The sequence below is a fragment of the Paraflavisolibacter caeni genome, assembly GCF_025628885.1.
Lineage (GTDB): Bacteria > Bacteroidota > Bacteroidia > Chitinophagales > Chitinophagaceae > Flavisolibacter > Flavisolibacter caeni.
On record NZ_JAOTIF010000038.1, the window covers coordinates 1 to 45,350 of the forward strand.

The following is a 45,350-nucleotide window of genomic DNA, read 5'->3' on the forward strand; positions in this document are numbered from 1 at the left end:
CCTTCAACCCAATCGCTTTATTTGACCCGCTAATACAGAAACAGAAATTCTATTTACACAAACAACTAAAGGCTACCAACAGTGGTCTACTTTTTTAAAGTATCCTGATACGCTCATCAGGATTTAGCGCAGGAGATAAGTGCAGCTGATACATTGAAATTAAAGGGATAAAAGTTGTATTGGCGAAAGTTTTCTGGGAGGGGAAAACTTTCGTTTTTTGGGTTAAGCGTTTCAGAATGAATGGCGTTTTAAAATTGTTTTGAGATTAGCAGGGGTTAAAACTTTCCCATATTTTTGAGTTAGACGCAACAGTTCGCCATTCTTTATGGAATATTCAATCAAGTATGTCACCCGCATTTTATCTAAGAATGAATATCAAAATGAGTTTGACCTCATAATTAATCTACTGCAACAACATCGCATAGGTCAAGTCGAATTGCTATTTGGGTTTGCTTGGGGAAATGAATATGGAGATTGGACTCCCCTTTTAACTCACCCAGCCGATATTAGAAAAGAAATTCAAAAAGCACAGAGTACTGGAGCTGGCAGTTTCGGAAGCGATGATTTGTTTATGACATTGTCTGACCTGGAGACAGAATTACTTTTTTGCCATGAAAATGACGTTCATTTAGCATATAATCAAGATAACCCAATTGCAGGAGCAATTCTTGAAGGTTGGAGAAAAAAGGGGTTATTGCATCCGAGCTGCGTCTAACAGCCAGTTTGCTACAATATTGGCTACTGAACATCTTGTAAACACCCGTAATTCTAATTATCTTCACCTCTAAACTAAACTACCGTAACACAGACTGCCACTCCTGCAATGCAAGCTGTAACTCGTTAGCCGCAACCAATCCATGCCTAAACTATTGCCTTATGAATAACTCTTTATATAAGTTCAACCTAACAGCTAAGCAACAGTTCTTGGTGCTTATCCCCTTCTTCCTCATCAATATTGCCATAAGCATTGGAGCTTTTTATTTTTTTGAAAGTCCCAATACCACAGCAATCCTTATTGGTGCTGCTGTTGTTTTTGTCCTCAATGTACTTCCTGTTTTAATTCTCCATATACAGTACCTGTTCAAAGGGCACAATTCTGTAGCCATAGACACCCAGAACAGAACCATTGAACTACAGGGCAGTGGTAGTAATAAAAAATACAGCTTGGACGACATAGCCTCATTTGATTATTACGCAACTCATGGGCACTGCTCTAAAAGGGGCAGCAGTTTGTGGTACACCTTTGACCCCTACAGGTTTTACAAGATTACTTTCAAAGACAATCATGTCGCATACATCACTTGCCTTAGCATAAATGACATTGAAAATACACTTGAACCCCTTTTGGGCTTGCAGGCCGAGTGGAGATTTAGAGCCATCCCATTGCTTTATTAACCAACAAAGCGGTTAACAACTATGTTGCCGGCATGCAGACCAAGTACTATCTTTAAGCTGTAAACCACTATTCAACAACAAAACAAAGTTGAAGCTGCTGGAACCCAGACTGCCTGCCCTGCGGTAACAACTGAGAACGTTATATGCAAGCTATGAGATCTTTAATAGTAAGTCTAATATTTCTACTGTTTCCTGCTTTCAATTATGCTCAAAGTCAGACCTTTGAAGTTTTCGGTACTATTAGCGGAGAGCATAATAGCAGAATCTATCTTTTCTATGATGGTAATTACAAGCAAAGAGATAGTATTAGTGCCGAAATAAAAAATGGCAAGTTTTACTTTAAGGCTACTGCTCCTTTACCGATTCAAGCCAGATTTCATTTAGATCACCAATCCTTTATCCAAGATGTTTATATAGATAGCAAAAAGACATACTTCACCTGTACCAATAAAATCAATATCTATGGGAAGGACAAGGACACTATGAATATGTTTACAGTAGTTAGCGTAAAAGGCTCTAAAACTGAAGTGTTAAAAAGAGGTTTTGAAGATTGGCTGACTTCACTTAAGGCTTCAGACAAAACTGATGATGAAAAAAACCAGGAGTATTACGATAGACTTTTTGACCTGGTAAGCAAGAACCCAAAAAGCAAAATAAGTCCTTATCTTATCGGAAAGGCGACCAGCTTACGCTATTCACAGGTTAACACCTTAAGCAGCTTGATTGACACTTCTTTAAAAAGCACCTTTGAAGGGAAAGGTATTCCAAAGCTGCTCAATAACTTAGATAAGTCGAAGAACAAAGCTATAGGTACAGCATTTTTAGACGTAACACTAAAGGATACTGTCGGTGCAATGCTAAACACTCAGAATCTAAGAGGAAAATTTATTCTTGTAGATTTCTGGGCATCTTGGTGTAAGCCATGTAGAGAAGCCAACCCTGCTTTAAAAGTGTTGTATAGCAAAGTAAAAGATAAGGGATTTGAAATACTTGGTGTTTCCTTTGATAAAGATGAAGACAAATGGAAAACTGCTATTGTGAAGGACGGTCTACCGTGGATGCAAGTGGTTGATGAAAAAGGAGCATTTGGTGCATTAGGTAAGCACTATGAAATTGAGGCAATTCCTCAAAGCATACTCCTAGACAGAGAAGGAAAGATAATTGGTGTGGGGCTCACTGCAAAAGAGATAGAGGAAACATTGAACAAACTTATGTAGCAAGCCTGCATATAATCGAGTAAGTTATTGGATTTTTTAAACCTGTCATACGTCAGAAGAAATTTAAACAAAGCACAATTACTTACTCAACCTGCTTTTAAAGTATTGTATAAAGAGCAACGCTGGATTGACATGATCAAACAACTAAATTAATAAAACGGTATACAATAATTGCATTGCTAAAAGCGTGGCCCGACATTGTACTCATTACTTTTCCATTTACCGATTTAAGGGGCTGGGTGGAGTACTTTGACGCTGTCGTTGTTCTGTACCAGCACATAGGCTTCCTTGTTGGCAAGGGTCAGTTTCCGTATGTGGCGTACCTGGCCTTTGAGGATCACGCCATTTAAAGACTGGTATTCGAAATTGCCGTGGCCTTTATTAATCAACAGTGTTCCATAGTCGGCGTCATAACGCCCCATCTGGATGGTATTATCGTAAAAATTGCCTCCCATGAAAACATCTGGGAGGTGGTCGTTATTGGCATTGACTATGACGGCATCTTTATAACAGGTTAATTGTGCCTGCCAGGGCAATTCACGGACGGTGAATTTCCAGTTTCCCTCGTTTATGAGCACTGCATTTGAAAAATAATCAGCAGTCAAGACCTGGGCATTTTTCAGTTTGTCTTCGGTGAACAGCTCCTTCAAAGAGGCTTTTGCGAAGTCTTCCGCATAGAGGAACTTCTTTTTCAGGATTGGGATTTGTTTTTCCAGTTCAGCCTTGCTGGCGAATGGAATTTCTTTGCCGCCCAGGTAATAAGTGAGGATCTGCTCTTTTTTCCCATTGCCATCGAAGTCATTATAATACAACCTCACCGGACTGTTTTCGTCCGCTTTCAGACGATTGTTTTTACCCAGGTTACCTGCAATCAAATCAATATCTCCATCACCATCTATATCAATGGATAGCGTAAAGTTCCACCACCCTTTTTTTTCTGTCAGCATTTTTTTTACAAACCTCCCCTTCTCATTGATCAATGCGCAAATGCCATCCCACTCCAATGCCAAAACCAGATCGCTGTCACCATCCTTGTCGACATCGCACCAAACAGCACCCTTGACAAAGCCCACATTAGCAAGATCACGACACCATTGGGGCGTAACATCTTTGAACCTGCCCTGGCCATCGTTTTGCAACAAATAAGAACGAGGCACCTGGCCGTATTCCCAAGGCACGGCCCTGCCGCCAATAAACAAATCAACAGCTCCATCACCCGTAAAATCGTAAGGCACAACACAGGAGGCCGTAAGGTAAAGACCGGTAAAGGCATCCTCTTTTCTAACCAAGCCACCTTTGCCATCGTTGATATAAACACGAGGCATCAAATGCTCGTCTGTACCGTAATACTCATTACCACCACTTGCTATTACAAGATCTAAATGATTATCGTTGTTGACATCAGCCCAGACAGCATCCACATCTTCATAAGTACTGTCTTTATCTATTCCGGGCTGACTTGACTTCTTAAACTTACCTGAAGGCTGCTGCACAAACAGAACACTCTTTGTGCCTTTAGATGAACCAATAAACACATCCTCTCTCCCATCTCCATTTGCATCGCCAACTGTCAAAGCAGGCCCTTCGCGTGAAACCATATGCGGGATCAGGGGCTCCCGGTCAAATTCTACAAAAGGGTTTTCTTCATGCCGGTGCAGCAGGTTGACTTGCCGGGTAATGTCCTGAACCTGAAAAGCAGCATTTGATCTTTTTGAAGTAAGCGTATGATAATTGAATTGTTGTAACCCTGGCTTGTAACCAATCCTGATTTGTGATGACCGAAGCGGGACCGGAATTAACTGGTAAGTATTATCGGGCCAGATCAATACCATAGAATCAACCTTTGTTTTGTTCAATCCAATATGAATGGGTATTTCCATACTGGATTGAAAACCTTTGGCCTCATATTTCTCGTAGGTACGCATCTCTCCTGCCGCAAAAACAATCACTCTCGCCCCTACTGCATTTCTATTACCGCCAGGCCCATTCAACGTTATTTCTACAAAAGCGCTGCCTTTATCATCATTGCTCCTGTTTTGGTATAACAGAGCAGGCTCATCGATGTCATTCACTACAAGGTCAAGGTCGCCATCATTATCAAAGTCTGCATAAACAGCACCATTAGAAAATGTAGCGACAGCACCATCAATCCTGTTCTTGCTGTCTTCGAACAAGGCAGCGCCTTTATTCCTAAAAAACTGGTTTGGAAGTTTAATTTGAGGGAAGTTGTTGATCATAGTCATTTCCTTTTCACTCACACTATTTGCCTGTATTTTGCCTTGCATGTCTTTGTTGGAAACAAAGTTGACATAATCAATATCATTCAAACGCCTGGGTATGCCGTTGGAAACAAACAGGTCTTTCAGTCCATCATTGTCAAAGTCCATCCAAAGAGGCGCCCATGACCAGTCTGTAGCGTACACACCAGCATACATACCCACCTCGCTGAACATGCCATTACCCCGGTTCAACTGCAGGCAGTTGTTAGGGTATTGAGGAGCGTATCCATAAGCCAGCTTCATGTTGAAAACGTTGTATTCGTCTTCACCCAGCGACCGTTTTAAAATATAGGGATCGTAAGGCATCATATCAAGCGAGATGATCTCCGGAAGCGCATCGTTGTTGATATCAGCAATGTCAACCCCCATGGAAAACTTACTGGTATGCCCAATGCAATTGGTCAGGTCTTCTTTGAAAGTGCCATTGTGCTGGTTGATGTAGAGGTAATCATTTTCATGGAAGTCATTGCCTATATAAATGTCAGGATAGCCATCGAGGTTGATGTCTGAAATAGCAATACCGAGACCGTAGCCTATGGAGGAGGAGTTGATGCCGGATGGACGGGTGACATCAGTAAAATGGCTCATACTTTCATTTCGATATAACCGATCGCCAGAAAGTGAGTCATATGTACCGAGAAACATCTTGCGTTCTGCAAAGCTGCCGTTCTGGTGTACTGCATGATTCAGAAGATACATATCGAGATCGCCGTCCAGGTCATAGTCAAAGAATGCGGCTTGTGTACTGAAGCCAGCAAAGTCCAGACCGTACTCTTTGGCTTTATCTACATATACCGGTATGCCGTTCTTTATACCCTGGCAAATCAGAAATTGATTCCGGCCATGCAGGGTTTCATAATGCCCGACCTTACACACATATATATCCAATAATCCATCGCTATTAATATCCACTACAGAAACGCCGGTGGACCAGCCACCATCCTGCGGAATGGCAGCTTCAGCAGTAACGTCTTTGAACTGCAAGCCACCTTTGTTGAGATAAAGCTTGTTATCGCCCTGGTTAGATGCGAAGAATAGATCGATCAAACCATCGTTATTGAAGTCACCCGCACCAACACCTGCGCCATTATAGAAGTACATATAATTAAACATGTTGAACTCCGGGGTTGTCGTCAGTTTATTGGTGAAATGCAGTCCTGTTTGCGTATGATCCAAAACTGTAAAAAGAGGAGGTTCAGCTTGTGGCGTATGGCAACTGTACAAGATGAACAGGAAAAGGGTGATATGAATGCATCTATAAACCACGAATGCGCATGATTATAAAAGAATTGAAGATTGATTTTTAACCACTATAACTGTTTTGATGGCGTATCCTTCTTTCTCACAAACATCTCAGGCTTTTCATTATTCCTTAGCCATAACCAATAATGCTTATCCTTACCTTTTACTTCTACAATATCTCTTACTTCGCCAGTTACTTCCACACCTGATTCAATAGTACTGAGGTATTGAAATGTTCTTTTGCCCTTATTCAACAACACATGCCCAAAGCTGGCATCGAGGCGTGAAAACTGGGGCAGCAAGCCTAACTTGTTTCCACCCATTATTAAATCGGGTTTACCATCGTTGTTGATATCGCTAATATTGATTGCATTGACGGATGACAATTGCACCATTAAAGGCAGCTTCTGAATGGAAAAATTTCCCTTCCCCTCATTGAAAGCAACAATGGTAGAAGCATCATTAAATTGCTTTACTATACTTTGACTCAGCACATTTTCCTTAAACAATTCCTGAATGGATCTTTTGGCAAAGTCCGCATGCCGGAGATTTTGCTTGCGCAGGGAAACAACCTGCTCTGTAACCTCTCTTTTCAGAAATACAGGCATATCTCGTTCATTGATTGTACGTGTAATAATTTTCTCCACTGCGCCATTCGCATCAAAGTCATTCATCCATAATTTAACAGGATGGGTTGCATCAGGTTTCAGGTAAAAGTTTTCACCAATGTTTCCCATCACCAGGTCCTGATCGCCATCACCATCCAAATCAGCTGCAGCAACAGTTTGCCACCAGCCATGCAGGTTCTGCAAGTTGGTGCTCACTTCTTTGAAGCTGTTGTTTTGAAAAGTAAACACATGAGGGGCCATCCATTCTCCAACAATGACCAGGTCTTCTCTTTTATCACCAGTAACATCAACCCAAGCAGCACCTGTTACCATGCCTATATAAGCAAGGGATGAACCCATTGTTTTGGTAACATCTGTAAAATTGCCATGCCCATTGTTCACATACAAATGGCTTTGAGGAGACATACCATAATTCTGAGGAACACTGCGGCTACCAACAAAAAGATCAAGGTCTCCGTCGCCATCAAAATCATTGGCCGCTACCACGGATGTGTTCATACCACTGAAAGGCAAGGCATTTACATCAATTTCGAAGTTTCCTTTCCCGTCATTGATGTACAACCGATCCTGGTACTCACGGCCCTGAGCAGGCATGTGGTTTCCACCTGAACCCACAAAAAGGTCCAAATCTTTATCACCATCCGCATCAAAGAACAGTGCTGTCACATCTTCAAAAAGAGCATGCCGCTCAAAAACGGGTACATGCTTTTTTTCAAAGCCTTTAGCTGTCTGTAAGTATAATTGTCCTGCCTGGCCTGCAGCTCCGCAGATATACACATCATCCCAACCATCTCCATTCACATCACCAACTGCGGCCTTGGGGCCTTCACGGGAAAGCATTTCCGGAATATTACGTTCATTGTAGAAATCTGCATATTGATCTTCCTGGTGCTTCTCAAAATTATTTTGAACAGAGTCGAACAATACATGAGCACCACTTTGCACAAAGCCAGCTGCTGTACCCGATCCAGGTATATGATTGGATACCTGGATCACCCCATCAGCAGTTTGTTTCACCAGATGTACTTTGTTTTTCTGAGGTGCGGTCATTTTGAACATTGAACGATCTGGCCAGGTGATCACAACCGAATCAATAGCCGTATGTTTACCCAGGCCTATGATCGTTTTATAATCCACAGAAGACTGGAAGCCACGGTTGGGCATAATTTCACGGGAAAGTATCTCCTTGCCAGCGTAGACCTTTATTGTACTGCCCACAGCAAAAGTATTTGGCGCTGTTCCTCTTAACAGAAAACCTATGTAATCATTGCCTTGCTGCTCCCGGCTGTTGTTCTTATATACAAAGGCTTTTTGATTGACATTGTTCACTACCAGGTCAAGGTCCCCGTCATTATCCAGGTCGCCATAAGCAGCACCATTGGAAAATGAAGGCTGGTTCAATCCCCAGGCAGCACTTTGATCAGAGAAGCGAAGACTGTCCAAATTCCTGAACATCTTATTGGGCAAAGGTTGAGAAGGCATTTTATTAATGATCTCATCTATCTCCTCTTTTTTGCCTGTCATGACCATGCGTTGAATGATCTCATCGGCAAAGAAATCGATAAAGTCCTGGTCTGTCATATCATGATATATACCATTAGCAACGAAAATATCTAACAGGCCATCATTATCAGCATCCAGCATTAACCCACCCCAACTCCAGTCGGAGGCAGCCACACCGCTGAAAAATCCTGTTTCCAAAAACTTACCAGCCCTGTTATTGACCTGCAGCGTATTTTGCATGTACTGGTTATAAAAGCCTGAACGAATTTTTATCTGGTTGGTTTCATAAGTTTCAAAAGAAGTAGTGGTGCGCAGGCGGTAATCATCATCAGGAAGCATGTCGGTAGTGAAGATATCCGGATAGCCATCATTATTGATATCGCCGATATCGGCGCCCATGGAAAAATTGCTGATGTGTTGCATACAATTTACCAGGTCTTCCTTGAATGTACCATTCTTTTGATTGAGATAGAGGTAATCCCGTTCAAAAAAGTCATTGCTGATATAAATATCAGGGTAATTGTCCCCGTTTACATCGCCAATTGTAACGCCAAGCCCGAAACCAATCAGGCTGCCATAGATATGAGCCTGCTGGCTGACGTCTGTAAACCTGCCATTGTCATTCCTCAACAGCTTATCACCGCCACCTTTCAGGAAATCCGCCACTGGCCAATCCTCTGCCCTGACTTCGCGTTTATTTGCATAATTCAGGGTATTCACTGGTATAAAGCTGTTTTTCAGAATATAACAGTCAAGGTCGCCATCCAAATCATAGTCAAAGAAGGCCGCATGAGTGGTATAGCCAGATTCATTAAGACCATATTCTTTTGCGCTTTCCGTAAAAGTGAGATCATGGTTATTGATGTATAATTCGTTTTCATTGCTGATACCTTTCTGATAGCCTGAATTGCATACGTAGATATCCAACCAACCGTCGCCATTGACGTCAGCAAAGACAACGCCTGTACCCCACTTACCATTATTGGTAAATCCAGCGTTAGCAGTAATGTCCTGGAATTGAAAATTGCCCTTATTCAAATAGAGCTTGTTACTCCCCATATTGGCCGTAAAAAAAACATCAGCCAGCCCATCGTTATTGATATCACCAATGGCAGCACCGCCACCGTTGTAAAAGTTGCGATAGACAAAGATGTTAAACTCCTTAGTATTATGGATATTATTGGCAAAATCAATACCTGTATGTTCCATCAACTGGAACAGAGGTTTGGATGGTTGCTTCTGGCAGGAACATAGGATTAGTATAATAGACAGATAAACGGGAATTTTCATGGCGGCGCGATAATTAACAAAGAAAAAGGTCATGTTTGAATGACCTTTTTCTTTATTTGAGAAGTTACGAATTATTGAGTATAACCATCATTTTGCTTTAAATTCGGATTGACGGCTAAAGCCGTATTTGGTATAGGGAACAACAAACACTTCTTAGGTGACACGTTTGGCTTTAAAGCATTAGGTTGTAAAAATGTACCAAAGCGGATCATATCTTGCCTTCTTGAACTTTCCCAGTAAAGCTCACGGCCTCTTTCATCGTATATTGAAGTGAGGTTGAGGGTAGTCAATGAAGATGCGCCACGTTTAGTTCTTATTTGATTAACCAATGGCAAAGCATTGGCAACATCATTATTTTTTCTTATCAATGCTTCTGCTTTCATTAATAAAACATCAGCATACCTGTAGAAGACCCAATCGTTATCAGGGTTTGTCTTATCTGTATAACCCTTTTCTGGATCATAATCCGGAGCATACTTGAGTACCCGGATTCCGGTTGTTTCCAGGTTTGGTCCTGTCTCTACAAGTTTTACATCTCTTGTAAAGGCAAGCGGAGCACCACCGCGCTGCTTTATCTGGTTACCACTTGCATCAAATTGCTGCCCAATCAAAAATCCAAGTCTCAAGCCGGTTTTGTCAGTTATACCAGGATAAGATACTCCCCTTCTTGTATCACTGGCTTCAAATTTATCATAGAAATCTGCAAGTGTAGTAAACCCATTCCAACCATCTGGTTTTTGGTTGTAATGCAAAGTGGAACGCCATGCTGTTTTTACTCTATTTCCATTATCTCCTTTACTCCGAGGATTCCCTTCTATGTTTTCTAAGGTAAAGATATTTTCTTTAGAAATTGCATTATTGTTCGGAGCAAAATTGTCAAAAAAGTTATTCGCCAAAGTATAACCAGTAATTTCATTTGCCAGGCTGATGACTTTATCCATGTCTTCGACAGCAAAAGTGGGTGCTTCCCTGTTTGCAAAAACACCTTTATTTAAATAGCATTTCATTAACAATACGCGCGCTGCATTTTTATTGGCCTGGTAAGCAGGAACACTGGCACCTTCTGGAAGGCTAGGCAAAATGGCATTCAGCTCACTAATAATAAAATTAATTGCATCTACCCCATTCAATACTTTTGGCGCATTTAACAGGTTTTCACCTGGTTCCCTGAATGGTACTTGTCCGAATAAATCCGCTACAGAAAACATGGCAAAAGCTCTCAAAAACCTAGCTTCAGCAGCCTGCTGAGTTGACGGTTGAAAATTCAAAGTATTTGTTGCACTAAACACGACCTTTAAAAGAGAGTTAAAGGCACCATTGATACGCGGATTTTCTGAATTCCATGTATGGCTATGCAATGCAATCCAGTTACCGTTATCCCCCCAGTCAGTACCCCTTGTAGGGGGAACAGCTTCGTCCGTGGAATGTTCTGAAAGTCCCCATACGTTATCAGCATTTACATATGCTTCACTTAGGCCATCATACGCTGTGATCAGCAGAGCATTCACGTCTGCAATTTGTTGCGCCTGATCATATGTTGCACTTCCTCTTAACTCTTCATCCAGTTTAGTGCAACTAAAGAAACTGAAGGCGAGTAGCAGAATGAGTGACAATAATTTATATTTCATAATTATATTTTTAAAGCATCATAATGAAAAGTTTACACCCAGTGTAATCGTTCTTGCAGGTGGATAAGGAATGTATTCAATTCCAAAAGAAGGGACGTCATCTACATTTTTATCAGTATTCACTTCTGGATCAAACCCGTTATAGTTTGTGAGTACAAACAGGTTCTGACCAGTAATATAGACGTTTACGTTTCTAAACTCTTTTCCAAGATTACCAAAATTATAGCTCAGGGTTGCATTTGCTAATTTCATATAATTACCTTTTTCCAGATACCTTGAAGATGTAAATACAGAATTAGACAGACTTTCCTTTGGTTCTGAATTAGCTAAAGAAGCCGCTATATTACGTCCGCCCTGTAAATTACCTATTGGCAAAACTGTATTCAGTGTGTTATTATAAATATCATGACCAAATGCACCATTCATATTAACAGTCACTGTAAACTTCTTATAACTGAAATCTGTACTGATACCAAGGAGCACGTCAGGATTGGGATCACCAATAAAGAACGATGTGTTACCATTATCTGTGTATGTACTGAACCCAGTAGTTTTGTCTATCCCTAAAAATTCTCTAACATAAAAAGCATTGAGCGGATGGCCATTCTCTAACCTTTGCACCCTTGAACCAGAAGCTCCTTGCCCGCTAATATCACCTGTCAAAACGGTCGGACCATTGTAATTTTTCAACTCATTATCAAGGAAGGAAGCATTCACACCCAAGTTCCAATTGATATCCTTTTCACTCATAAGGACGCCGTTTAAACTCACTTCGACCCCTGAATTAATGACTTCTCCCGGAAGGTTGATCCAATACTTGGTTGCGGGTGCAGGCTGAATGGCATCAAATTGAAACAATAAGTCCGTAGTTTTTTTGCGGAAATAATCAATTGAACCAGACAGACGATCTTTGAAAACACCAAAATCTACACCTATGTTCTCTGTCGTCGATTTTTCCCATTTCAGATCGGGATTGGCTACGTTTTCCTGTGAAAATGTACCCGGATCAAATTTATACCTTTCCTGGGACGCCCCTGCCGGGAACTCCTGGTTTCCCGTCTGGCCCCATCCCAATCTCAACTTAAGGTTGGAGAAAGCTCCGCCTTGCATAAAACTTTCATTTTTAATATTCCAGGCTGCAGCAAATGAGGGAAAGTAACCATACCTGTTGTTTTCACCGAATTTACTGGAACCATCGGCCCGGAAAGTTGCTGTTAACACATATTTGTCCCGGTAATTACCCACAGCTCTTGCAAAGAAGGATTGCAACTCTGAAATAGGATCAGCAAATGATTTTATAACCCGGCTGGTAGGATCACTGTTTTGGATATAATTGGTGTAATCAATCGCATCAGTAAGAAAACCCTTCCCTTCCATTGAAGCACCTTTATTATCAAACTTTTGGTATTCATATCCTAGCAATGCAGTCAGGTGGAACTCATCAGAGATGGCTCTGACAAAATTTAATGTTTGTGTTAACTGTTGTGTAGTCAGCTCATTATTTCCTTGAAATGCATAACCTTTGCCTTGAATATCGGGTATATTTATAAATGAGGCAATTTCACTTCTTCTAACGCCAACCCCATGATTAATGCTGTACAACAATCTATATTCGAGGTTCTTAGTCAGCTTATAATACGGAGAAATGCTCGCAAGGATGTTTGTGATGTTAGAAATATCGTCATATGCCTCAGACATTGCCAGTGGATTCACCGTAGTACCCTGTAAAATATTCAAGGAATCATTAGCTTTTCGTAAAGGAAGCGTGGGATTCCAAAACAGGGCCTGGCCGATTAAACTACCCTCAAACCCTGCATTATTAGTTACCGGTGCAATCTGTTCCGTATTATGAGAAGAAATAACATTCAGATCAAGACCCAGTTTTTTACTTTCCAGGAATTTAAATTGAGAATTTAAATTCACTGTATATTTTTTAAAACTGGATTTTTCAACAATTCCCTGCTGGTTGAGATAACCTGCAGAAATCCGGTACCGACCGTTCTCTGTACCGCCCCCCATAGAGATATTATAATTCTGAGTATAGGCCGTTCTCAGGATAGCATCCATGGCATCCACATCACCACCAAAATCGTTAGACGCGGGTGCATTAAAATCCGCCAAAGCTTTCCTGTATTCAGAAGCGTTTAAAACATCATAGTTATTCATGATATTACTGACACCACCTGAAACACTTACATCTAATTTGGGAGCGCCAGACTGCCCTTTCTTGGTTGTAATGATTACTACACCATTGGCACCTCTTGATCCGTAAATGGCAGTTGCAGATGCATCTTTTAAAACATCAATAGAAGCAACATCATTCGTATTAATGAAATTCAAAGGGTTAGCATTAGGTGTATTTGAAATTGTAGGCAACTTTAAATCCGGCCTTGCAGTCCTGCCATCCAGAGGTACTCCATCTACAACATACAGTGGTTGTCCGCCAGCTCTTACAGAAGCAGTCCCCCTGATCCTTACAGTGGTTGCCCCGCCGGGAGCTCCACTATTGTTCACAACCTGTACACCAGCCACTTTACCCTGGATCAACTGGTCTGGCGCAGTTTGAACGCCTTTATTAAAATTTTTGGCATTTACTGTTGCCACAGAACCTGTAATATCTTTACGCCTGACAGTACCATATCCTACTACAACTATTTCATTCAGATTTGAAGCGGAAGTAGCCAACGAAATATTAAATGTATTACCGGTTATAGGTTCTTCTTTTGTACCATATCCGACCGCCGTAAATATCAAGGTCTTTGCATTTTCAGGAACTGACAAGGTAAAGTTTCCTTCAGTGCCTGTAGTGGTTCCAATATTAGTACCTTTTACAGAAATAGAAACTCCGGGAATTGCAGAGTTGTCTTTTGTGTCTGTTACCTTACCGGAAACTAATTTGTTTTGCGCAAGTACCATTTGAGAAGAACATAAAATGGCTATAAAAAGCCATTTGACTTGAAGCAATCGTAGTAGGTTCATATTGCAGAGGTTTACTGTTTGCTTTTTTTACCTCTTATTCGTGGTGGTGAATGGTGCAGCTCTTATAGGGAGGAATGTCTCTGTTGGGTACGGGTATAGAATACGGGCAATTAATAGACAAGCTTAGGAGTCAAAATGCTGCAATATATTTATTGCCGTCAAAGGAAATTTTCTTACTCATCTAAAGTTCGTAAAAATTTCAATTATTATTCTCATCCAATTGTAACAAATGGTTCAAAACAAAACATGTTTTGAACCATTTGAAATAGACCATTCACCAGGCAGAAAGTTAACTGATCACTAATCAAACTTTCCCAGTAACATGATGCGCCAGTTCTGTTATGGATGAATCGTCACCGTTTGTGTTTGTTCATCCAGCTCAATAGTATAAACGCCTGTGGATGCCGGTGTTTTAAAATTTTTATCGCCATCCCATTTAAGTTTACGATTCACGTTTGTTCCGGCTGTGCCAGCGTCGCCATTGTCTTCATAATCCAAAGCGCCCCAGGCATCACCAGCCAGGAATTTAATTTCTTTGTCACCTACCAATGTAGTGGTCAATGTCCATTTGCCATTACCGGCATATGTCATTTGAGGGGAAGCACCGGGATTCCAGGCAGCAACACCCTGTAAACCATCTCCAACAACCCGCATTTCGGCTGCCGGTGATATTTGGTATTTGATATCATTTACGTTACGGCCATCCCAGATAATGCGGTATCTCCCACCAGATGTGATATTCGGGAAGTTAGGGCCATTTACCTCCATTGTTGCAGGGGATGCACTAGCTGAGCCATAACTACGGGTTTCTGTAACCGTTTTACTGCCATCATTCCACTGGTCATTATCCATCATTTTCCATCCACCAGCAGCCAGGCTTTGAATACCAACAAACACGTTATCGCCTGCAAATCCAAGAGCAGTTGTTGGGAAGACATTGGCGGGTGTCCATCCGGCAGCTGTCGCATCGCCAACTAATCCCATACGGCCTTGGCTGATATCATACTTCATGGCGGTTCGATTGACTGATATCCGGTATACGCCGGCAGTAGTTATTTTAAAATTATTTGAGCCATTCAGAATCAGATCGCCACCTGAAGAGCTACCATAATTTACATCCCAGGAACGGCCCTGGGTGATCTTAAACTCTGCACCAGCAGGCAGGTACATATAGGCATAGTACATATTATTGGTAAGACCGGTGCGCATATCACGAATCATTTCAGGTGCTGTGGCAGGAGTCCAGTCATTGCCATAACCTGAGGCAGCCTGGTAACTCCCCGGCATGTATAAACGGACTTCACGTAAAATGCTTAATGTATTGATATAGTCTGACTGCTGGTTCCAGCTTCCACTATTTGCCACCACCGTCCATTTCAGATCGGTAGGCTGGCCAAGGTTGGTAAAACCATATTTCATCAGCGTATCACTGATTTGCTGATAAGGTATAGCAGCCAGTGTATCGACACCATTATTATTAGAAGTGATCGTAAATAAAGGTTTGCTCCAGTCGACAGGCACTTCATTATTATTAGCATCTAACTTTCTTTCTGCAAACAGCACTTTATATTTCACTGCAGGACCGCCAGCAGCCGGGCTGGACTTTGTCCAGTTCAGCTTTAATGATTGGGTAGTGGAACCTGGATCAATAGCAATTGGTGTAGTAGCTGAAACAGGACCCAGCAGTAAAAATGGGGTAGCACCGTCTTTGAAGCGGGTAATTGCAATACTGAACACATCAGCAGAACGCAACTGAGTTGACCCGTTATCGGCAACCACACTCCAGATCAAGTCAGTCTTAGCCCCATCTGCAATGCCTTTAGCTTTTAAAGCATCGTCCAACTGTTTGAAGGTAAGTGTCAATTTTGTGCTTTTTCCCGCATTGTCTGATGGTAATTCCAATAAAGGCTTTTCTAAATCACCTCCTTTTAAAGCGGCTATCAATTTGTAAGTTGGCGCGATATCGATACCAGGCTTTGAAGCTGACCATGCGAGCTCAATTTTTTCAGCCGGCGTGGCAGCATTCAATACATAAGAAGAACTATTGGCAGGCTGGGCAATCTTAAACGTGCCCAATGCCTCCCCGGTAACAGTGTTGTCAAAATCAGCTTTATTACAGGCAAACAGAACAATTATGAATGCCAAAAGTGAAAACAATATTTTTCTCATGGTAAGTCATTTTATTTGAGGTCGCTAAATGGAACTTCTGTTTCGCTTGTAGAAACATTAGACGTTTTACCATCAGTATCCAGGATGGTACCGTTGAACTTGTATTTGAATGATTTCAGCTTTGTACCGCCTGGCAATACAATTGTTGCCTGGGTCGGAATGAAAGTAGCCGACCAGATGCTGCCATTATTCCTAACAGGGACATTATTCAATGTACCAACAGCTACGGCTGGATTACCATCATTGTAAAAAGTAACGGTAACCGAAGCAGGGGTCATGCGTGAGGTATTTACATCGGTAGCCAGTGATTTATCCAGGTTCACTGTAATTACATCCTCAACACCAACTTTAGCGGGGAAATTGCGAAATAATGTAGGGGTAAAAATCAAAGGTTCAAAAGCATACGGCTTATAATCCGGCGATTGCTTGCTCCCTGTTTTACTTTTGAGTAAGAAGCCGAAATCCTTTAATTGTGCCGGTGTTTGTCCAAACAATTCTGTGGCAGTAAACGTGAACTTCCACTTGTTTGTCCCTGCCGCAGTCATTTTAGCAGCATCAGAAGAATTACCCCAGGAACCATTTACATTACCATCTTTGTTGGGATAAGCAGCGTTTCCGCTAACACTGGCATTGCTGAAAATCCAAATATAGGCTTCAGTTTCACCAGCCATGGGTGTGCCCGTAACATCAACAGTTATTGTAACCGGATCTATAGCTGTAAAGGTTGGCGGACCAAAACTCACTTGCGCATTTGTTCTTGCAAAAGCAAATGCAGTAATCAGCAGGAGCAGAAATATCTTTTTCATGGTAGAATAGTATTATTGTTTTACAAATTCATAATCGTAAGTAAGGGCGACTTTTTTTGTGGCCAGGTCGACCTTTGTCTGCCTGAGCTTAAACGATGAATTGAATGAACGCGGATAAGAGCCTATCTGCATCTTCGTTGTATCTGTTCCATTGATAAAAGAAATTGTCTTTGGATTCTTCACATCATCTACTTCCCATTTGCCTGTATTAGAGCGGATGATCTTTGGAGATGCACCCGGAACAGCTGTATATGTGCCAGAAGCCCCGGAAGCACCATCAAGTGTTAACTTATATTGTGTATAAGGGAAAATAGATGTCAAATCCGTGGTTACAAATGGAGAATTTTTTATTTCCGCACCTTCATCTTTTTGAATAACACTTCTTAATGTCCAGTTACCAATAAGACTAGAAGTCACATTACCTGAATCTGGTAATGCATCATACTCTTCAGGGCTGCAGTTAACGAACACTAAAGTGGCCATGACTGCAATGGGAAATATGTTTCTAAATATTTTCATGATTGTAATTTTGGGTAGTTAATTAATTGCAGCCGCCTTCTATATTCATAATAAAATTGGTGTTACCTGAATGCTCACCTTGCGGGAATTGCAGCACCAATCCAGGACAGAAGGCTGAAGCACCGCGTCTGTCTGGTGATGCGTTTGTGCGAGCAGTTATACGTTTGATTTCCTGCAACCTGTTTCCTTCACCAATCAGTTCCAGCTCCCTCTGAATGCGGGTTACTCTTATTACATCAGCAGCACTTGCATTTGCAGGCAGATTCATGCTTGTACCTGCATAAGCACGGGAAAGTATATCATTGATATCTCCAATAGCAATGGCCAGGTTGGCACTACCTAATTCCGCTCCGCTTTCTGCCCTGATCAGTTTTATTTCAGTAAGATGAATAATAGATACATTAAACTGGTTGGCATTGTATTTAGTGATAGGATGGTAACCGTTGATCGTTGTGTACCAGGCGGCCCTTTGGTCTCCCGGCTGTGTTGCCAGGTTAAAGAACTGGTCGGTCACCTTGAAGTCGTTGTTAGGGCTAAAGTTGGTACCATCGCTTCGATAGCGGTCGCGTAATTCACTACCGGGCTCTAATACACTTTGGGTGTTTTTAAAGCCATAGATGATTTCCTTTGAATCACTGAGGCTAAAGCGCTTTGTCTGCATATTGTCCATCGCAAACTTGTTGCTGCTGATGACCTGGTTAGCATAATCAAAAGCCTTTGCAAAATTGTTTTGTTGGAAATAAACTTTGGCCAGGACTGCCTTTGCAGACCATTTGCTTGGATAACCCAAAACTGGTGCATCTGGCAACAGTTGTTCAGCTGCTTGCAAATCAGCAACTACAAAGTCATATACCTGTTTTACAGTAGAACGGTCGATAACATCAATATTTGGTGCTGTACGGACAGGCACACCTAAATGTGAATTGTCAGCAGAAAAGCCCCAAGGTTGCGCCCACATGCGCACTGCTTCAAAATGCATCAGCCCCCTGATAAACTTTGCCTCGCCTTCAATTTTATTTTTATTGCCTGAAGCAAGACTCAGTTTTTCCAGCACTTTATTTGCCCTGTATATATTTTGGTAGATGCGGGTGTAGGTATCATTCTTAAAGGCTCCGAAAATAGACGTCCGGCGGTTGTATATTTCGCCGTTGTCTTCTGTATATAAGACGCCATTTACTTCATCAGACATCAGGTCGTTTATAAACCAAAGGCGGCCATTATAAATCTCAGTTGCCTGTGTATTAAAGGTACCATTCAGGAAAGCCTGTAAGCTAGCTTCATCCACAAGTGCCTCGTCTTCCTGCAGCTTGCCTTGTGGTGGCTTTTCCAAGAACTTTTTACAGCCTGTAAAGGATATAGCAGCAACAAGCATCAACAACAATTTTATTGTACGCATACTTAAATGTTTCAGATTAATTAAAAGGTTACGTTTACACCAAAAACAACAGACTTTTGTTGGGGTGGCGTTAAGTAAGACACATTAGGACTCATATTCCTGTCCTGTGCATTTTCGAAGTCACGAGCTATTTCCGGATCGCCTCCAGGGTATTTGGTAAAGGTGAGCAGATTCATTCCTGTTACAAAAACCCTGGCTCCTTTTATTTTCAGCTTGTTGATTGCATCCTTATGCAATGAGTACGATAAAGTAAGTTCCCGCATGCGAAGGAAAGAAGCATCATACAAAAACAAGGTGCTGTTGTATTGCCATTCTGAACTCAAACCATCATACATGCTGGTAGTCATTGTTAATCGGGGGTATTTAGCACCATCACCAGGAGCTCTCCAATGATCAAGATTATCGCGGCGAATGTTCCAGTCGGTTACAACACCTGCCTGGCGCTTGGCAGCACCGTCATAAATATTCCCTCCAATCACATAAGTAAACAAGGTGCTTAATTCCACCCCTTTGTAAGAAACAGAGCTATTCAATCCGCCAAGATAATCAGGGATGACACTACCCACGGCAACACGATGATCTAAAGAAAAAGTCTTGGTAAGCTTTCCGTCTTTGTCTAACCAGATTGGCAAACCATCATCAGGATCAACGCCATAGAAACGAGCGACATAATTGGTACCTACAGGATATCCAACAATAATACGGGTATCATTCGTACCACCGCCAATAGCATCTGCAGAAAGTGCACCCAGGCTCTTTACTTCATTGTAGTTCTTTGAGATGTTACCCCCAACGCTCCACTTCCAATCTGGCTTATCAACGATCTTTGCATTTAAGCTTAATTCGATACCATTATTTATGATCTTACCACCATCCAGGTTTCTGTAAGCATCTGCATAACCTGAAGAAGGCATGATACCTGCATTGATCAACTGGTCAACGGTGGTTTTATTATAATAGGACAATTCACCGGTAAGGCGGCTCTTTGAAAGTGCGAATTCAAGGCCAAAGTCAAAGTTGCGCAGCTCTTCCCATCTTAAATTTGGATTGCCTATATTTTCAGGATAAAGTGTAGGATTGCCATTATAAGGAGAACCACCAACATTATAACGGTAGTAATATGAACCAGAAGGAATATTGGCGTTACCTACAATACCATAACTACCTCTTAGTTTCAGGAAGTTGATAAACTGTAAGTCTTTAATAAAATCTTCTTCACTGAGTATCCATGCGGCAGAACCTGATGGGAAAAACCCATGTTTATAATTGGGGCCGAATTTTGAAGAACCGTCATAACGTGCCTGAAGTTGGAAAAAGAATTTATTAAACAGGTTGTAATTAATACGTCCGAAGAAACTATTGAAAGTCCAGTGGTCTCTTTCACGCTCGGCGAAATTCGGTCTTGAAGCCGGGTGTGTTTTAAAATGATCAATGCTATCATGGTATAAATTCATCTGTTCCCAGAATGGCTTATCAGTGTTTGCATAGATCTCACCGTTATATTCATTGATAACATTCTCCTGAACTTCAACACCACCAAGGAAATTGAACTTATGACCCTCGTTCAATGAATAATTATATTGTGCAGTCCCGGTAAACACTTTATTGGTCCCCCAAATAGGGTTGGCTTTTGCAATACCAGGAATATCTGTACGGTTCAACCAGTTTTGCGACTCAAACTGCATATCAGTAGAGTTCAGGTAATCAAGAGAACCTGCCGCCCGTAAAATCAGATCTTTAATTGGCATGTATTCGAATGTCAAGCCAGCCAGGTAGCGGTTATCTATATTTCTCCACTTCGTTTCATTCAGCCTGCGCACAGGATTAGCGCCTCCTGTCCAATAGGAACCATCTTTTTTGTAAACCGGGTAAATAGGCAAAGCATAACTCAATGCATCACCTACACCTCCAGCCCAGGCTGCAGGCACCCGTTTATTATCACCCCTGTTCCAACCCGCAGTAAGTGAAGCCTTCAGGTTTGGTAGAAACTGATAATCCATGTTTAGCCTGGCACTAAAGCGTGCATAAGCATTGCCTTTGATATAGCTCTCATTATTTCCATAGTTAAGACCTGCGTAAGTTTTCAGCTTTTTACCACCCATGTTCATGCTTAATGCATGTTCATTAATAAAGCCGGTTTGTGTTACCAGGTTCCACCAATCTGTATTGGTATTTTGAGCATCAGCCCACGTGATACCAGAAGGCAGAGGAGCATAACCTGTATTTCCGTCATTGATCCAGGCTTCCTGGCGGGCCTGCAACCATTCTGCTCCACTCAGGAATTTAGGTTTAGATGTATAAGTGGCAAATCCAATTTTATTGTTGTAATTAAAAGATGGTTTGCCACTCTTACCTCTTTTGGTAGTGATCAATATAACGCCATTGGCACCTCGACTACCATAAATACCTGTTGCACCTGCATCTTTGAGAATTTCTATTGATTCAATATCATTCGGGTTGATGGCAGCCAGCGGATTTTGGTTCATGCCACCACTATTGGAACGTAAAAAGTTATCCTGTATAATAGGAATTCCATCTACAACATAAAGCGGATCTCCACCGGCACTAATTGATGCGATGCCTCTTACACGCACTACGCTCCCGCTGCCGGCAAGACCGCTACCCTGTGTTACCTGAACACCAGCGGCTTTACCCTGCAATGCTGCTTCAAAAGAAGGTGCAGGTATTGATGTGATCTTCTCAGAGCCCACTTTTGTAATAGCCCCTGTAACATCACGTCTTCTTTGTGTTCCATAACCAATTACCACCACCTCATTCAAATTTGAGGCGGTAGCCTGTAAGGTCACATTAATTTTTTCCTGGACTCCAACGCTCATTTCCTGCTGTCCATAGCCAACAGAAGAAATCACAATCGAATTTGCATTTGCAGGAACACTGATCGTATAGCGCCCCTCGGCATCAGTTACTGTAGCCACTTTTGTGCCTTTAACAGTAACAGTGGCCCGCGGCAAACCAAGGCCGGCAGCATCGGTTACGCGTCCCGTAATTGTCTTTGTTTGTGCGTAAAGAAGGTGGGAGAAAAGAAATAGGAGTGCAATGAGCACACTAAAGTGTTTCAACTTTCTCAAATCCATAGCAAGCAATTTATTTTTTTAAGAAGTGGTACTCGTTTCAACAAGTACCAGATGAATGAAAGCTCAACAAAACTATGTGTATTCGATACACAATGCAAGAAATCGTTAAGATTTTTTTCAAGAAAATCTCTTGCTAATTTTTTATAATCTATAAATGATTATTTGTTAAACGAGCGGCATTTATTTTCACTGAAAATTGCCAAAAACAATTGATCCTATCTCAATCCTGTGGCATGTAGAAAGGGGATGATCACAAAAGATTCATGATCAACAATAGGCATAAGGAATTGAGGTTTGGCAATAAATGCCGCTCTTTAAACAGATCAAACGGGTGAGATTAAGAGATCTCGTGCAACTCTTTTTTACCGTGCCGTAATAATTCATCTTTCAACTTGTACAGCTTCCCCGGACGGTGCGGAACATCTTCTTCCATTTCATTCAGATCTTCCAGCCAATTTTTAAGGCTGATCCTCTTTCTGAAATTCCGGCGGTCTAATTCAACGCCCAGTATGGCTTCATTAACATCCTGCAGTTCACGCAGCGAAAACTTACCGGGCAGCAGGTTAAAGACAACAGGCTGCTCCATCACTTTTTCCTGCAGGCGTTGCAAGCAAGTATCTAAAATCAGTTTATGGTCAAAGGCCATTTTACTCAACTCAAATACCGGGTGCCAGTGCAATTCGTTATCAGTGAGGCGTAGTTGGTGGTTGGTGATATCAATTAAAGAATAATAAGCGATGGTGATTACCCTACCCGACGGGTGGCGGTTGACGCTGCCAAAAGCATGCACCTGCTCCAGGTAAACATCATTAAGGCCAGTCCTTTGCTGCAATACCCGGTAAGAGGCATCATCAATATCTTCATCCACCCGCACAAAATCGCCTGGTAAAGACCACAATCCCATAAATTCCTGCAAGTCAGATTTTATCACCAAAACCTTTAACTGTTTCTGCTCATAGCCAAACAAAACACAGTCTACAGAGGTAGCAATATTGAAATACTCGAGGTGACTACTCTTTTCAATTGCTGCTGTTTTCAGAATTTGTTGTGCCATAACTTATGGAATTAAAATGTGAATGGTTTTCGTTATTGTCGGCGAAACTACTTTTATAAAATAAATTCCGCCCATAGTTACTAATTTATTACGTTCAAATTCCAAAATGTGTGTTCCTTTTGAAAACACACGCTGATACAATAGTGCCACTTGCTGGCCAATTGCATTGTACATACCGATGGTAACTTTGCCTGCTTCAGGATTTTCAACCTTTATTTTAAAGCCGTTAGGAGCAGGATTGGGATACACACTCGCTTCAAAAGAAGTAGCATTGTCCAACACCGGAGGAGGAGAAGGAGGGGGCGGAGCACTGTTTATATTACGGTTCATATACACCCTGAATTCCCCTGGCTGCAGGGGGATGCTTTGTACCAAACCTGTAGCATCCAGGGTTGCTGTGTCCAGGTAATTATACCAGGAACCTGCTACAGGAAAAGTAATGTAGGCAGTAGCTGCATTGACATCAAAATTGCCGATCACCACCAGCTTCGATGTATCCGTTATCAATTTCAACGATTTAATGCCACCTGTAAAATTTTGCTCCGTTTGCCCGCCAATAAAAGCCTGTTGAAACAAAGGGTGAAAACGCAGGCTAATGAGCCTGCTATAAGTATTGTAAACTTGTTCTCTGTCCCCGTCATTCAGGTAGTCCCAGCGGATAGGCTTTGGACTGAGCCGGCATTCATCCCTGACCGCCCCGTCTTCACAGTGATTGATGGAGTAATTATAACCAAGCTCACCATACTGCCACAGCATCTTAGGGCCGGGTGTTGTAAAGAAGAAAGCGGCGTTCAACTCCATGCGTTTCAATGCTGTAGACAGGCTTTTAATATTGTAGCTGCCTGAGGCATTACCATAGTTGATGTTCTTAAAAGTGATCCGTTCTTCATCATGACTCTCCATATAAGAAACCAGGTGTGGCTGTTGCCAGTTGCGGACCGCATACAACCCACCGGAAAAATCCGAATTACCCAGCCACCCCATGGATGCCTCCTGGTAATTATAGGCCATATTGCCCCACAGCATCATACCATAGGCTGCCAGTTCCCTTTCTTCCGAATTATCGGCAAAATGTTCCAGTATCATATAAGCGTCCGGTGATTTGGATTGCACTGTATCGTAGTATTTTTTCCAAATAGCAATGCGGGAAGCATCATAAGCACTCCAATCTCCTACATTATCACCAGAGTTCTTCTGTGTAAAACCTTTGGCGAGATCAAAGCGGAACCCATCGATCTTATACTCCTTCAGCCAATGCTCTACGACCCTGCTGGTGAAATAATTCGTTGCAGCGCTTTCATGGTTAAAATCATAACCAACACCAAAGGGGTGTTTGCCCTGGTAACCGGCGGCAGTTGTGTTCTGGTCGGGATTAAACCATGGATTGGCAGCTGTTGGCCAGCCATTCCCATCGGCATATAATTGCACCATAGGCGAAAGCCCAAAGCTGTGATTCAATGCAATATCCATGATCACCGCTATCCCATTGGCATGGCAGGAGTCTACAAACTGCTTCAGGCTGTTAGCGGTACCATAATATTTATCCGGAGCAAAATAAAAGTCCGGGTTATACCCCCAACTGTTGTTACCCTCAAATTCATTGAAAGGGAGCAGTTCTATGGCATTAATACCCAGTCTCTTTAAATAACTTAAAGTATCAGTTAGTGTAGCCCAGTCGTGTTTCGCTACAAAATCCCGAACCAGGAGCTCATAAATGACCAGGCTTCGTTTATCCGGCCTGTTGAAATTAGTAATGCTCCAGTTGTAAGCAGGAGCAGCAGTCTGCAGCACGCTTACAATACCGGTAGTTTTTCCTGTAGGATAGGCTTTCAGACCGGGGTAAGTTTCGGAGGTAATGTATGGATCGTTCCAGGGATCAAGCACCTTCTGGCTGTAATAGTCAGCCACCCTCAGCTGATCCACCTTATACTGGTAAGCATATTCGGTGCCTGGCGCCAGCCCTGTAAGGCGCAACCAGAAACGTTGTCCATCCGGGGTTTTATTCATGATATACCTGGTGTCTTCAGTCCAGTTATTGAAATCACCCAATACAGTAACCGTACTTTTTGCAGGTGCATACAGCACCAGGGTAACCGAAGTATCGCCGGGCTCATAATTGATGCCATCACGCACGCCTTCAGGCAGTGCCGCAACAGGAGAATGAGTCAGGGCAGGAAAACCAGGACTCCAGGTAAGTAAATTGGCATGAAGGGCGGAACACACAAGCAAGGCCAAACAGGCTGGCAGCAATCGAAGCATAATCGTAATTTCATGCTAAATATACAATATGTACTAATAACACAATAGCTCTAGAATAAAAAGATTGAAAATGAAAGATGAGTAGAGAAATAGATAATTCAATTATTCCCTTAAACCTGTAATTACCTTTCCTATTTTCGCAGCTCTGCGATCGATCCGGATCCCGAAATGATAAGGCCTGTAGAATTTATCGCATCATCCGGTATGATCACAGTAGCATATTAGCATATTAATTATGACCTCCAACTTATCAGCCATTCAGCATCTAACCACCGCTTTGCTCAAAAAAGCCAAGGCAGGGGACATCAGCTCCAGTGAAATTGAAGATCTGCGCAGCGTTTTGCGTTTCCATGAATATCGTTATTACATACTTAATGATCCATTGATCGTAGATGTAGATTACGATTTACTTTATAAAAGCCTGGAGAAGCTGGAAAAGGAGAACCCCGATCTTATTGTTCCGGACTCGCCTACCCAGCGTGTGGGCAAAGGACTGACGAAAGAATTTCCTACTGTACAGCACCTGGTGCCCATGCTTTCGCTTGACAACTCTTATAACAGTGAAGACCTCATAGACTTCGACCGCCGTGTCCGGGAGACCACGAAACTACAGGAAGTGGAATATTGCGTAGAGCCCAAATTTGATGGTGCAAGCATTTCCCTCTTATATGAAAATGACAGGTTGGTCAGGGGTGCCACCCGCGGGGATGGCGTACGTGGTGATGACATAACGCCCAACATCAAACAGATCCGCACCATCCCACTGTATGCCCGTTTCTCAGAATATGGACTACAGACGGTAGAAATCCGGGGTGAAGTCATGATCAATAAGAATAACTTCAAAAAGTTTAATGAGCAGTTAGCAGAGCAAGGCATTCCACCCCTTGCCAACCCGCGCAATGCTGCTGCCGGTACACTACGCATCAAAGATCCGCTCGAAGTAAGCCGGAGAAAGCTGGAGGCCTTTACCTATCACATTTCCTATTGGCTGGCCAGCAAAGACGCCAACGAACCCCAAACACATGCGCAATCTTTGCAAATGTTATGGGACCTGGGCTTCAGGAGTCCTAATAAGGAGAAAAAGGTCTTCAAAGGCATCCAGGCCGTAATTGATTATTGTATTCAATTTGAAGCCGGCAGGGATGATCTGCCTTATGAAATTGATGGCATGGTCATCAAAGTCAATGACTTTGGGCTGCAGGACCGCCTGGGCATGACTTCGCACCACCCACGTTGGGCCATTGCATACAAATTCAAGGCTAGACAAGGCACCAGCAAGTTGCAACGCATCGAGTTCCAGGTGGGCCGTACAGGCAACATCACACCAGTTGCTAAAATAGAACCGGTACATATTGGTGGCGTAATGGTAGGTTCCGTATCGCTTTTTAATGAAGATGTCATTAAAGAAAAAGACTTGCGCATTGGCGATACTGTGTTGGTAGAAAGAGCAGGTGATGTTATTCCCTACATTGTAAAATCACTGCATGAACTGCGCAATGGCAGCGAGAAGCCTATTAAATTCCCCAAGAACTGTCCTGCCTGCGGAGATGAGTTGTACAGGGCTGAGGAAGAGGCCGCCTGGCGTTGTACCAATATCAATTGCTCAGCCCAGGTGCTGGAGCGGCTCATGCATTTTGCCTCTAAAGATGCCATGGACATTCGTGGACTGGGTGATGCCAATATTAAAAAGTTCTACGACCTGGGATGGCTCCGCTCCATTCCTGATATCTACCGGCTGGACTATGATAAAATAGGTACACTGGAAGGATTTGGCAAGAAGTCAATCACTAACCTTCAAACAGCGATTGAAGCATCTAAAAAGCAGCCATTACACAGGCTGATCTTTGCCCTTGGCATCCGGTTCGTAGGTGAAACTATGGCCAAAACGCTGGCCCATGCAGTGCATCATATACTGGACCTCAAAAATTTTGATGAAGAAAAGCTACAAAAACTGGAAGATGTGGGTCCCAAAGTCGCCAGTAGTATTGTTCAGTCTTTCAGCAATGATGATAATATTATCATAATAAAAGAATTGGGGAACCTAGGCGTCAACCTGCAAAACGACCATAAGGAACACCATACCGGCGGTAACCTGGAAGGATTGAATTTCCTGTTTACCGGCACCATGGCAAAATTGAAACGGAGTGAAGCCGAAGAACTTGTAGAAAGTAACGGGGGAAAGATTGTATCCGGCGTGAGCAGCAAACTCAATTACCTGGTAGTTGGGGAAGATGCAGGCAGTAAACTGGAAAAAGCAAAGAAAATTGCCAGTATAAAGATCATTTCTGAGGATGATTTCTTAAAAATGATCAACCAATAACCAATACAGTGCGCACCCGCCTTCTGAGATAAAACCCAGGCTCAACCGCAAGTCTCCTCATTCAGGATCAGCGGTGTAATCTGAATCTCAGATGAAATAAAAAGCCCTCAACATGCAATAAATTGAGGTCTTTTTGTTAACTTATATAGTGAAAGAATTTGTGCGTTGACAGTTCTATGTCAAATAAGCATCAACGATATGCCCTTTTCAAGTAGTGAGTAAGGGTGAATGTGAGGTGTTGCGCAGATTGTACGCGGTTTTAGGCACGAATTTTTCGGCTGATTATCATAGTTTTATTCAGCTAAAATCCTTTTCTGGCACCATAAAATTTGTGCAGTATGATCAAGAAATTAACAAGCGAGGTGTGGAAGACGATGAAGTTTAGCGGCAGTACCGCCTTACGGAACCGCTATGCACTTTCCACACACGGTCGAATTGCCAGTTATAAAGATGATATCCTTGCAGATGGAAAACTGCTTAATGGCTCCATCACGACAGGCTACCGGACTTTAAATCTTCATCGTCCCGGTAACAAGGGCACCTTGTATATTCATCGTGAAATGGCGAAGCTTTTCTTACCAAAATCTTCCCCAAAGCATAAATATGTGATTCACAAGAATCATAACAAGCTAGACAATAACATTAAAAACCTGAAATGGGCAACCTTGACCGAAATGATTGAACACCAACAATTCAGTCCGGCTAAGATGGCTTACAAGGAAAAACAGGCAAATACCCAAGTAGGCTTAAAATTAACGGCCCCACAGGTAAAGAAAATAAAAGAGATATTAAACAAACCGCGCCGGAAGCTGACTATTAAGCAATTAGCAGAGAAATATGATGTAAGTGAAATGACTATGTACCGGATCAAGAGCGGTGAAAATTGGGGAAGGGTTTAGTTTGGAGTTGTAGTTTGTAGCTATCTTAACGATCGAAGATCCTATTCTAACTTGATTAGTTTCAAATCAGAAGAGCTTTTTTAATAATTAAGAGCGCTACAAACTACAAATCACAAACTTTTTATTTTCTGATTTCTAATTCTTTAATCAGTTGTGGTGCGCCGCCAAGTTTGTCAATGCACCAAAGTACATAGCGGATATCAACACAGATCGTTCTGTTCAAATCTTTGTCAAAAGCAATCTTGTGGCTTAAAGCTTCATAGTTACCATCAAATGCCAATCCGATCAGCTCACCATTGCCATTGATCACCGGCGAACCAGAATTACCACCAGTAATATCATTTGTTGTAATGAAGCCGACTACCAGGTCGTTGGTGCGTGCATCCTTATATTGGCCAAAATCTTTCGCGCGTGCCAATTCCAGGTACTTTGCCGGCAGATCAAATTCATAATCACCGGGTTTGTATTTTTCCAGAACACCTTTAACAGTAGTTACGTAATCGTATTTAACGGCATCACGTGGCTGGTAATCATCTACTTTACCATAGCTTAAACGCATAGTGAATGTAGCATCGGGATACATTACCTTGCCCGGATTCATTTCCATGACACCTTTCAGATACAACCTGCCCCAGTCATTATTCTTTACAAAGAACTGTTGGTATAAAGGCAGGTATTTGCTTTGATAATTCACCAGGAACGAGCTTGCCAGGTTGTATGCAAGATCATCCTGCAACACATTAGCATCCGGGTTGTTCACAAATGCATTCCACTTGCTGTCATTCAGGATCATCGTGTTGTCAAATACAGCATCAGCGAATTTTTCATAGGTAGAAGCCTGATCCAGGGCGCCATAGCGGTTCCGGATAGACTCATACAGCCCGATTGGATGTTGCTCTTTGGGGATATCAGTATAGAACATTTGCAATACAGCCGCCAATATCTTCTTGTCAGAAGGACGGTTTTCATCTTTCAAGAATTCCTGGCGGGCTTTACTGGCGGCATCAACGGCTGTTTTCAGATTAGTTTGAGAACTTCCTGTTTTCACCAGCGCATTTTCAATTTGCTGAAGGCTGCCGGCAAATGCCAAAAGCGGTGAACCGAAAATGCCTTCATTGATGAACATCCTGTGTTTGGCATAAGGGCGCCATGCATTATAAGCAGTTTCAAGATCTTTGAAGATATTCTGGTATTCGGGTTTAGAAGCCGCCCACTTGATAAAGGCATCTTCGCTTTTCTTCTTCTGTCCATACACATCATACTTCAACAACTGTTTTGTTTCGCCATCAAAGAACTTCCAATAGTTGGCAATAGAAGCATAGTTAGAAGCCAGTTGCAGTTTCACAGCCGGATCATTCTTCATTTGCTCGAACATGTATTTCAGGCGCATGTCACGCAGCTTTACCAGGGTAGGATTATTCACTTCAGTAGATAACTGAACTCCTAAAGAAGACTCGTAGCGATTGGTGCTGCCAGGATAACCATAAGTCATAGCGAAATCGCCCTTCTTAACTCCTTTCAGAGAAACAGGCAAGTGCCATTTGGGTTTCAAAGGAGCATTGCTGCTGCTGTATCCTGCAGGCTGTCCATCTTTAGTTGCATATACACGGAAAACTGAAAAGTCGCCAGTATGACGTGGCCATTCCCAGTTGTCTGTGTCCCCACCAAATTTACCAATGCTTTCCGGAGGAGTTCCTACCAAACGAACGTCTTTGAAGCGTTGGTAAACAAATGCCAGGTACTGATTACCCTTAAACAAAGGGCTGACACGGGTTTCTATACTTTTAGAAGGATCGCTCAGGCGTTTATTGATAGAAGCCAAAGCAGAAGACTGGCGAGCAGCTCTCTCAGCTCCACTCAGGTTGCTCAAAGAATCCATCACTTCTTTTGTCACATCTTCAATGCGCAACAAGAATTGAACAGTCATTCCTTCTGCAGGAATTTCCTCGCCGCGGTTGCGGGCATAAAATCCGTCTTTCAGGTAATTGTGCTCTACAGTGCTGGCTGTAGCAATCGCATCATACCCGCAGTGGTGATTGGTAAAGATCAAACCTTCTGAACTTACCAGTTCACCGGTGCAGCCATTTCCGAAAATAATGATGGCATCTTTCACCGAAGCCTTATTGACACTGTACAATTGTTCTTTTGTCAGTTTAAGGCCTTTTTTCACCATATCGTTATACACCTGCTGTCCCAGCAGCAGCGGCAACCACATACCTTCGTCGGCAGCAGCGCGGAATATGAGAGAAAAACCTAGAAAAAATAATAACAAACGCTTTCTCATGTGTATTGAAATTTTTTAGTCCGGCAAACGTACTTAAAATTAATGTCGCAAAACAATGAAAGCCACTATGAAAAAGGTTTTAATAGATAAAGGAGGGAGATAAATTGCGAAATACCAGTCCCGGATGACGAATCTTTGAATGTAATGGACCAATAGAATGACACAAACACATTAAGGCCCGAATGTTATCGGACCTTAATGGTCTGTTTAATAATTAAAGCTTTGAAAATTACACTACTGCCGGTTTCATCTCATGGAGTAGTGGTTTGTTTTGAGCAATAAAAGGATTAAAGGTGAATACAACTGCTGTTATTAAAGCCTTGTTACAACAACATCATCGATAACGCGAGTCACAGGGCTTATTTCAAATGTCTGACTCGTTCTGTTTTTTAAAGAACTGAAGGTGAAGCGCAGTTTTGCATCTTTATCGATATCAGTGAACAAAAACCTTTTATTAAAGTTTTTCTCGTCGTAAACTTCACTGAACAAAACCGCTCCAGTTTCATCTTTAATCACCAGGCTGAACTTTCCACCATTTTCATTGGGATACTTAACATTGAACAATGAAGTTGCATCCTTTGATTGCAAATGTGTGATTACAGCTTTTTCTTCATCTGAAGTTTTTGTTGTTGCCGCCTGGGCATTTGCTGCTATATTAAGTATTAAAATTGCTGATGTAGTAAAGAATAAAGACTTCCCGTACATTTTGATACGTGCTACCAATTGCTTTTTCATAACGATGGTTTTAAATGATTAATAAAAAATGGAGCAACCGGGAGGCTAAAAACAATCGGGACAAGCAAGAGGAAAAATTGCGCTTTACAGATCTGTGTTCCTGCAGGAATGAGTACTCAATGAACAGTATTCTTCTTTGTAATGTTTTGCAACTATACTGTTATGTAATAATTACACAACAAAGATATAAACTTTTTCAAACAAAAGAAATCTTTTCGTGCTTTTTACAATTATTTAATACAAAAACATCACATATGCATTCTTGATATATAAAGGATTATTCTGCTTAGGCAACGATAAAATACAAAAAGCTAACCAATCGGTTAGCTATTATGAAGACGCACATTGTGCGATATGACGCTGTGCTAATGAAAGTAATCTTTTGCTTCTTGTTATTTCGCTTTCGTGATTTCTACCTGCTCAATAGTAAACACTTTTGAATTGACTTCAAACACTTGTTCTTTATTATCCTTGAAAGAGCGAATGATAAATGTAAGCTTTGATGTGTCTACCTGTTTTTGAAACTGAAAACTTCTTTCAAAGTTCTTTACATTGAAGATGTCATTGAAAATCACATTTCCTTCCACATCCTTTACCCTGATGCTGAATTTGTCGCCATTTTCATTGGGAACTTTTACAGAGAAATATTCTTTATTACCAATTGAACCCTGGTGTCTAACAACAACTTCACCAAAAGGATTTTCAGAAGCAGCAGTTTGAGCATTTGCTGCGATGCCAGTCGTCAGGATAGTGGCCAATAAGGCAATAAATAATTTGCTAGAAAAGTAAGTGCTTAAACTCATTGTTTGCTTGTTCATATACTTAATTGTTATTTACTGTGTTATGAAAAGCAATCGATAGACGCAATTCATAGTGCAAACAATGGAAAGAAAGACGGTTTATAAATACAAGGCAAAGTTAAACATAAGTGTCATTCAGACAAATATTTCAAACTGAATATGATCAGTATAAGCAATGATAAAAGTCAGAAACATCTTATTATTAACAAGGCCTTAAGCGTTCAGGACCTTCCACAACAAATCTTTCAATTCAGGGATGTTCTTATTCCGAATGGAAGAAATAAAGATGTGGGGCACATCGGAAGGTAATTCCTTTGCTATTTCATTCTTTAATTCATCATCCAGCATATCACTTTTAGAAATGGCAATGACAAACTGTTTTTGCAATAGCTCCGGGTTATACTGTTCCAGTTCATTGACCAGGATGTCAAGCTCTTTTCCATGATCTTTACTATCAGCGGGAATTAAGAAAAGCAGAACTGAGTTGCGTTCGATGTGGCGCAGAAATCTATGCCCAAGTCCTTTGCCTTCGGCTGCGCCTTCTATGATCCCGGGAAGGTCGGCAATGCAAAAGCTTTTGGCATCACGGTACTCCACTATGCCCAAATTCGGAGTAATAGTAGTGAAGGCATAATCGGCAATCTTTGGTTTAGCTGCTGTCATCACGGAAAGGAGTGTAGACTTACCTGCATTAGGAAATCCAACGAGCCCTACGTCGGCCAGCACTTTTAATTCCAATACTTTCCAGCCTTCCAGTCCGGGCATGCCTGGCTGTGCGTATTCCGGAGCCTGGTTAGTTGGTGATTTAAAGTTTGTATTGCCTAGTCCCCCCTGTCCACCGGGCAACCAGATAACCTCTTCCCCATGGTGCAGCACTTCAGCTTCCTTTATCCCGGTTTCCTCGTTCATAGCGATGGTACCCAGCGGCACTTCCAGAATAATATCTCTGCCATTGCGGCCAGTGCGGTTATTGTCGCTGCCCTTTTCTCCATTCTCTGCCAGAACATTTTTATGATAGCGCAGGTGCAGCAACGTCCAGAGGTTGCGGTTGCCCCTTAAAATGATATGGCCACCACGCCCGCCATCACCGCCATCCGGGCCTCCGAATGCAGTCAGCTTATCTCTTCTGAAATGCTTAATACCGGCACCGCCATGACCACTGCGGCAAAACACACGTATCTGGTCAACAAAGTTGCTTTTTTCCATCAGGCTGCAAATATCCGATCTTCTGTCAGTGAAATGAAGGTTAAAAATGATCTCATTAAAAAACGCTGGCTTACACCAGCGTTTTTTTTAAAAAAGCAGTTGATTTTACTGCACTATTATTTTCTTTTCAAATACACTCTTTTTATCCTGGTTCAAAACTTTAACGAAATACATGCCTTTAGCACGGCCAGACGGAAGGTTGAAGTTTTGTATTTGTCCCCTAAAGCCCAGGTTTAACTTTTGTTGCATTACCTGGCGACCTGAAATATCCACTAACTGAACGGTATAAACACCTGCATTCAAATTGGTAAACGCAAGTGTGAAGATATTGGAAGTAACAGGATTGGGATATACCTGAACCAGTTTGGCATCTCTTATTTGCTGTGTTATGATGGGAACAGATTCCAATTTCTTTCTAAAAGAAAGTATGTTGCTGTTGGCAAGGTCTGAGCTGCGGAACACTGATACAGCTGCTTTGTAAGGCGTTGCCTTCAGACTTACAGGGTCTACAACAAACCATCCACTGGAATCGACGGCGCTGCTTACCAGTAATTTTCCTTCTTCATTTACCACCATACCGTTTGCTGTAAACTTTGCCGGGAGGCCACTGATGGCACCCAGGTATTTTGCCATCTTCGTTTCCGGATCAATTGTAAACACCTGGTTTCGTGCTGTAACCAGGTAAAAACTACCATCATCACAGGCAATCATGTCGCCACCGAAGCTGCTGATACCGTTGGAAATAGAAACCCCATTGTTAGAAGGATCATCAATGAGAGAACCGAGTTTAGTGATCACTGGCTTTTTACCAGTAGTAAACCTGATAAAAGTTTTTCCATCGTTGGTAATTGCATAACCATTACCATCAGGCGCAATCACCATTCTTGTTATGATCTTTCCCTGATCGCCCTGCCAGTCGCCCAGGCCGGTAAATGGCCTGTCATTGACATAATACAGCTTCATTGTGCTCAGATCGATATAACGCAGCTGATCTATAAACATCGGGGTAAAATAGAGGCGGTTATGCCTTTTGTCAAATGCAACGGCGGCAACACCTGAATAAAACGGCTTTGCAAGCCTTGGATTATTTTTGATATCACCCAATAATAGCTTCTTGCTTACAGCATCGTAGACAGTTGTATAATCAGCAATGCCATTAAACAGAATGGGACTGTATTCACCGGTTTGCAGATCAAGCTTCCGGATCACGTTCCACTGTGCTCCGGTATTATCCATATCTGTTACTGCATAAGCAAACCTGTCTGTTTGTGCCCGTAGGAAAGAAGTAGTGGAAATGGCAAAAGATGACAGGATGAAAAGGAGTAATCTTTTGTTCATACAAATTGATTTTGCATGTAAGGTTTTGCAAGTAAGAATGTCTATGTTAAGTTACAACAATGCTTGTCGCTAACATGCGGCTGAGGTTGAAAAAAAATTATAGCTTACTGAAAGGTTTGTAATCACTGTGAAATAAAGGAGCCTGTTCAACGTACTTACTCAATGGCTCACAGGGCTTTAGTGTATCAAAGCACAATAGGGGCAGTTGCTGATACAGCCTGGTGCCTTCTGTTTTCCATGCAATCATTTCTTCACTTACCTGCCGGATGATCTTTGCAGGGTTACCGACTATCAATGAACGTGGTGGGAACTTCTCCTCTTGTTTGATAAAAGTAAGCGCACCAACAATGCAGTCTTCACCCAACTCAGCCTCATCCATGATCACTGCGTTCATTCCTACCAGGCAATTGCGTCCAATGGTAGCGCCATGAATGATTGCCCCATGACCTATATGAGCAGATTCTTTCAGCAGCACGGTAACACCGGGGAACATGTGCACAGTACAATTTTCCTGGACATTGCAGCCATCTTCAATAATGATCTGTCCCCAGTCGCCGCGTAGGGCTGCACCCGGCCCTATGTACACATCTTTTCCAATGATCACATTACCGGTTACTGCAGCCTGAGGGTGCACAAATGAGGACGGATGTACAATAGGTTTGATGCCGTTGAATTCGTAGTAGGCCATAAGGGAAGGGGTTTGAAGTTTGGGGTTTGGAGTTGTCGTAATGGGTTGAATAGGTTATATGGTTTTTAGATGATTGGGAGGCGGCTGCGGCCATTCTTCGTCCTTACGGAAAACAGTTCCTTTAAAAAGGGCAGCCAAAGTTTCATCATGCTTTGTAATGCGCACTTCATAAATAGCCAGCCGGCCGGATATATGTTTTTCTACTGCTGTTGCCATCAGTAAATCTCCAACCATAATGGACTTGATATGAGAAATGGAAGTTTCAATAGAAACAGCTTTTCTGCCATGTGCATTGGATGCAAATGCCAGGGCACTGTCTGCCAGCGCATAAGCAATACCACCATGCGCTATGCCAAAGCCATTGCACATCTCCTGCCGCACCAACATTTTAAGCCTACAGTAGCCAGCCTCGGCATCCAGGATATCTATACCCAACCATTGGCTGAACAGATCCTGCTGCATCATCTGGTTAACAATATCATTCGGCATGGGAAGTTGGTTCATTCTCCACGGAAAACAGGCTGGCGTTTTTCTAAGAACGCCTGAAGGCCTTCTTTAAAGTCCCAGGTTTCCACGGCCCTTTGCTGCAGGTTCTCTTCATCATGCAACTGCTCTTCAAAGGAGGAAATAGAGCTTTGGTTGAAAGCCTTTTTCGTAAATTCCAGGGCCCTGGTTGGCATCTTGGCCAGGGTTTGCGCAATCGCTATGGACCCTGCAACAAATTCTTCGTCGGGGAGCACCTTGTAGATCATGCCAATGCGCTCAGCCTCTGTTGCTGTCAGCTTTTCGGACAGCAGACTTATAGCCAGTGCTCTTTGAAAACCGATCAACCGGGGCAGGATATAAGTGCCCCCAGTATCAGGAACCAAACCGATTTTGGAAAAAGCCTGGTTGAAAGTTGCAGATTGAGCAGCAATGACCACATCGCAGCAGATAGCAATATTTGCACCGGCTCCGGCAGCAACACCATTCACTGCTGAAACAACAGGTTTATCCAATTGCCTTATTTTTCGCACAATAGGGTTGAGGTGTTCAGTAAGAATAATGTGCACCTTAGGAGCATCAGGCTTGGCAACTTCTTCCAGGTCCTGGCCGGAGCAGAATGATTTTCCAACACCAGTAAAATATACACAGCGCACCTCTTTACTTTTCTTGCAATCATCCAACCTGGCCTGTATCTCTAACGCCAATTCGCGATTAATAGCATTGTGCTTTTCGGGACGATTCATCCTGATAAAAGCTACATTATCTTTTATTTCAAATAAAACAAGGCTCATACTTACTTTGGAAAGTTTGGGTGATGAAATACTGTCATTGATTGATTTAAATGCCTCACCTGATGTTGGGCTATCAATTTGAGCACATCGTTCAGGTAGTAAGTTATAAAATTTGATGCCGGGGAAGAAATAACAACAGAATTGATATTCTTCTTGGCCAGGGCGAGGTAATAATTTTTGAGATCGTGCTGGTGCTGTGCAAAATCGTAGACAATCGAAGCTGGTAATTCGCTTGCACAGGGCTGGCCAACTTTTGGCGTTTTGAACTTTGTTTTCGAACCGGGTCCAAGTAATTTAATCATCAGGAGACCAGAAACCTTACTAAAGGGGCTCAATCTTTCCCATGATGTTGATTTGTAATGATTATGTAAGACCCTTTCAAAGGTTGGAAAGTAGAGTTGATTAAAAACAATCAGATGATCTAAACACTGTGCGATACTCCAATTTGAAGGGGCACTTTTCCAGTTCAACTGCTCCAGGCTTAATACCGAAAAATGCTTGAGTGCTTCTTGCTTCACTTGGTCCAATTGGTCAATGATTTCCATAAAGAAATTTTGCCAATATGAAATTACGTAATGATTGGAAGAAAAGGAGATGGAATAGAGAGAATAGCGAATGGGAAGCGTTGATAAATATTAATGGCATTTGAAGTAATCGAAATTTTCCTTGCAGTTGTCGCAGTGGTAAACGGCTTTACAAGCAGTAGAACCAAAACGACTTACCTGCTTTGTATGATATGAATTGCAAAACGGACATTGTACCGCTTCTTCCTTGAACATTTCAGATGTACAAAACTGCTGTTTGGGATTGGGCGGGGCGATGCCAAATTCTTTCAACTTCCGTTTACCTTCTTCGGTTATCCAGTCAGTGGTCCAGGCTGGCGAAAGGGATTGCTGCACCGTAATATTTTTATACCCATGTTCCAGGAGCTTTAGACGAATATCCATGCGGATCACATCCATGGCAGGGCATCCTGAGTAAGTAGGCGTAATGGTGACCTCTCCCCTACCATCTCGTTTAGACACGCCTGGCTCTCCGGAATTTGAGGGAAGGTAGTGAACACTCCGCACGATACCGAGGTCAACGATAGAAAGCACAGGTATTTCCGGATCCTTGACCTCTTGGAGGATCTGCCAGATCTTTTGTTCTTCCACGGAAGATGATGTCATATTTTCTGTAGCGACTACCATACGCTGTCTGGAAAAGTCCTTTGAAGGTACTGCATATCTGTTAGTATATAGCCGAGGTATTCTGTATGTGAGCCTTCTTTCCCTCCACTTTGTACCCAGGACTTTCCGGAGGTTTCGTCCTGCTGCGGAACTTTTAATCGAGCCTCTGCGAATACTTCAGATACTTTTTGTAGCCAGGTTTCTTTCAATAAAGCAACATTCACTCCAAACCCCTCATCCGCAACTTGCAATTCATACGTGGACGGCAGAAACATTTCGCCAGTAAAAGACCAAAGCTCATCCAGCGCATTCCTGATACGACGGTTACTTTCATCAGTTCCGTCACCCATGCGAACCACCCACTCACTGCTCCATCGCAAATGATAAGCGACTTCCTTGAGCGATTTTTCTGCAATGGCTGAAAGTTGTGCATCCTCTCTTTGCTGTAATTGCTGATAAAAGATGATTTGAAACGCACTAAAAAAGAACTGGCGCAATATTGTTAATGCCCAATCACCTTTCGGTAATTCAACCAGCAGCAGATTAAGATATTGACGCTCATCTCTCAAAAAGGCAAGATCATCTTCAGTAAGTTCACGGCCGAAGATCTTCCAGGGGCGTGGCACCAGGAATTCAACAGCACTTTTTTCTTCCTCGCTCAATTTATTGTACAATGCGGCTGCATACTGATACATATTCCTGGCTTGCCCCAGCAAGTCGAGTGAAATATTGGTAATGGCAATGTCCTGCTCGAGTACAGGCCCATGGCCGCACCATTCACTGTTGCGTTGGGATAGGATCAATACGTTGTCTGCAAGGTGGAGGCAATACTGGAATAAATTGGGAGCGTTCATGGTGGTGAATGGTCAATAGTGAATGTTGAATGATTGGAATCTGATCACATTTGTTTTACCTCATCCGGCAGATCATAGAATGTAGGGTGTCGGTATACTTTATCGTTGGCAGGTTCGTAAAAGCTTTCTGCATCATCGGGATTGGAGGCATGTATATACTTGCTTTCTACTACCCAAATACTTACACCTTCCTGCCTGCGGGTGTACACATCTCTTGCGTTCTCAATAGCCATTTGCGCATCGGCGGCGTGCAGACTGCCAACGTGTTTATGATCGAGGCCCTGTTTGTTTCGAATAAAGACTTCCCAGAGGGGCCATTCCCCCAGCCCCTGAAGGGGAGCATCAACGCGCAAAGGCTCACTTTGAGATGCATTTCCCTTGGATGCAGGCTGATCTGAACCACTTCCTTTAATAGGGTCGTAATCTCCGTAGTATTTTTTTGTAAAAAATATCATTTGATGCTTTTAAAGTTCTAAATTTTAATTTACTTATTATTATCTTTTCCTGAAGTGACTTAATGCAGTCATGCTGCTTCCAAACTCTCCGCCTTAGGCGGATTGGGGTGTTGTTTTTTTGCATGCGCTGCAGCGGCTTCCCTTACCCAGGCGCCTTCTTCCCAGGCTTTACGGCGGGCATCGAGCCGCTGTTTGTTGCATGGTCCATTGCCGCTAATGACATTCCAGAACTCTTCCCAATTGATCTTTCCAAAGTCGTAGTGCATCCGCTCTTCATTCCATTCCAGGTCCGGATCAGGGAGTGTTAGATCGAGGACTTTTGCCTGTTCTGCGATCATATCAACGAAACGTTGACGCAGCTCATCATTACTAAACCGCTTTATTTTCCATTGCATGCTCTGCTCACTGTGTAAGCTTTCACTGTCGTGGGGACCAAACATCATGAGGCTGGGCCACCACCAGCGGTTTATGGCATCCTGGGCCATAGCCTTTTGCTCGGGACTTCCCTGGCAAAGTGTGTATAATATATCGAAGCCCTGCCGTTGGTGAAAACTCTCCTCCTTACAGATTCGGATCATAGCCCGGCTGTAAGGACCATAGGAAGTGCGGCACAGGGGCACCTGGTTCATAATAGCGGCTCCATCTACTAACCATCCAATAGCACCCATATCTGCCCATGTTAATGTTGGATAATTAAAAATGGAAGAATACTTTGCCTTGCCGCTGTGCAGTTGCTCAATCATTTCATCGCGACTGATCCCTAAGGTTTCTGCAGCAGAATAGAGGTATAGGCCGTGGCCGGCTTCGTCCTGCACTTTGGCCAGGAGTATCTGCTTACGTTTGAGTGTAGGAGCACGGCTGATCCAATTACCTTCGGGTAGCATGCCTACAATCTCACTGTGGGCGTGTTGACTGATTTGACGAATAAGGGTATGGCGGTACTTTTCCGGCATCCAATCTTTCGGTTCTATACGCACTTCAGCATCTATTTTATGTTGAAAGCCTTTTTCCTGTTCCGGTAGGTTCATAGCAATCATTTGATTCAAATTTACTAAAAGCTGTGGGTGTTATCATACAGTCTACACAATGGATGCCAGTTGGAAGTTATAGATTACCGGTTGTGTAATTGTACTGGTTGGCAAAAGCTATATTGCTTACATTTAACTGAACAATAAATTTTCATGAATAGACTTATCATATGCGCAGCTCTTGCAGGATACCTGGCGGGCTGCAACAGCAGTAATGCCGGGCCAGAACTACCAAAGAAAGACGTACTTGCCGCTAATTTGGATACTACAGCAGATCTTTCAAAGGACTTCTTCTTGTACGCCAATGGCGGATGGATTAAGACCAATCAAATTCCTTCTGACCAGGGAAGTTGGGGTATCGGCAACCTGGTGATCGAAGAAAACCTGAAGCGCTTAAGGACCATCAGTGAAAAAGCTGATTCTGCTGGTGCTCCTAAAGGAAGCAATGAGCAAAAGATCGGTGACTTCTGGGCGACAGCCATGGACAGTGCTAAAATAGAGCAGCAGGGCCTGCAACCGTTAAAGCCTTACCTGGACAAGATCAACAACATTAAGGACGTACAATCGCTGATCGCCACTTCTGCCGAATTAAAAAAGATCGGCTCAGGGACTTTGTTCAGTGATTTTGTAACACAGGATGATAAAAACAGTGATGTTATGAGCTACAAGCTATGGCAAGGGGGGCTTGGACTACCGGAAAGGGAATATTATTTCAAGACAGATACGGCCACTGTTCACATCCGTAAAAAATATACTGAGTACATTACAAAGATGCTGACACTTTCGGGAGAGGATAGTACGAAAGCAGCAGCGGATGCCAGCAACATCCTGGCGCTTGAAACTAAACTGGCAAAGGCTTCAAGAAAGCTGGAAGACCTTCGTGACCCATACAAGAATTACAATAAAATGGCTATTTCCGACCTGCCTAAGCTGTCACCTGCCATTGACTGGGCCAGCCACATGAACATTACAGGTGTTCATAGAATTGATTCGATTATAGTTGGTCAGCCAGAATTTTTCAAAGCATTGAGTAGCGCGCTTCAAACCACACCTATTGATGTGTGGAAGAGCGTTTTGAAATTCAACCTCCTTTCAGATTTTGCCACCTCCCTGCCCGAGCAATACGGCGTTACCGCGTTTAATTTCAATAAGCTGTTTTCAGGAGCTAAAGAAAGACGTCCTCGCTGGAAAAGGGTGATCCAGATGGAGGAAAACCTGATGGGAGAAATGCTTGGACAGTTGTATGTGAAGGAGTTCTTCAGTGAAAAAGCAAAACAGCGCTATACGGATATGGTGGAAGCGATCAGGGCTGCGTTGAAAGACCGTATTGGGCAATTGGAATGGATGAGCGACAGTACCAAGCAGAAAGCTTACGCCAAGCTTGCTGCCATGAAAAAGAAGGTGGGATATCCTGATAAATGGAAAGATTTTTCAGCCATGCAGATCGGTAGGGAAAGTTATGTGCAAAACGTGATCAATGCCAATGCCTGGTGGCACAACTACCAGATGAATAAATTGGGTAAGCCTGTAGACCGGGATGAATGGGACATGACACCTCAAACTTATAACGCCTACTACAATTCATCCAACAATGAGATTGTACTGCCAGCGGGAATTTTTACCGTTCCTGGCTACAGGGATGAAGAACTGGATGATGCAACGGTTTATGGTTATGCAGCAGCAAGTACCATTGGCCATGAGATCACCCATGGCTTTGATGATGAAGGGCGGCAGTTTGACGATAAAGGGAATCTGCAAAGCTGGTGGACGAAAAAGGACGAGAAAGAATTTAACAAGCGGGCACAGGTGATGGTGGAACAGTTCAACAATTATGAGCCTTTGAAAGGATATCATATTAATGGGAAGGCAACGCTGGGTGAGAACATTGCAGATTTGGGCGGTATCCTTTTAGGACTTGAGGCGTTCAAGAAGACAGAGCAGTATAAGAAAGGTGAAAAGATAGCAGGACTAACGCCTTTACAACGTTATTTTCTTGGATACGCGTTGGGCTGGCTAGGACAAATCAGGGATGAACAATTACGGAACCAACTACTTACTAATGTGCACTCCCCTGCTCAATACAGGGTGAACGGACCTTTTGTGAATGTGGATGAATTTTATACGGCTTTCAATATCAAGCCTGGGTCGCCGATGTACAGGGCGGATAGCCTGAGGGTGAGGATTTGGTAACATCCAACTCAAATATACCCCCTCCCCATTGTTGGAGAGGGGGTATATTTTTAGAATTTGTAACTAACAGTAATGCGGCTGTTGATCTTGGGTTCGGCTTGCCAATAGAACCGGTCAACTTCTGTAAAAGGCTCTTCTGAAATGTATGGAGCTCCCGAGTAGAGATATTTACTTAGGATATTATTCACATTGAAATTGAAGCCCAGTTTGCCAGATGTGTAGGAGATTCCGCCGTCCAACCGGAAATATTCGGGCAATGGACTTTCAGATTTGTCAAAAATAAACCAAGCTGAACGTCCTGCAAGGTATTGATAGCCCAATGTAAACCTCAACCCACCCAATTTTCCTTCATTTAGTTTATAGCTTACCCAGGAATTATGGATATGCTTTGAAGTACCTGGCACCTGGTTGCCAACAACATCAGGATCACTGTCTTTGGTATATTTTGCATCAGAATAAGCATAGTTGATCACGACGTCCAGGTTCCTTGTCACCTGTCCTTTAATATCCACTTCTACTCCTTTCACCTGTTGCTGACCGGTTTGCTTATTAAAACCCCTATGCGTCAAATCCGCAGTCAGCAAATTGTTCTTTGTGATCTGGTAAACAGATAAAGATGAATTCCACTTTCCTTCCATCCAGTCTCTTTTGACACCAAACTCTATATTGTTGCCGGTTACAGGATCGAAGGACTCTCCTTTCCAGTCAGCGCCAAAACTGGGCAGGAATACCTCGTCGAAAACAGCATAGGCAGAAGTGTTCTTGGTAATGGAATAACTCAGGCCAAAACGAGGAGTGAATTTATTATGGTCGGCATCACTTGACTTGTAAGGTTGAACGTCCTTACTGGTAGTATAACGGCCTGCCAATGTTAATCTTAACTTGTTTTCAAAGAAAGACAGTTCATCCTGAAGGTATAAAGCGCTGTAACTGTTGTTATACATCACACCTCTTTCCCGGATGTCCTTGCTCCTGTCCCAAACAGGCATATCTGCCGGCGCAACAGTCCCATATACAGGCTTGTATAAATTGAATGAAGTATCTCCCAGTGGCGCATATTGATTCCAGTCGGCATAATAATCTTTATGACCCATATCAAGGCCTGCTAATAGTTTATGGTTTATTTTACCGGTCTTTACTTCACCATTCACAAACATCTGCCCTGTTTTGTTGATACCCAATGCATCCCACACATTTAGCCCCCTGTGCATCAAGCTATCGTTTGCCAATGCTGTACCCCATGACCAGAGTTGCTGACCTTCCAGATCATAGTTGAAGTAGGCAGCCTGGGCAGTAAACTTCCAACGATCATTGATGTTGTGTTCAAAAATGGCCAACACACTCCTGTCGTAGATATTTGTTGGATCCATGTTGGGTTCTGCAGCTGTAAAGTTTACAGGTAGGTCGGCATATTTACGCTCAGAAAAAGCGTTGCTGCTGCCCAGAACATTCATCTGGGAAAACTGGTGTGAATACTCCAGTGTCACAGAAGTTTTATCATCCAGCAGGTATTTGATCACTGGTACAATTGAATACCGGTTGTTGTATTCATAATCCCTATGCGATCCTCTCAATTGCCCCATCAGGTTGAGACGATATAACAATCTGCCATCCCTGGAAAGTTTACCATCTAAATCGGCAGTAGCCCTGTACAAATCGAAACTGCCTAAAGAAACACTTACTTCACCTTTATTGTATCCTGTCGGTTTTTTTGTAACCACGTTATAAAAGCCACCAGGCTCGCCATTAGCCATCATAAAACCTGCCGGCCCCTTTACAAACTCGATACGTTCTACCATGCTCATATCTTCTGCCAGGGGTCCAAACTGCATTTGCACATTCATCCCGTTTCTGAAAGCCGTTAACTGACTACCTCTCATATAGATCTTCGCATAACTTTCCAGGTGCTCCCATCTTTGGGCACCACTTACGTTTCGCTGCACGCCTTCCATCATATCAAATATCTGCTGGTCGGCGATCAGGTCTTTTGTGACTACCTGGATATTCTGAGGAAGTTCCAAAATAGGAGTAGTCAGGCGTAAAGAAGGAGATACATTTTTTTCCGGGTATTTCCTGCTTCCCTTAACCACCACTGCATTTAATTCCTTATCAGATATTTTCAATTGAAAGGAAACTTCTGAGACCTGTTCATCTGATACATGAACAGATTGTTCTATACTTTCAAAATCCATTAAATACACCCGGATTGCATAATTGCCAGGCGATAATTTGCGAAACTCGAACTTTCCATTTTCATCCGTGATGGTACCCTTTGTTGTGCCTTTTATCTGTACGGTCACTGCAACAGCGGCTTTGCCATCGGAAGTAGTTACGGTTCCTTTTATGATACCCAAACCTTGAACATGACCGGTAGCAAAGGAACTCATCATCAATAAATCTAATAAAAGAATAAAAAACAATTTTCTCATGGTGGAATGCTGGTTTGTTGAATTTTTATGCAAAGAAAACACTACAATATTGGAATGCGCGCTTTAATTCACAAGAAGGCATAAAATGAGGTTTTCAAGGGCTTCAAGTACTAAAATTCATTCCCAAATTGGGGATAAAAATGTGGAAAAAACGGGTTGGATATGATGAAAATAAAAAGCTGAAATGCAGGCCTGGAGCGGGTTTTCCCCTTTTCACC

At 42.6% G+C, this 45,350-nt stretch carries 31 protein-coding genes; 6 read left to right on the plus strand and 25 right to left on the minus strand.

Annotated elements, in window-relative coordinates; translation table 11 throughout:
- Positions 1–325: 325 nt before the first annotated feature.
- The 3 genes from OCK74_RS25895 (at position 326) to OCK74_RS25905 (ending at position 2,612) form a co-directional block, all read left to right on the plus strand.
- Complete coding sequence (locus tag OCK74_RS25895; RefSeq protein ID WP_279300020.1) at positions 326–715, plus strand: hypothetical protein; 390 nt, start codon at positions 326–328, stop codon at positions 713–715.
- A gap of 161 nt (positions 716–876) precedes the next feature.
- Complete coding sequence (locus OCK74_RS25900; RefSeq protein ID WP_279300021.1) at positions 877–1,395, plus strand: PH domain-containing protein; 519 nt, start codon at positions 877–879, stop codon at positions 1,393–1,395.
- A gap of 152 nt (positions 1,396–1,547) precedes the next feature.
- On the plus strand, positions 1,548–2,612 hold the full coding sequence (locus OCK74_RS25905; RefSeq protein WP_279300022.1) for a thioredoxin-like domain-containing protein: 1,065 nt from the start codon (positions 1,548–1,550) through the stop codon (positions 2,610–2,612).
- 227 nt (positions 2,613–2,839) lie between these two features.
- Here the strand turns inward: OCK74_RS25905 and OCK74_RS25910 are convergent, their stop codons facing one another.
- The 11 genes from OCK74_RS25910 to OCK74_RS25960 form a co-directional block, all read right to left on the minus strand.
- Complete coding sequence (locus OCK74_RS25910; RefSeq protein ID WP_279300023.1) at positions 2,840–6,157, minus strand: VCBS repeat-containing protein; 3,318 nt, start codon at positions 6,155–6,157, stop codon at positions 2,840–2,842.
- Between the two features lie 44 nt (positions 6,158–6,201).
- The gene (locus OCK74_RS25915; protein WP_279300024.1) at positions 6,202–9,555 is read right to left on the minus strand and encodes a VCBS repeat-containing protein; all 3,354 of its coding nucleotides are present in this window, start codon (positions 9,553–9,555) and stop codon (positions 6,202–6,204) included.
- A 71-nt stretch (positions 9,556–9,626) separates the two neighbouring features.
- The gene (locus OCK74_RS25920; protein WP_279300025.1) at positions 9,627–11,183 is read right to left on the minus strand and encodes a RagB/SusD family nutrient uptake outer membrane protein; all 1,557 of its coding nucleotides are present in this window, start codon (positions 11,181–11,183) and stop codon (positions 9,627–9,629) included.
- A gap of 18 nt (positions 11,184–11,201) precedes the next feature.
- Positions 11,202–14,162, minus strand: a complete 2,961-nt coding sequence (locus OCK74_RS25925; RefSeq protein ID WP_279300026.1) for a SusC/RagA family TonB-linked outer membrane protein — start codon at positions 14,160–14,162, stop codon at positions 11,202–11,204.
- 339 nt (positions 14,163–14,501) lie between these two features.
- Positions 14,502–16,331 carry a SusE domain-containing protein gene (locus tag OCK74_RS25930; RefSeq protein ID WP_279300027.1) on the minus strand — a complete coding sequence of 610 codons (1,830 nt, stop codon included), beginning with the start codon at positions 16,329–16,331 and terminating at the stop codon, positions 14,502–14,504.
- Between the two features lie 11 nt (positions 16,332–16,342).
- Positions 16,343–17,137 (minus strand): hypothetical protein, encoded by a 795-nt coding sequence (locus OCK74_RS25935; protein ID WP_279300028.1) that lies wholly within the window; start codon positions 17,135–17,137, stop codon positions 16,343–16,345.
- Positions 17,138–17,149: 12 nt separating this feature from the next.
- Positions 17,150–17,656, minus strand: coding sequence for a DUF5004 domain-containing protein (locus OCK74_RS25940; RefSeq protein WP_279300029.1), 507 nt, complete (start codon positions 17,654–17,656; stop codon positions 17,150–17,152).
- Between the two features lie 22 nt (positions 17,657–17,678).
- Complete coding sequence (locus OCK74_RS25945) at positions 17,679–19,052, minus strand: RagB/SusD family nutrient uptake outer membrane protein (protein WP_279300030.1); 1,374 nt, start codon at positions 19,050–19,052, stop codon at positions 17,679–17,681.
- 20 nt (positions 19,053–19,072) lie between these two features.
- On the minus strand, positions 19,073–22,147 hold the full coding sequence (locus OCK74_RS25950; protein WP_279300031.1) for a SusC/RagA family TonB-linked outer membrane protein: 3,075 nt from the start codon (positions 22,145–22,147) through the stop codon (positions 19,073–19,075).
- Between the two features lie 337 nt (positions 22,148–22,484).
- Positions 22,485–23,201, minus strand: coding sequence for an NUDIX hydrolase (locus OCK74_RS25955; protein ID WP_279300032.1), 717 nt, complete (start codon positions 23,199–23,201; stop codon positions 22,485–22,487).
- 3 nt (positions 23,202–23,204) lie between these two features.
- Entirely contained in the window at positions 23,205–25,460 is a 2,256-nt protein-coding gene (locus tag OCK74_RS25960; protein ID WP_279300033.1) for an alpha-amylase family glycosyl hydrolase, read from the minus strand.
- 235 nt (positions 25,461–25,695) lie between these two features.
- On the opposite strand from OCK74_RS25960, the gene ligA reads away from it, so the two are divergent.
- Both ligA and OCK74_RS25970 read left to right on the plus strand, forming a co-directional pair.
- On the plus strand, positions 25,696–27,780 hold the full coding sequence (gene ligA / locus OCK74_RS25965; RefSeq protein ID WP_279300034.1) for an NAD-dependent DNA ligase LigA: 2,085 nt from the start codon (positions 25,696–25,698) through the stop codon (positions 27,778–27,780).
- Between the two features lie 338 nt (positions 27,781–28,118).
- Complete coding sequence (locus tag OCK74_RS25970) at positions 28,119–28,679, plus strand: HNH endonuclease (protein ID WP_279300035.1); 561 nt, start codon at positions 28,119–28,121, stop codon at positions 28,677–28,679.
- A 121-nt stretch (positions 28,680–28,800) separates the two neighbouring features.
- Here the strand turns inward: OCK74_RS25970 and OCK74_RS25975 are convergent, their stop codons facing one another.
- The 13 genes from OCK74_RS25975 to paaA form a co-directional block, all read right to left on the minus strand.
- Positions 28,801–30,963, minus strand: a complete 2,163-nt coding sequence (locus tag OCK74_RS25975; RefSeq protein ID WP_279300036.1) for a S46 family peptidase — start codon at positions 30,961–30,963, stop codon at positions 28,801–28,803.
- A gap of 312 nt (positions 30,964–31,275) precedes the next feature.
- Positions 31,276–31,698 (minus strand): hypothetical protein, encoded by a 423-nt coding sequence (locus tag OCK74_RS25980; protein WP_279300037.1) that lies wholly within the window; start codon positions 31,696–31,698, stop codon positions 31,276–31,278.
- A gap of 392 nt (positions 31,699–32,090) precedes the next feature.
- Positions 32,091–32,516, minus strand: a complete 426-nt coding sequence (locus OCK74_RS25985) for a hypothetical protein (RefSeq protein ID WP_279300038.1) — start codon at positions 32,514–32,516, stop codon at positions 32,091–32,093.
- A 195-nt stretch (positions 32,517–32,711) separates the two neighbouring features.
- Positions 32,712–33,704: a GTPase ObgE gene (gene obgE / locus OCK74_RS25990; RefSeq protein WP_279300039.1), complete on the minus strand. Its 993-nt coding sequence runs from the start codon at positions 33,702–33,704 to the stop codon at positions 32,712–32,714.
- 105 nt (positions 33,705–33,809) lie between these two features.
- Positions 33,810–35,042, minus strand: a complete 1,233-nt coding sequence (locus OCK74_RS25995) for a T9SS type A sorting domain-containing protein (RefSeq protein WP_279300040.1) — start codon at positions 35,040–35,042, stop codon at positions 33,810–33,812.
- 97 nt (positions 35,043–35,139) lie between these two features.
- Positions 35,140–35,730 (minus strand): acyltransferase, encoded by a 591-nt coding sequence (locus OCK74_RS26000; protein ID WP_279300041.1) that lies wholly within the window; start codon positions 35,728–35,730, stop codon positions 35,140–35,142.
- A 54-nt stretch (positions 35,731–35,784) separates the two neighbouring features.
- A complete protein-coding gene (locus OCK74_RS26005) occupies positions 35,785–36,219 on the minus strand; it encodes a hotdog fold thioesterase (RefSeq protein ID WP_279300042.1) in 435 nt (144 codons plus the stop codon).
- Between the two features lie 11 nt (positions 36,220–36,230).
- Positions 36,231–37,007 carry an enoyl-CoA hydratase-related protein gene (locus OCK74_RS26010; RefSeq protein ID WP_279300043.1) on the minus strand — a complete coding sequence of 259 codons (777 nt, stop codon included), beginning with the start codon at positions 37,005–37,007 and terminating at the stop codon, positions 36,231–36,233.
- 2 nt (positions 37,008–37,009) lie between these two features.
- Positions 37,010–37,552: a DinB family protein gene (locus OCK74_RS26015; protein ID WP_279300044.1), complete on the minus strand. Its 543-nt coding sequence runs from the start codon at positions 37,550–37,552 to the stop codon at positions 37,010–37,012.
- Between the two features lie 90 nt (positions 37,553–37,642).
- Positions 37,643–38,176: a 1,2-phenylacetyl-CoA epoxidase subunit PaaD gene (gene paaD, locus OCK74_RS26020; protein WP_279300045.1), complete on the minus strand. Its 534-nt coding sequence runs from the start codon at positions 38,174–38,176 to the stop codon at positions 37,643–37,645.
- A 14-nt stretch (positions 38,177–38,190) separates the two neighbouring features.
- The gene (gene paaC, locus OCK74_RS26025) at positions 38,191–39,030 is read right to left on the minus strand and encodes a 1,2-phenylacetyl-CoA epoxidase subunit PaaC (RefSeq protein ID WP_279300046.1); all 840 of its coding nucleotides are present in this window, start codon (positions 39,028–39,030) and stop codon (positions 38,191–38,193) included.
- A gap of 44 nt (positions 39,031–39,074) precedes the next feature.
- A complete protein-coding gene (gene paaB / locus OCK74_RS26030; RefSeq protein WP_480287900.1) occupies positions 39,075–39,485 on the minus strand; it encodes a 1,2-phenylacetyl-CoA epoxidase subunit PaaB in 411 nt (136 codons plus the stop codon).
- A 68-nt stretch (positions 39,486–39,553) separates the two neighbouring features.
- A complete protein-coding gene (gene paaA, locus OCK74_RS26035) occupies positions 39,554–40,522 on the minus strand; it encodes a 1,2-phenylacetyl-CoA epoxidase subunit PaaA (protein ID WP_279300047.1) in 969 nt (322 codons plus the stop codon).
- 144 nt (positions 40,523–40,666) lie between these two features.
- On the opposite strand from paaA, the gene OCK74_RS26040 reads away from it, so the two are divergent.
- Complete coding sequence (locus tag OCK74_RS26040; RefSeq protein WP_279300048.1) at positions 40,667–42,703, plus strand: M13 family metallopeptidase; 2,037 nt, start codon at positions 40,667–40,669, stop codon at positions 42,701–42,703.
- Between the two features lie 50 nt (positions 42,704–42,753).
- On the opposite strand, the gene OCK74_RS26045 is transcribed toward OCK74_RS26040, so the two are convergent.
- Positions 42,754–45,132, minus strand: a complete 2,379-nt coding sequence (locus tag OCK74_RS26045) for a TonB-dependent siderophore receptor (RefSeq protein WP_279300049.1) — start codon at positions 45,130–45,132, stop codon at positions 42,754–42,756.
- Positions 45,133–45,350: the final 218 nt, after the last annotated feature.

Coding starts and splice junctions, on each gene's coding strand:
- OCK74_RS25895 (WP_279300020.1), top strand. CDS start 326: ATGGAATATTCAATCAAGTATGTCACCCGCATTTTATCTAAGAATGAA.
- OCK74_RS25900 (WP_279300021.1), top strand. CDS start 877: ATGAATAACTCTTTATATAAGTTCAACCTAACAGCTAAGCAACAGTTC.
- OCK74_RS25905 (WP_279300022.1), top strand. CDS start 1,548: ATGAGATCTTTAATAGTAAGTCTAATATTTCTACTGTTTCCTGCTTTC.
- OCK74_RS25915 (WP_279300024.1), bottom strand. CDS start 9,555: ATGAAAATTCCCGTTTATCTGTCTATTATACTAATCCTATGTTCCTGC.
- OCK74_RS25920 (WP_279300025.1), bottom strand. CDS start 11,183: ATGAAATATAAATTATTGTCACTCATTCTGCTACTCGCCTTCAGTTTC.
- OCK74_RS25925 (WP_279300026.1), bottom strand. CDS start 14,162: ATGAACCTACTACGATTGCTTCAAGTCAAATGGCTTTTTATAGCCATT.
- OCK74_RS25930 (WP_279300027.1), bottom strand. CDS start 16,331: ATGAGAAAAATATTGTTTTCACTTTTGGCATTCATAATTGTTCTGTTT.
- OCK74_RS25935 (WP_279300028.1), bottom strand. CDS start 17,137: ATGAAAAAGATATTTCTGCTCCTGCTGATTACTGCATTTGCTTTTGCA.
- OCK74_RS25940 (WP_279300029.1), bottom strand. CDS start 17,656: ATGAAAATATTTAGAAACATATTTCCCATTGCAGTCATGGCCACTTTA.
- OCK74_RS25945 (WP_279300030.1), bottom strand. CDS start 19,052: ATGCGTACAATAAAATTGTTGTTGATGCTTGTTGCTGCTATATCCTTT.
- OCK74_RS25950 (WP_279300031.1), bottom strand. CDS start 22,147: ATGGATTTGAGAAAGTTGAAACACTTTAGTGTGCTCATTGCACTCCTA.
- OCK74_RS25955 (WP_279300032.1), bottom strand. CDS start 23,201: ATGGCACAACAAATTCTGAAAACAGCAGCAATTGAAAAGAGTAGTCAC.
- OCK74_RS25960 (WP_279300033.1), bottom strand. CDS start 25,460: ATGCTTCGATTGCTGCCAGCCTGTTTGGCCTTGCTTGTGTGTTCCGCC.
- ligA (WP_279300034.1), top strand. CDS start 25,696: ATGACCTCCAACTTATCAGCCATTCAGCATCTAACCACCGCTTTGCTC.
- OCK74_RS25970 (WP_279300035.1), top strand. CDS start 28,119: ATGATCAAGAAATTAACAAGCGAGGTGTGGAAGACGATGAAGTTTAGC.
- OCK74_RS25975 (WP_279300036.1), bottom strand. CDS start 30,963: ATGAGAAAGCGTTTGTTATTATTTTTTCTAGGTTTTTCTCTCATATTC.
- OCK74_RS25980 (WP_279300037.1), bottom strand. CDS start 31,698: ATGAAAAAGCAATTGGTAGCACGTATCAAAATGTACGGGAAGTCTTTA.
- OCK74_RS25985 (WP_279300038.1), bottom strand. CDS start 32,516: ATGAACAAGCAAACAATGAGTTTAAGCACTTACTTTTCTAGCAAATTA.
- obgE (WP_279300039.1), bottom strand. CDS start 33,704: ATGGAAAAAAGCAACTTTGTTGACCAGATACGTGTGTTTTGCCGCAGT.
- OCK74_RS25995 (WP_279300040.1), bottom strand. CDS start 35,042: ATGAACAAAAGATTACTCCTTTTCATCCTGTCATCTTTTGCCATTTCC.
- OCK74_RS26000 (WP_279300041.1), bottom strand. CDS start 35,730: ATGGCCTACTACGAATTCAACGGCATCAAACCTATTGTACATCCGTCC.
- OCK74_RS26005 (WP_279300042.1), bottom strand. CDS start 36,219: ATGCCGAATGATATTGTTAACCAGATGATGCAGCAGGATCTGTTCAGC.
- OCK74_RS26010 (WP_279300043.1), bottom strand. CDS start 37,007: ATGAGCCTTGTTTTATTTGAAATAAAAGATAATGTAGCTTTTATCAGG.
- OCK74_RS26015 (WP_279300044.1), bottom strand. CDS start 37,552: ATGGAAATCATTGACCAATTGGACCAAGTGAAGCAAGAAGCACTCAAG.
- paaD (WP_279300045.1), bottom strand. CDS start 38,176: ATGACATCATCTTCCGTGGAAGAACAAAAGATCTGGCAGATCCTCCAA.
- paaC (WP_279300046.1), bottom strand. CDS start 39,030: ATGAACGCTCCCAATTTATTCCAGTATTGCCTCCACCTTGCAGACAAC.
- paaB (WP_480287900.1), bottom strand. CDS start 39,485: ATGATATTTTTTACAAAAAAATACTACGGAGATTACGACCCTATTAAA.
- paaA (WP_279300047.1), bottom strand. CDS start 40,522: ATGATTGCTATGAACCTACCGGAACAGGAAAAAGGCTTTCAACATAAA.
- OCK74_RS26040 (WP_279300048.1), top strand. CDS start 40,667: ATGAATAGACTTATCATATGCGCAGCTCTTGCAGGATACCTGGCGGGC.
- OCK74_RS26045 (WP_279300049.1), bottom strand. CDS start 45,132: ATGAGAAAATTGTTTTTTATTCTTTTATTAGATTTATTGATGATGAGT.